Source organism: Shewanella sp. SM87, assembly GCF_025653705.1.
Lineage (GTDB): Bacteria > Pseudomonadota > Gammaproteobacteria > Enterobacterales > Shewanellaceae > Shewanella > Shewanella oncorhynchi.
This window is the reverse complement of sequence record NZ_JAKKSC010000003.1, coordinates 1-57671: the sequence shown is the minus strand read 5'-3', so window position 1 is coordinate 57671 and position 57671 is coordinate 1. Positions and strand designations below refer to the sequence as shown.

Here is a 57671-nt window from a genome sequence, read left to right as displayed (position 1 = left end):
GCTTTAAATGTTCAGGCGAACACTCCTACGCAAAAACGTGCACTCAGTTACGCCAGTACAATTAAGCAATTATTCGATGAAATTCAAAGCAGTAAAATGCCCGCCGACCGTATTCTGGCCAACTACTTTAGAGAACATAAAAAACACGGCTCGAAGGACCGTAAAGTCATTCGTGAATCCTTATTTAGTCTGTTCCGCTGGTGGGGGTGGTTTCAGCGATTAGGCGATCAGCAAGAATCTGCCGTTTATTTTGCCAGCCTAAGCGCCAGTGCCCTATTGGAAGCCCATGCTTGGCAAGATATCGCCAACGCTTGGCATGAGTTATCGCAATCGCCCATCGATTATCAGCAAGCTCAAGCACTTGCCGTTGAAAGTCTCGACGACAAACTCACGCTAATGCAGCATTTATTTCCCGCGACTGAGTTTAAACCACAGGATTTATTACCCGACTGGTTCTGGCAAGTGTGCCCTGTAGATACGGCGCAGCAAACGCAATTAATTAATGCTATGTCTAGTCGCCCACCGATTTGGGGACGCGCGCAAGGGATCACTAGCCAAGATGCGGCGGCGCAGCTGCAAGCGATAGGTATCGATGCTAGTTATGGTCATTACTTTAACGATGCGATTAACCTTGGCAATAAGAGTATGAATCTTAATGAAATCGCCCTGTATATAGACGGTAACATCGAGATCCAAGATTTGGCTTCACAGGTCATAGGGCAAATTTGCGCGCCAGAACCCGATGCCCATTGGTGGGATGCCTGCAGTGGTGCCGGCGGTAAAACCCTGCAACTGCGGTCTTTGATGCTGACCAAGGCTGCTGATACTCAAACACCCTCTACGGGCAGCATTATATCGTCAGATATTCGCTCCAATGCCCTAGAAGAACTCACTAAACGCGCCCAAAGAGCTCACTTTAACGGTATTAGCGTTGCCCGTTGGAAGAGCGATGCCCTGCCGGTATCTGCGGATCATTTCGATGGTGTGTTAGTCGATGCCCCGTGCAGTTGTACTGGCACTTGGCGACGTAATCCTGATATGCGTTGGTTGGATGGTGTTGAAGCCGTGGCCGATAAAGCCGCGTTACAGCTCGATATTTTAAGCCGCAGTAGCCGCGCAGTTAAAGCGGGCGGCGTACTCGTTTACGCCACGTGTTCCTTGTCGCCGCTCGAGAACCAAGACGTGGTGACGGCGTTTTTACAGCAACATCCAGAGTTCATGCTCACGCCAATACGCAATCCTTTTACGGGTGAACAAACAGAAATGTTGACCGTATGGCCCTTTGAAGCGAATAGTGATGGTATGTTTGTCGCGCGTATGCTGCGCAACAAGTAACACTAACTCATTATTTTGTATCAAAACTTGGCGCCTTTCATTCTGGGCGCCAGTTTCAATCATATAATATAATTTCCGATGATAATTACACTTATCCTTTAATTATCATAAGGATAATCCACATATTCCCCATTGAAATCTCAGATACGGCCATTTCAGTGGCAAGATATAGCCTTTGGACAAAACTTTTCACCATCAGTGATGAAATATTTCGCTTTAGCTTCATCTCACCTTTGGGTAAAAAGATCGGGTGCTGCGAATGGCACAGGTATTTTTGGAATTTTGACCATGTCACACTCCTATGAATTTGACGACGATGATGCGCCATGGGGCGATAACGTCAAAGGTAAGCAAAAGAATAAACGCGTGAAACAGCGCCGCAGAGATACTAAGCGACGTTACTCGGACGATAATACAGAGGTGGATTTCTACCAAAATAAATCGAAGTAACTAAATCTAAGTACCCTTGCTCTCACGGGTTTGTTTTACAAATTCGTTCTGTGCTAAACCTGCCAAATCTGAGCAAGTTGGATAATATCCAACTTGCTACTCAACCCCGTTATCCCCTATCAAATACTTAATCACTCCAGTGTAAAATCAATGGGCTTAATTGCTTATTTGCCCTATGCTTTTTGGGCTATAACTCCCAAATCATTGGACTTACACTGAAATTTAAGGATGAACGCCATGGAAAAACAGCGCCCCGACTTTATTTATCCCCAAGGCAGTATGTTGATGCACTCGCCCTTAGTGCTAAATAAAGCCGATATGTACGGTTTTTTTCTTAAGGGGAAACAGGAAAACCTGCAACGCTCTATCGATAAAACCCTGAATCAAGTTGCCGGTAGCGCAATGTATTTTAAGGTGCTGTCTCCCTACGTACTGACAACCTTCACTCAAATTGAAAAAGCATATTCCGCTTATCCAGAGGACAGAGCTAAGGGCTGGATCCAAGAAACGGACATCATCACTTGGGTCATGGTCGGGCGCCAAGATAGCAGCGACAGTAAACAAATCAGCCAAGTGTATTTTCAGCCGCTACACATTTGGGTGAACGATGCCATGGCCTTAATTAATGGCAGAGAACTCTTTGGTTATCCTAAGTATTTATGTGAATACACTATGCCAGCGGTTGGCGAGCCTCTGACGCGATTATCCCTTGAGACCAAAAGTTTTTTACATTTCTCACCCGAAACCGAACTTGCCCTGCATCCATTAATTGAAGTGAATTGCAATGCCAAACCCGAGGCACAGCTCTCAACCCTTGAAGCGATAACCCAAACTTGGCAACTCTTTAAAGAACAAACCGATTTTATTCCAGAACTTGACCAGCTTGGCGAAGAGCAGCTATTTCATCTGTTATTTAAACCCGCTATCGATCAAGTATTTCTAAAACAGTTCCCCGACTCGTCAGGGCAAAAAGCCATTTATCAAGCCATCGTTGCCGCGCCAGCCCAAGTGAATAAAGTGCACAGTGTTGCCCTGCTAAAAAATGATTTTGTCGCGACCATTTTTGATAATGCCAGCTTCCCGTTAAAAGATACGCTCGGGGTCGAGATTGGTGAGCAGCACGTTTTACTCCCTTACCATGTGAACTTCGATTTTGAAGTGCCGCCCGGCGAGGTATTAGTCGATAACTCCGAAATCAAAAAACAGAAAATAGCCATTCTCGGTGGAGGTGTCGCGGCAATGACAGCAGCCTGTTATCTAACCGATAAACCCGGCTGGCAGAATCAATATGAGATTGATGTCTATCAACTCGGCTGGCGTATCGGTGGTAAAGGGGCAAGTGGCCGCAATGCCGCTATGGGGCAACGCATCGAAGAACATGGTTTACACATCTGGTTTGGTTTCTATCAAAACGCGTTTGCCTTAATGCGCAAAGCGTATGAGGAATTGGATAGGCCAGCAAACGCGCCGCTTGCGACTTTTTTTGATGCCTTTAAACCCCATAACTTCATCGTCTTACAGGAAGAAGTTGATGGCCGTTCTGTAAGTTGGCCAATCACTTTCCCAATGTTACCAGGCATCCCAGGTGATGGCACCGAAACCCTCACCTTCTGGAAAGTCGTTAAAGTCGCCTTTGCGTGGATCAAAGAATGGCTCAAAGACATGGATGACCTGCTCGATGCAGATGAAAATGCCATGGGAACACCTAAAAACTGGCTCGATAGCAGCTGGTTTGAACGCTTAAAAGATAAGTTAGAGGATTCGGTCGAAGATGCCAAAGAATCACTCGACGCGCTCGGTGATAAGCTTGAATGCCATTTTAATCAAATGATTGGCCGCGAGTGCGATGAGCATGTACACAGTGAAAGTGACGATGGTTTTGTAGAATCGGCCGTCGATGCCCTGCATCAAAGACTCGTGAAACGTTTTAGCGGACATTTAGATAATAATGACGAACTGCGCCACTTATATATAGCCGCCGATCTGGGGCTCACGATCCTCAAGGGCATGTTTGCCGACGATGTGTTTGAGAAAGGCTTTGACGCCATCAATGGTTATGATTATCGCGAATGGTTAACCAAACACGGCGCCAGCCTTAAGTACACAGTCGACAGTGCGCTAGTGCGCGGTTTTTACGACTTAGTGTTTGCCTATGAGAAAGGCAACTTCGACAAACCTAATGTCGAAGCGGGCACAATTATCCGCGCTATGCTGCGTATTGCCCTGTGCTATCAAGGTGGCGTGATGTGGAAAATGCAGGCCGGAATGGGTGATGTGGTCTTTACGCCTTTCTACGAAGTACTCAAACGCCGCGGAGTCAATTTCCACTACTTCAATCGAGTTGATAATCTCGAATGCCGTAATCAAAGTATTCAAGCGATTGAGATCACTGAGCAAGTAGCTCTGGCGCCGACTGTCACAAACTACGATCCCTTGGTCGATGTTAAAGGTCTCGCCTGCTGGCCGAGTACGCCCAATTATGAGCAACTTGAGCCTGAACAAGCTGCGCTGCTCAAAGCCCATAATATCAATCTTGAACACTTCTGGAGCGATTGGGACAGCGTATATGAAACGCACTTTGGGAAAGCCCTACCGAAAAAGCGCTTAGTCAAAGGTGTGGATTTCGACAAAGTCATCTTCGGTCTTTCCATAGGTTCTGTGCCCCATGTGGCGAGTGAAGTCATGGCACAAAGCCCAGCCCTCAAGCTTTGCGTTGATAAGGTGCAAACTGTCGCCACTCAAGCCTATCAACTGTGGATGAACCAAGATCTGAATGGGATAGGCTGGCCTAATTACTCTGAAGATGGCGAGGAACCCGTATTATCGGGCTTCACCGAACCCTTCGATACTTGGGCATCAATGAACCAACTGCTAGACAAAGAAGATTGGCGCGGCTTAGAACCTAAAAATGCCAGTTACTTTTGCTCGGCATTGCCTGTCGAGGCCTATCCACCAAGCTCGGATGTAGATTTCCAACAACGGAAAACCTTAGAAGCAAAAGCGGGTGCTATCCATCAACTCAATACCGAAATCCATAAACTTTGGCAAAATGTCGGTGATAGCTTCCCTTGGGAATGGTTACACGATGAACATGACCGTCAAGGTGTTGCCCGTTTCGATAGCCAATATTGGCGCGCAAATGTAGACCCATCCGAGCGTTATGTCTTATCGGTTAAAGACAGCTCGCAGTATCGCATCACGACGGATGGCACAGGGATAGATAACCTGTATATGACGGGCGATTGGATAAAGACAGGCCTTAATGCGGGCTGCGTCGAAGCGGCGACGATGGCGGGAATGCACACTTCAAAAGCGATATCGGGTCATCCTGCGGTGATTAAGGGCGAAAAAGACTTCTAAGCTCGTCCTTAAATCTAGCTAAGTCGCAAACTTGGACACTGCTGAGTCCAAGCAAAATGAAGCTAATAAATCTAAGATAAAAACATAAACGGCGCAGATAAATTCTACGCCGTTTATGTTTTCTAATGTTCTACTAAAACGATTATTTTAACTTTTTCAATAGCTAGCTTAAATGTAGCCTCACATCGACACCGCGAGTATCTGCATACTCTTGACGACGCTTATCCATACGCGATTGATATAAGTGAGTGTCAGCAGAACGCAACCACTCATGGGGATCTGCGACCTCAGTGTTTAACGACATCCCAAAACTACACTGGCACTCTTTAAAACCATGGCTTGCTAATTCTTCACCTAAGCCACTCAAAGCACTCTGTAATAACTGGATACCAGCAGAAGGCGTCACAATCACAAACTCGTCACCACTAATACGATAAACCTTCATGTGCGCTAAGTCTGTTGCTTGCAATAACTGCACTATCAACAGCAATAATCTATCGCCTTCTTGATGGCCGAGTGTTTCATTGACACTTTTCAGACTATCGATATTCAATAGTGCTAACGCCATCGGTTGCACGACTTTATCGGCAAATCCTAATTGTGAGTTCATATATTCGTCAAAGGCATAACGATTACCGACTCGCGTTAATCCATCTAAACGTGCCTTTTCCCATGCAATCGCTAACTCTTCAATATGCGCCTTACGTTCCTCAGCAAGTAATTTCAGCTTATTCGCTAACGCTAAGGACAGTAATAACGCATCAGCCGTACCGCCCATCAGAGTCGCAAGCTCTGCATGTTCAATGAAATCAGGAGTGAGCCCCATATTTCCGGGTAAAATAATCACCGCAGGCAACAGCAAGCAAGTAAAGGCAAGAATAAAATAACGCGCAGGAGCAAAGCCTTTCATCAAGCACACATTACCGCAGGTAATCGCTAAAGCAATCCATAGCATAATCAGTACAGAGGCAATAATTGCCGTATAGGATAACAACCAAATACTGGTCGGCAGAGCCACAATACAGGCAAACATTAAATACTGACTAAGACGCCACAGCCGCGGAGAGTAACTAGGCAACTGCAGGAAGTGCTTGTAAAACATGATATTAAAAATAGGCAAACTGATGAAAAACAGATGATGCAACTCAAGGTAATGGAAATTAAATAAGTGTGCGGGCAAATGGAAAGTCAGTGCCCAGCCACCAAAATAAGCAAATACGTAAAGGCCATAGTAGAGAAAGGCTTTATCAAGAATAGAGATATAAATCAAAATATTATATAAGGCGATAAACAATAATCCGCCTAAACACAGCAGCACTGCCATTGCGAGACGGTCAGACATAAGTTGATGATCCGCCACACTTTGCAAAGCTATCTCAGGGGGAGATGAGTAATAACGACTACTCAGCTTCACCACCAGCCAATAATCCGTGCCCATATTCAAGGTGACCTTACGACCATAATCGAATAAAAACTGGTATGGAGCAGTGTAGCCACTGTGGGCATGTTGTACGCTGCCGTCACTGCCGAGTATCCAATAATCTACGGATTCAATAATCGAATTACTTGCATCCACTACCCAGTTTGATTGACGTTGATTGACCATCACAGGTGTAATCATCCAATAATCGCCACCGGTTAAGCTGACCGAACTAGCTTCGTCGAGTTGTCCCATCCAATGGGGCACGGTTTCAAACCGCTCAGGAGGCTGTTGATCCGCTTTAGCATGGAACAAATACGGGGAGTCCAACGCAATTTCAGCGCTTAATACAGAGGGACTTAATGTCCACAAGAAAAGTAAAAAACACCAAAATAGAGTTTGTTTAAGTTTGTTCATCGGCTTATTTAGTTAAAGGGCCATAGATCATTTTTACAGCTATGAAGAAAATGCTAATGCTGTCAATCTTAGTCGATAGTTGGATTTGTAGGTTAACTTTATGGCTACATTTAGTTTTTTACAATCAGTTAGGCTAAATTAGTCGGATATACCATGCCTTATGATGCTATTTTAGTCTCAAAGTCCAAACTGCGGTATGAAATTCAAGATACACCTTAATACTGACTTATTTTTGCTGGGATCCTATGCAGCCTCTATTGATGATTTTAGCCGCACAACTACTGATTGCCAGCGGTAACCTATTGGTTAAGTTGCTTGAAACCAATGCGCCTGTTTTTCAACTGGTACTCTACAGGCAATTATTTGCCACCCTGCTTGTACTGCCTTTTGTGTGGCACTTACAGGGTAATCTTAAACTGAGTCCTTTTTACAAAGTGCATCTCGCCCGCGCGCTATTGATTGGACTGGGCAACGCCATTTTTATGCTCGCTATTCTGCATCTTCCGCTCGCAACAGTAACAGCGGTGATTTATACCTCACCCTTGTTACTGCTAGTACTATCGGCCATTTTTTTAAATGAACGAATTGGTTATCGACGCACAGTCGCAGGTCTTATCGGCTTTAGCGGTATTTTACTTATCAGTCAACCAACAGAATTTAACCTGTATATAGGTTTAGCCTTTTTCGGTGCCATGACATCAGCGTTGAATAGTTTGATTTTAAAGGCCTATTCGACCCATGAACATCCTTTTTCCATGCTCTTTTGGTCTAATGCCTTTGCGATGATATTTCTGATACCTGCGACCTTGTACGAAGGCGCCGAATTTAGTTTACCAGTGGCGCAAGTGGGGCTGACTTTGGGACTATTTTACATTGCCATGACCTATCTCATCATCCATGCCTATCGACGTGCCGATGCGAGCCAAATGGCACCAGTAGAATATACAGGATTGATTTTTGCAGCCTTGTTAGGCTGGTGGATACTCGATGAAGAACTCAGCCTAGTGATTTTAATCGGTATTGGATTGGTCATTTTCTCATCCATATTGCCAAGCTACAGTGAGCTAAAGGCAAAATGGAAAAGCCGGCGAAGTTAACCTCGGCCGACTCTTTAATTCGACATCACGATCGCAATATAGCTAAATCAATATGCCTTGTGCTTAGAAACGGAATTTACCGCCAATATACACACCATCTTCGAAAGTAAAATTGCGGGCATCATCGTATTCGAAGGCAATCTTGCGGTAACCAACATAAAGTGCCATGTTTGGCGTTATACGGTATTGCACTTTTGAATCCAATTCATAATGACCATCAACATTGCCAAATGACAATACAGACGGTGCATAGTAAGCCGCAGCGTGCAGTGAAATATTGGGCCCCATTGATAGTGCATAACGACCACCAACAGAAACGGCACTGCCATTGGGTGAATAGTCAGACCAAAGCTGGCTTAACTGAGCACCGACCTCAAAGTGATGCACACCCGCATCATGGGTCATGTGCATTGCACCTTGAGCGATATGGCCGCCTTCATCCGCATAGATATAACCCAAAACCGCGTTAGTATCTTTGTTCAATTGCAGTTCTAACTCAGTTGAAACCACATCGTTGTTCAACCCAAGATTAAATTCTGACGCATTCACTTGCAGCGCTGCTGCACTCAATAATAAGACACTTGCTACTCTGAACTTAGCCATAAAAAAACACCTCAATAATGACTGTGGGTAATAGCCGCGGATCATACCGAATAAATAAAGAAAATCAGCCTATTTGCGTATAAAGAGGGATTATTTGCGAGGAATATACAAATGTAAAACAAGATAAAAACACATTAAGATCTAAGTCTTTTCACTTACAACACAATTAGACCGATGGGGTACGATCGCCAACTAAAGACTGCATTATCGCTTCAGCATCGACATTAACGCTTAAAGCTAAGTAATACCAACCCACAGTATTTCCCGTGCCACGGATACTCAAATAATTACGCCAAAACTGAAAACCAGCCTTCAATAAATTAGCTTGACTCGACGTGTTCTCGGCGCGAATAGTCGCATACAAAATCGACATTCCTAGGGCCTTTGCCACCTCAATCCGTTTATGAGTTAACCCTTGTGCTATGCCTTGACGTCGATAATGGGGCGATACCACCAGATAACCCAATTCACCGACAGTGCCTTTATCGACAGTGCCTTTACCGGCTTTTATCGCGGCGCAACCGACAATCTCACCCTCGATAGTTTTCGCTAAGATCACCGCACGGGAATCGAAAAAGACCTGATGATCCAACGGATGAGCATTATCATCACGCCCATCAATTAATTGTGCCGCCAGCGCTAATTCTTCCGGCTTTTTACCTATAACAAACTGAATGTTATTCATATCCAGATTAAACCGTTAATGTTCCCAACATACGGTGAATGCACACCAAATTGCCGTGCATTCATCTTCCAAACTCACCCAAGAACCTACGCTACAGATATAACAACGTCGCCATACCTAAGAAAGTAAAGAAACCCACCACATCGGTCACAGTCGTTAAGATCACTGAACCCGATAACGCCGCATCTTGATTAAACTTCTGCAACACCATAGGCACTATCACCCCAGCAATAGCGGCAACGGCCATATTAATCAATATCGCACAGCCAATCACTATACCTATCGTCGCTTCACCGAACCACCAGCCAGAGACTAAACCTATCACTATCGCCCACAAAAATCCGTTAACTATGCCAATGCCGAGTTCGTTTTTCATTAGCGAAAACAAGTTACCCGCCGAAATCTGTCCCATGGCCATGCCACGGATCATTAGCGTTAGAGACTGGCTCCCCGCGATACCGCCCATAGAAGCGACAATCGGCATCAACACAGCTAATGCAACCACTTGCGATAGGACATTTTCAAATAAACCAATGGTCGCTGAGGCAAGGAAAGCCGTCAGTAAATTGATCCCAAGCCATACTGCACGGCGCTGAGCACCTTTCATAATAGGGGCGAACAAGTCGTCGGATTCATCCATACCCGCTGTTGCCATCAACTGCGCCTCATAATGCTCACGCACTAATGCCGTTGCGGTTCGTAGCGTCACTCGGCCGATTAACTCTCCGGACTCATCAATCACAGGCAATTCAATTTCGCGGCTGTGCTCTATCGCTTCGGCCGCTTCCAAAAGACTCGTATCGGCGGATAACGCACGGCAGTCCTCAGACAAAAGTGAAATCAATAATTCATCGGGATTATGTTTAAAAATATCATAACGACGAACAGTACCTTGATACTTATCCAGATCATCAACGATAAACAAATTGTCGTTACAGTCGAGCTCGATACGGCGAAAGAAGCGCTGAGCTTGAGCAACTGTCGCCTTATCACTGAGCACCAACATTTGATGATCGGTATAACGGCCGATTTCATTCTCAGAGTATTGATCATAAAGTTCGAATCGTTGTCGCTGACGCTCTCCCATCTGAGCCAAGGCACGATCGGTAAAACTTTCAGGAAGATAATCACTCCACTCAATTAAATCTTCTGGGCTTAATTGTGCAAATAACAGATCCACTTCATTGTCAGGCATCCGCTTCAGGATCCCCATACGTGGATCGGCACGCATTAGGCTCAGCACAGTCACTCTGTCAGCAAATTCAACTTGCTGCCAACGCTCGTAACGCTCATCCAAGGGCAAGGATTCAAGCGCTAAGGCTATGGTTCCAGGTTCTGAGTCATTCAGAATTTCACTAAACACTTCAGCCTGTTCTTCGCCTTCAACTTCAGTGAGTTGTTGAACTACTTGCCCCACATCCGCTTGCATGTTTGTTTCGTATTCTGCGTCATTTTCTATCACACAGATGCCCTTTTCTTTAGCCACAAAATTTCTGTAACTATATTGATAATTAAGTAAATTAGCAAACCCACAAAATAAATTGCGCGCAATTATATTGCTGAAAATTATTTTAAGGTTTATGCTGTTTGGCTAAGATCCTACGGAGGTGAACATGACTACGAATATATACAGCCAATCAGCAACAGACATTCGAGGCAACGCGGTAAGCTTAGAGCAGTATCGGGGCAAAGTACTCTTAATCGTCAACACCGCCAGTGAATGTGGATTTACACCGCAATACAAAGGATTAGAAGCGCTATATCAAAAATACAAAGATCAAGGATTAGTGATTTTAGGCTTTCCTTGCAATCAATTTGGCGCCCAAGAAAAAGCCGATGAACAAGGCATTCAAGCCTTTTGTGAATTGAATTTTGGCGTGACGTTTCCGCTATTTTCTAAAATAGAAGTGAATGGCGAACATACCCATCCACTTTATCAATACCTTAAGAAAGCCGCTCCCGGCGTATTAGGCACTCAAGGTATTAAATGGAATTTCACTAAATTTTTAGTTAATCGCCAAGGCGAAGCAATCGAAAGATTTGCATCAACGACCAAACCCGAAGCATTAGAAAGTAAAATTGCTGCTTTGCTAAAATAATTTAATCACTATCTATTTGAAATCTTGCAGTTTATAAAAATTTAGATTTATTTTAATTTTTTTATGGAACTTTAACCGTACAAGGCCCCTCAAATGTATTGAACAGTGAATGTCTTTTTCATATTCATCATCTCCCTGGGGCTTCTAGCGCAGCCCCCTTGACCTAGGAATAGGTCATTAGGCAACCATTAGGTTGCCTTTTTTTTATCCCTTTATTTTATATGTAAAATAAATGTAACAACTAAGTGTGAGCACTCAATATCTCTCAAAAACTTTTTTTGTCTTTTTTCTGATATCGGTGAACTTAATTAAAAATGGCGACTCTGAGTATAGGTAAGGATTAACGGATAAGATTAAATGCACCTTGAGAATGAAATATGTGAAGTCGCAGTTTCATGCACTCAAATGACACAGTTTCTGTTTTATCGCATTGAGTCGAATTGGTTGGTCGTTCATCATCATCTCCCTTTTGGGGCACAATAGAAAACACGCTAGCGCACTGAATTCTATTTGTATCCCGCACTGATTTCCTTGTGGCAACCTTAGGTTGCCATTTTTTTTGCTCAAATTTCAACAAGTGCTAACGCTAGCTCATAGATTAATAAATCTGGCACGCGTTTAATTTTTATCCCCATGATTTTAATGTAAAACAAATGTAACACTTAAGTGTAAGCACTCAGTATTCCCCAGAAAATGCCCCAGAAAATCTTTTTGAAACTTTTTAGGATTTTTTTCTGATATCAGTGAACTTAATTAAAAATGGCGACTCTGAATATAGGTAAGGATTAACGGATAAGATTAAATGCACCTTGAGAATGAAATATGTGAAGTCGCAGTTTCATACCCTCAAATGACACAGTTTCTGTTTTATCGCATTGAGTCGAATTGGTTGGTCGTTCATCATCATCTCCCTTTTGGGACACAATAGAAAACACGCTAGCGCATTGAATTCTATTTGTATCCCGCACTGATTTCTTTGTGGCAACCCATAGGTTGCCATTTTTTTTACCTAAATTTCTATAAGCTGAGTGATTTGTCCAATTGAACTTGAATCGAAGGATGATAGCCTGCACGCGCCTTTGTATAGATGTCTTTTAATTCAGAGTGATATCCCGCAATTTGTAACTCAGCATAGAGTGGCCGCACAAATTTACCACGTCCAATACGCACTAAATAGGCACTTAATGCCGGCAACACAGGATCATAATGATTACGAATCGCGACTCGAAACCAATCACAGGCAATTTCTACATTAGTCGATTGGGTTAATTGGAAGGTTTCATCCAGATCCATCAATTGAACTTGACTAACGACTTCAGGTAATTGGGTCAGAAAATATTGCCAATGGTGCACTCGCCAATCTTTAACGCTTAACCGACCCGCTGCCGTTCCCTGTAGAAAACACGCCAGCGCATCATCGACTTTATCTAAACTCATGGATGTTGGTCCGCAATAGCCCTCAGGTAAGCCTTCACCATAAATCCACGTTAATAGTTCAGCTTCAGTGATTTTATCTGCATGTAATTGCTGTAAAGTTTGTTTTGCGTACTCGACAAACACTTCGGTGGTAATGGCTTTAAACGCAAAATGATTCACATAAGTGAGTAAAAATTTATCAAATTCTACTCGCCCTAGCCTGCGCTCTAAATCATGGACAAACATCGAAGCCTTATCATAAGTAAAACGATTAAAGGCAAGATTAGGATCGTCCTGCTGCACATTAGCGGGTAAAGTTTGCTTATCCTTAGGCAAAGACGCTATTTCTTCTTTTAAGCGACCAAACTCTATTACCCATTCTAATTCTGCCTGTTCTTTGCCGTAGACAGCCTCGACAATACGGTTAGTAAAATAGGTCGTGAAACCTTCGTTTAACCAGAGATCACGCCAAGTCGCATTACTGACCAAATTGCCCGTCCAAGAATGCGCTAACTCATGGGCAACGGTTGACACTAAGCTTTTATCACCAGCAATGAGTGTGGGCGTTAAAAAGGCTAAACGCGGATTCTCCATTCCACCGAATGGGAAACTCGGCGGCAAGATAATCATGTCATAGCGGCCCCATACGTAAGGACCTAACAATGACTCGGCAACGTCGAGCATGTATTCAGTATCTTCAAACTCTTTTGCGGCGGCCGCTAGCATGCTCGGCTCGGTATACACGCCGCATCTTGGACCTATCGCTTGAAAGGCAATATCACCCACAGCCAAGGCCATTAAATGGGTCGGAATAGGCTGTTCCATCTCAAAGTGAAACACACCATTAAGTGGCGTATCGGGATGATTCATCGCGCTCATAACGGCGCGCATGCCTTTGGGCACTTGCACCTTAGCATCAAAAGTGATCCGCGCCTTAGGCGTATCTTGTAATGGGATCCAACTACGGGCATTGATCGGTTGCGATTGACTAAAGAGGTAAGGTAACTGTTTACCCGCGGTTTGCTCAGGCACTAGCCACTGTAATCCTTGGGCGGACGGAGAGGTTTGATAGTGAATACAAACCTGCTTGCAAAGAAATGCAGGTAAAGTGATACACAATTTTTGCCCGAGTATGGGGTCAGCTTCATTAAGCACAAAGTCGAGCGGTTCTTCATCCATTTCTGTTAATGCATTCACCCCCTTTGTAGCATTAAAGCAAGTCACAGCAAGTATGGTTAGATCTCGACTATCAAGCCAAAGCTCTGTTACATCACACTCAAGAAAATCCAAGGACAGCGTCGCTTTAGCGAAAAGACGCTGCGCGTCAAAATCCACCATGACATACAAAGAGACATGGGTCACTTGCACTTGTTCGGTATTCGCAAAAGAATGGTAATCTCGGGTTAAATCCCAAGGGGCTACATCAGCTAATGTACTCTTAGTTGGTTGCAACACTGTCGCCTCGATATTCAAGTTTTGAGCGGTATGTTCTAAATAGTGGGTTATGAGTTACCTTGCTGTGGTGACGGGCTTGATAACTTATCACTAATCATTGGGAGGTATTATCGACTGCAAATTTACTCAGAGGCAAATCGTAACTGAGCTTTAAAGATCCTTAGGAACAAGTTTTTTGTAACAGTTCATCTTTAGGTGTAGGTACCGAGTTTGCAATAAGTTGTCCCTAGCTTGCTGGATTTATCGGTAGCCACAGTAGAAGCCGCTAAAATTGAGACGTGCAAACTTAGCAAAAATCGAGTCAGCCTCTTTTTATAAAAACAAAATGCAAAATTATTTAAAATATTTCGCACTTTCCCTGAACTAATTTGATGATGCTGAGTCAGATATTATGAACCGAATCTTTGTAATGAGTTTCTTCGTTCATCATCATTCTCCTTTAGATGGTTTCTAGCGCGACCGTCCCAAGATTCCGAATTGGAATTTACAGCAACCTACTTAGGTTGCTTTTTTTATGTCTTTAATTTGGTCTAAACCTGACATCATTACACATTTAAAACCACAAAAACAAAAAGGACCTCCTAAGAGGTCCTTGATTAACAAGCCGTTTGGCTTACAAGCGAATACCTACTTGCTCTAAATCTTTAGCAACTACGCTATTAGGCACAGGTACGTAACCGTCTTTTTCTACCACTTGCTGACCTTGCTTAGACAACACATAACGCAGGAATTCTTTTTCCATTGGTGCTAAGTCTTTGTTTGGTTGCTTGTTCACGTAAACGTATAAGTAACGTGATAGTGGGTAAGTACCATTAGCCGCGTTTTCAGCTGTAGCTTCGATAAACTCATTGCCTTTCTTAGCGATGGCAACAGCTTTAACACCTGCAGTTTTGTAACCGATACCTGAGTAGCCAATCGCATTCAGAGATTGAGAAACAGATTGCACAACAGAAGCTGAACCAGGTTGCTCGTTTACGTTAGCTTTAAAGTCACCTTTACAAAGCGCGTGCTCTTTAAAGTAACCGTAAGTGCCCGATACTGAGTTGCGACCGTAAAGTTGAACGTCTTTGGCAGACCAGTTACCGTCTAAGCCTAAATCGCCCCAACGTTGGATGTCACTGCTACCGCATTTGTGAGTAGAAGAAAAAATACCATCAACTTGCTCAACGTTTAAGCCTTTGATTGGGTTATCTTTGTGTACGAATACGGCTAAAGCATCGATAGCTACACGAATCGCAGTTGGCTTATAACCAAAATGCTTTTCGAATGCTTCAACTTCATTAGGCTTCATCTTACGGCTCATAGGACCGAACTGTGAAGTGCCTTCAGTCAACGCTGGTGGCGCAGTAGAAGAACCCGCCGCTTGGATCTGAATGTTGACGTTAGGGTACATTTGTTTAAATTCTTCTGCCCAAAGTGTCATCATGTTGGCTAAGGTATCTGACCCTACAGATGATAAGTTGCCAGATACACCGCTCGCTTTTTCATAAGTAGGCAGAGATGGATCAATCGATGCCATCGCAGTGGCAGAGAATACACCAGCGGCTGTTAGAGTAATCGCGCCGACAAGCTTTTTCAGTTTCATTATGTGCTCCAGTAGTAAGCTAACTAATTTGTAACTTAAGTTTCTTCAGACGCAGCCAGTATCAATCGCTACAATGACAATTCTATGTCCGTGATATGACACTTAAATGACAATGCACTATTTATCGCTTTTTTCTGTCATTTATTAAAGACTCAATAAATCTAGAAATAAAAACAGGCCCTAATGGCCTGTTTTTATTATTTATTGTAAATATTTCACTCACACATACTATTTCTTACGTTCGATAAGATGCAAAGGGATAATAAAGCTAAAAGTACTGCCTTTACCGACTTCACTGCTGATTTTAAGCTTACTGTGATGGTGGTTAAGCGCATGTTTTACTATCGCTAAACCTAAACCACTACCACCAGTTTGCCTTGAGCGCGCACTGTCTACCCGATAAAAGCGTTCCGTTAATCGACCAATATGCTGAGCCGCAATACCTTCACCCGTATCCGTTACGCTAAAGATGGCACCCGTAGCCACACTGCACCACTGCACTGTAATTTTCCCGCCAGGTTCTGTGTAACGAATCGCATTAGAAATCAAGTTAGAACAGGCACTTCTCAGCTGTAATTCATTGCCGTGAGAATCAAGTCCAGGCTCACAATAGAAACTCAATTCATACTTATCTTGTGCCAGCGCCTTAGCTTCCTCCTTGAGCACCTCCATCAACTGCGTCATATTCACAGTGTTTTCGAGGTTAATATCCGCCGCATCTTCAATTCGCGATAACATCAATAGCTGTTCGACCATAGATTGCATTCGTCGTGTCTGCTGCTGCATCAATGCTAACGGCTTGACGTTCATCGAATCAGGCTCAGCCATGCTTTGCATCATTTCGAGGTAACCCTGTAGCACAGTGAGCGGCGTTTTTAATTCATGCGACACATTGGCGACAAACTCTTTTCGCATCCCCTCAAGCTGACGTATACGAGTGATATCCCGCGCAATTAACAGTAGCTGCCTGTCACCGTAAGCCATGATACGGATTTCAAGCAAACGCCTATCCGATACCGGCGAAGGTAACTCCAGCGGCTCTTTGTATTGTGCGGATTTAATGTAAGCAGAAAAATCAGGATGACGAATTAAATTATCGATTCGTTGACCATTATCCTGTGGCCACACAAAACCGAGAATGAGTTGCGCTAACTTGTTACACCATAAAATATTATGCTCTGAATCAAGCACGACAGCGGCATCGGGTAACGCCTCAGCACCTTGACGAAATCGTGCCAGCAGTGCGGCCAGTTGACCGACTCGTCGACGATTCTTCCCTTGAAGGCGATAAATACCGTTAAATACACCTTCCCAGCTCCCACTGCCCTGCGGCGGCGTGAGTTTTCTATCCCGCCATAACCAAAAGTTAAGCCGCGATAATTGTCGGTAATGCCAGCAAACTAACCCTAGCGTGCCGATAAAGAGTATCCAGAGAAGTTTCCCTACCAATAAACCTATTAGCGCGCAAAGCAGTAGATATAAACCTAAGCGCGTAAACAACCGATACCCTGAATAAGAGTCAGACATAAATAAACCCAAACATCAGGCTAAATAAGAGGAGCACAAGATAGCGTAAAAGCTAACTTGTGCCTAACAGTTATTCAGCACTAAATGCGTGTAGAGAAACGATAACCAGCGCCACGAACCGTTTGGATCAAGCGATCATGACCAGACTCTTCAACGGCTTTACGAAGGCGTCTGATATGCACGTCAACGGTTCTGTCTTCAACATACACATTGGTGCCCCACACATTATCGAGCAGCTGTTCACGGCTGTAAACACGCTCAGGATGGGTCATGAAAAAGTGTAATAAACGAAATTCGGTTGGGCCCATATCTAATACAGTTTCACCCACACTCACCCTGTGACTCACAGGATCGAGCATTAAGCCCTGTACATCAATGGTTTCTTCTAAACGAGTCGGTGCACTACGACGCAATACAGCTTTAATACGTGCGACCAGCTCTTTAGGGGAAAAAGGTTTAGTGATGTAATCATCGGCGCCAACTTCGAGGCCTTTGACTTTATCTTCCTCTTCACCGCGGGCGGTTAACATAATGATCGGAATTTGGCGCGTAAACTCATCTTGCTTTAAGCGTTTCGCCAATTGAATACCACTTCCGCCAGGAAACATCCAATCCAATAAAATCAGATCGGGGTAAGGCTCCTTTAGCAGCGCAATGGCCGAATCAAAATCTTCCGCCGCAGAGGTGGTAAACCCATGCTGTTCCATTACAAAAGTCAGCATCTCGCGGATGGCCAACTCGTCTTCTACTATCAATATCCTTGCAGTCATAAGTGATTTTCTGTCAGTGAATGTCAACACGGCTATTATTAGTCATTTTTATTACAGATTTATGAATAAGTGCGCCGCTTGAGCCATATAGTAGTAATATTTGTCATAATAAGTTTATATAACTGTTTGTTTATAGCAATAAAAAAGGAGGCTGCATGCCTCCTTAATTAAACCTTGATACCGGATTTAGAATTTGTGTTCTAAACCAACACCAATGTATTTGTCATCATCAGAAGAAGCTTCGAATGAACGATTAGTGTAGAAAGCTAATAATTTCGTTGGCTTACCTAAGCTGTAATCGGCACCCACTGACCATGAATCACCTTTGTCTTCCATATCTTGGAATTGTGCTTTCAAAGTGACTGCCTTGATATCATAAGCCGCACTGAACAGGTAACCGTTAACGCTATCAGTCGTCACCGGCAGTTCGTCTTTATAGGTCTCTTCCTGCTGCTGGTACATACCACCTAAGGTGAAACCAGCGATTTTACCTTGTACCGTAGCACGAATAATTTCATAACCTTTAACATCTGAATCGTAAGCGATAGCCGCATAGAAAGCTGATTCTTTCAGTTTAGCGTCACCGTACATGGCCGCTAAGCTGAAGCCGTCTTGACCTTGTTGATTGGCATCGCCTTCCGCCACATAGGTTGCGCCGAAGACGAAACCACCAAATGAAGGTGTTAAATAAGTTGCCGTTTGGCTTAAACGGTTTTCGCCTTTGAACAGGACTTTAATGTCGCCAGTTTCATATAAATCGTTGAATTGGTCAACGCCACCTTGAGAGGTTTTCAGCAGGGTGTCGTTACGACCCACAGAGAACGAACCAAAGGAGCCTTTCAGGCCGACGAATTGATTACGGGCTGTGAAGTTGTTGCTAGTCTCAGCGCCAGTATCAACTTCATATTCAATAGTATAGAAGGCTTGTAACGAGCTAGACAGTTCGAAATCACCCTTCACACCAAAACGAGAAGCATTACTTTGAATAGTTGTTGTAGCATCACCTTGCTCATCATTCGATTGAGCAGTGACATTCAACTTACCATAAACAGTCAGCGGCTCAGCGGCATAAGCTGAAGCCAGAGTTGTAGAAGCTAGCGCAGAAGCGAGTAGAGTTTTACAAAAAACGTTCATCATTTCATCCTTTCGACGTTATGTTCGTCTTGGTTATTGGTTTGGAACGACCGAAAGTTTGCAATGAATGTGTTTCAATTTTATTTCAATTGTGACCATTAACGTTGGCGTGCAAAAAAGCTGACGCGAAGCCAGGCATAAAACCCAGTAAAAATGCGGGCTGCAGCTAAGCTAATTATTATGTTACAGTTTAATGAATTCTGATCCTCAGTTAAAAATCAGCTATTGAACACAGGTTTACCCCGCCCAAACTATGCCGTAAACTGCCACTTTAATTTTCAATGGGCGCCTCTTATGTGGTTTAAAAATCTTACTCTTTATCGTTTCAATAAACCTTTTGCCGTCGAAACCGAAGCGCTAGAAACTGCGTTGGCCGATTTCACTTTTTCCCCCTGCTCAAGCCAAGATGTCAGTAAATTTGGTTTCTCAAATGCGTTAGGCAAAAAAGGCAGTTCTTTGGTCCATAGCGCTGACAATCGCCATCTGATCTGCGTGACTAAAGAAGAGAAAATTCTGCCAGGCCAAGTCATCAAAGAAGCCTTAGAAGAAAAAGTGGCTCTCATTGAAGATGAAGAAAATCGTAAACTGGCGAAAAAAGAAAAAGATGCGCTAAAAGATGAAATCATCACTAGCCTGCTGCCACGCGCTTTCTCGCGCCGAAGCCAAACCCACGCCTTGATTTTGCCTGAGCTAGAAATGATCCTCGTTGATAGTTCAAGTGCCACTAAGGCCGAAGAATTATTAGCGTTATTACGTAAAGCTCTCGGCAGTTTACCTGTGATCCCACTGAGCTTTAAAGCGCCAGTCGAATCCAATTTAACTGAATGGTTAAAACTTGGCTGCGCGCCATTACCCTTTGAAATGCAAGACGAAGCCGAGCTAAAATCTGAAGCTGATGAAGGCGGAATTGTGCGCTTTAAGCAGCAGGATTTGAAAGAAGACGAAGTGTTAGCTCACTTAGCAACAGGTAAGCAAGTACACAAGTTAGCGCTGCATTTCGGCCAATCAATTGCACTATTATTGCAATCAGATGCTAGCGTGAAGCGCCTTAAATTCTCTGAAGAATTTAGAGCTGGGAACGATGAAGTCGGCACTGACGATCCTATGGCTCGTTTAGATGCAGACTTTGCCCTAATGGGCAGCGAGTTAGTCGCCTTGATGCATGCACTCGTGGCCGCCCTTGGTGGACTCGAAGACGCACAAGTTTAAGCAAAACTCGTTAAGCAGACGAGAGCTACGACTCGCTTGTTAGACTGAGCCGTACAAGATAAGAAAAGGCGCCCCATCAAAATAATGGTTGCGCCATTTTTATGACGATTTTACTTTAGGTGGCTTTAAGACAAAGGCATTTAGATGCTAAAGATGAAGCCCTAACCACATTAAGCTTTAGTTGCTAACTCGCCTTTATTGTCAAACGGCCAATCAATGCCTAACCAAGTCTTGAAGAAAGCTTTTTGCTGTTTAGTCGCTTTTGCATCCCCCTTGAGCACTAGCTTACCGCTTTGCTGCTCGCCAAGGATGAGCTGTACTTGCTTGATTTTATCGTTGCTAAATAATATCACCTCTACACTATCGCCAACCTTAAAGTCTTTGATGCGCTTATAGAAACCCGCAGCAGTCACCTTGAGACCATTAATCGCTAATACTTCATCCCCCGCAACTATGCCCGCTTGCCAAGCAGGACCATTACGCAACACTTGGTCTAACACTAAAGAGCCATGGGTACTCCTCAAGGTCATTCCCGCAAATGCCTCAGCTTTTGAATCTTTACCATAGGACAGATTTAACCCTGCCTGTGATAATAACTCTGGGAAATCTAAACTCATGGGACGATTCACATTGGCTTGCCACCAAGGTGCATAATCTTTGCCGGATAAGTCTTTAAGAATATACTGAACATCACTAACACCATAGCCTTTTGGTACGCGATGTTCTTGATATAAACGACGGTGCACATCGCGATATGAATACTTAAGTTCGGAGTCTTGCAGTAATGAAAAATCTAAGGCTAAAGAGGTTAAGTAACCCTCTGAGTAAATATTTACACTGTGGTTAATGGCATAATCGCCACTGATACTGCTCCACTCCCCAGTACTCGCCTCTGCCACAGATTGAGTTTCACGACCCGGATTGAGTTGGTTTTTCTCGACGCGCTTGGCTAAATCTTCGAGGAACTCTTTAGCTGTTATCACTCCAGCCCGCAACAGCAACTGATCTTGAAAATAACTGGTAGAACCTTCAGCCATCCACAGTAATTCCGTCATATTTTCATGTTGATAATCATAGGGAACTAATCCCTCGGGGCGATAAGCCTTCACGTTCCAGGTATGGATAAACTCATGGGATGCAGTGCTAATAAAGCGCAGGTAGTCCTTGCGTTCACGGAAACTAAAGCGCGGCAGTTGAATGACAGTAGAGTTTAAATGTTCTGTCGCGCCACTGGCACCACTCGTTGCATGCACCATATAAACGTAACGATCAAAAGGATAATCATCCCAAATCACCTTAGCTTGACCGCTTAAGGCTTTAAGATCTTTTACTATTTTGTCCGTGTCATAGTTACCTTCCCCCCAAAACACCAATTCATAGTTTTTACCATTAGCACTAAATTGTTTATGAGTACTCACACCAGTTTCAATCGGGGAGTCGATCAACACATCATAATTAGGGGCAATAAAGGAATGAGCGGCCTTACCCGATGACATCCCAGAGTAACTTTGCCAATTTTTAGGCACTTTTAATTCTACGGATATTGGTTCAGAGCGAAATTGCGGACTGTACATGAACACACCGCTAGCATCCAAATAGGCATGGCTCGCGTCAATATGGCGCACCCTTTGGCCTAATTCATTAGCGTACAATTGATAACTGACGGTAACACGGGTTGGCTGCGTGAGCGCCACTTGCCATTCACCGCTCGCGGTGCGCTTCCATCGCAGTTCATGACCTTGACTATCTTTAGCACTAAATAAGCGCACACCATCGGCCAAAGGCAATACTTGATATTTGCCCGTCCGCCACACAGGGAGATTCACCGTAAAATCGTTCGTCTTCACTTCAGGAAAAGTGACACTCACTTGGGCAATATGGTGTTCGGGTTTAATAAGGTCGATTTGGTATTTCACATCGGCCAATACTTGACCCGAAAATAATGCGCTTAATATCAAGATTGATAGTCTGTTGGGTTTCACTCTTGCTTCCTTCTGTTATTATGCTTCTTATGATTTTTCCAAGTATAACAAGTCGATGTAGCATCCTCATTAGGCGCTAACAAAAGCTAACAAAATAAGTTCCTTGACTAAAGGAATGAGGAATCACAGTTCAAATGCAAAAACTCACGGTTATTTTATTTACTTTGTTGCTGTCACTGCCTTTTACAGTCCAAAGCCGAGATCTCGAAGCGGATGAGGTTGAGTTAAGAGAATCACCGCAGCAAATGTATGATGCGCTCAACAAAACGATTTCCTTTCCCCTCGCATTTCAAAACCGTGACCAATTTGAGCGCGCAGCCCAAGAACAAGGCTACAATCCACTCGAATTTGAACAGATTTTGTATTTACTGGCCCGCCTCAATATGGAGCCGAACGTTAAAACCAAGGTCGATTTTCAAAACGCAAAAAGCTTGATTGAACTCCTATCGACTGCGGCGCAATCGCCCTATGAACTTGCCATGGTCGCCATGTTAAATGGCCGTTACCTTGGCCGTACGGAACAGAAATATCAAGAAGCGATTGGTCTTTATAACGAAGCGCTCACCCGAATCAACGACAGCTATGACATCGAAGCATTGATTCTTAAACACAATATTCATGAACATCTAGGTGGCTTACATTTATTGATCCGCCAGGAAGTGCCTGCACTGATGCACTTCCACACATACCGCGACATTGCCTATAAACTCAGAAACGATTACTTAATCGCGGCGGCTGAAGCGAGGCTTGGCTTTTATTACAATTTTAATCAGCAGCTTACAAAATCACTACAGCATTATAGTGAAGCGATTCGGATCTCCAATCGTTCTAATTACCCTTCAATGAAAACCAATCTGCAATTGCAACTTTCTAAGGTATACCGTGACTTAAAGCAGTGGGATGAAGCGCTTAAAAACGCTCATGAAGCCGCGGCTGGCTTTAAAAAGATGGGCAATGACACTTATCTTTCAAGTTGTATGACAGTGATCGCTATGGTCTATGGCGAACAAGGGGATTGGCATAAAGCGATTGATTACTACCTAAATGCCCAGCAATTAGATGCAAAACGCGGTAACTACATCGCACAGGGGCTTAATTTCCATAATTTAGGACAAGCCTACTCAAATATTAAAGACAATGTTAACGCCCTAAAATATTTACTGATGGCCAATCAAATATTCAAAGAAAAACAAAGCCATCACTATCAAGTTTATAACGAACTCTTAATTGGTGAAATCGCCCAAACCAACCAAGATTGGCCGCTGATGATGGCCCATGCCGATATCGCATTAGCACTCGCGGTCGATTTAAAACTGGTCGATGAACAAAAATCCGCACTCACCCTTATCGCCTCGGCGGCGCAAAAATTAGGTGAATTATCAAAAACCATCGATGCCCAAGCCCGTATCATTGAGCTAGGTAAAAAGCCAGCTGAGACAGATAAAGACTCCCCAGTGTCGGCCTCTGCCCTTGCAGAGCAACAACTTAAACTTGAGCTCAACATGCTACAGGGAAAACTCGTTGAGACAGTGAAAGAAAGCAACAACACTCACACGCTACTGCTCATTTGCAGCCTTATTGCCGGACTCTTGCTGCTCGTGATTATTTTCATGCTACAAAATCGTCGCAAAATAACAGCTAAAAACGCGGCATTAACTCAATTAACGCTACAGGAACCCTTCACTCACAATTTAGGATATGCCGCATTATTAGCACATTTAAGCCATAATCAAAGTCAGGAATCCACAACGGCACTCGCGATTATCGCCTTCCCCACCCAACTTACGGCGGATCTGGACTATGGCCAATATTTTAGTGATGCAGTAACAGCGCAAATTGCCAATCATCTAACGGATGCACTCGCAGCATCTGTTTATGTGGTACGCCAAGGGGTATTTGCGGTTCGTTTCACGCAACCTATTGAGCCGACACAAATACTCAGCCAAGTACGCCTGAAACTCGATCAACAGCAAATCACACATCATTTCCGTCTTGGCTTTGCGCATTTGCCACTTTTAGCGAAATCAGAAATTAAAATGGCCGCGAAATTAAAATTTGAAACAGTGCAGATGGCGCTTGCCTGTGCCCGTAGTTTAGGTGGTAATAACGACTATTATGTCGCTCTCAGAGCCCTCGACTTTGTTCCTTTGAGCTTATTTGCAAACCCGTTATTTTTGCACCTTGAAAAAGGCATTGAGCGTGGATTAATCAGATTAGAGACCAACGGCAATAAAGAGGATATTCGCTGGCCTTGCTGGGAAAATAACCAAGATAGTCAATTACTGGAAAATATTTGATCAATATCGGTAATTAATCACAGAGTCACTGGTAAATCGCATTTGCACTCTACGCCCAGTGTTATAACATTAGTATCATATGAGTTAACAGCTAATCTGGACATAGGATGGTCATGTTTTTTAGCCTTGCAGAGTTAGGACAATACTCAGGATGAAGGATTCAAGCGCTACAGTTTCACAACTTGCCTTGCTGCAACAGAAACTCCATTCGGCCAAACTTGCCCTTGATGAAGTTAATGAAGATAGAAATGCAAAGTTACAGACATTACTCCAATTTATTGGTCACTTAAGCCTCGCCTGTAAAGGGCAAAATCTTGAGCTGGATAATAAACTCGCCAAACTTCGCCATAACTTAAATACGTTTGAGCGAGTCGATGAGGCATTGCCAGAATTAGTTGATGTCGAGCGCCTGCTAAAAGGCCAATATCACCATGTGATGGTACAACTCGAAGAGAGTCGTACTGGTTTGTCACAGGTGATCCGTCAGATCCAACGCGTTAACTCTGCACCTGAAAAGCTCAAAAAAGAAGTCAATTACTTCAAGCAAGATCTGGCTAAACCTTTTCATACTGTGTGGGAATATATACCTAAAGTTAAGCAAATCATTGGCTTCTACGAAACCATATTACAGCTACAATTTAGCGAATCTGAAAAACTTGATGTCTTACCAAAGCACAGGCAACTAGCCCATGAGCTGGCGCAGATGATTTCGGAAATCGAGTTCCGTAAAGATCAACGTGACCAAGTATTAGTGATCAAAGAAGTACTCTCTTCTGAGATTGAAGTTGATAGCTTGCTCGAAGCCTACCAAACCATTTTAGCATTATTGCTTGATAACATCGCCCGCGAGAAATCGGCATCCCAAGAGTTTTTGTTTGCACTCAATGATGCCTTAACCGCGGTGCGTGAGGTGGTGAGCGAGTCTTACAATCACAATCAACGTAGCTTTCAATTAAAAACCCAGCTGAATCGTGAGATTAACACCCGCGTCGACAACGCCGGTGAAATCATTATCGATGTGGAAGACGTCGTTGACCTTAAAGCTCAACTAACAGAGCAACTTAACTCTATCCGCTCGGCATTAGCCCGTAAAGAAGCCCTAGAGCAAAGAGAGCAAGCTCTGCTGCGCAAGTCGATGGAGACAATGCGCAAAGAGCTTAATGAGTTAAGTAGTGAGGCTAACACCTACAAAGAGCGTTTGTTTGAACAACAAAAACTCAACTTACTCGACAGCTTAACTCAATTGCCTAACCGTGCTGCATTAGAAGAGCGCATGGAGCTAGAATACCGTAACTATCAACGGCATAAGTCCCCGTTGTGGGTTGCCGTTGCCGATATCGATCACTTCAAAACCATCAACGACAGTTTTGGCCACAGCACAGGTGATAAAACCTTACAAGTTATAGCAATGGCATTGAAAAACTCCCTGCGAGATACAGAATTTGTAGCCCGCTATGGCGGCGAAGAATTTGTACTGCTATTACCTGATGTGGCCCCTGCTGATATCGCTCAACTTTTAAACAGAGTGCGCGAGAAAGTAAAAAATATTCCATTTAAATTTAAAAATCAGAGAATTACAGTTACAGTATCTATAGGGGCTGCGCAAGTTATGGGAAGTGAACTCATACATGAGACCTTTGAACGCGCCGATGCAGCACTCTACAAAGCGAAACACGAAAGCAGAGACAGGGTTGTGATTGACGTATAATTAAGCCCCACTATACGCCTCCTCTAATCACTCCTGTCATGACGAAGGAGTGGTAAATGATAGTAAAAGTCAGCCCAAAAGGCAGCATGGATCAGCTTTCGCAACTTGAAGTTGATCGACTCAAAAATAGTGCCAAAAGTGCCCTATACCAACTGTACCGCAACTGCTCCTTAGCAGTGCTTGCCGCGGGTTTAAAAACCGACAACTCTAAAGCCCTATTCGAGCAATACCATGATTTCGACATCAACGTTTTACAACGGGAGCGTGGGGTAAAATTAGAACTGATCAATCCCCCCGAACAAGCCTTTGTCGATGGTCAAATTATCACGGGAATTCAAGAGCATCTGTTCTCAGTCTTACGCGATATCCTTTATATCAGTGATAGATATGACTCACTAAAACACATTAATCTGACCAATGCCCACCATATCACCAATGTGGTGTTTGATATTCTGCGTAATGCACGGGCGATAGCACCGATGAAAGACCCTAATGTGGTCGTCTGTTGGGGCGGACACAGTATTAATGCCATCGAATACCAGTACACACGTGAGGTAGGTTATCAACTTGGCCTGAGGGAATTAGATATTTGTACAGGCTGTGGTCCTGGTGCGATGGAAGGTCCGATGAAAGGTGCGGCGATAGGTCATGCCAAACAACGGATTAAAAATGCACGATATATTGGTTTAACTGAACCAAGTATTATTGCCGCCGAGCCACCGAATCAAATAGTCAATGAACTGGTGATCTTACCCGATATTGAAAAGCGCCTCGAAGCTTTCGTGCGCTTAGGCCACGGCATTATTATCTTCCCTGGCGGTGCTGGCACGGCTGAAGAATTGCTCTATATATTGGGTATTTTACTTAACGAAGAAAACCAACAAACGCCTTTCCCCCTGATACTCACAGGCCCAACGGAGAGCGCAGATTACTTCATTAAGATTGATGAGTTTATTGCCTCAACCTTAGGACCCGAAGCTCAGAAAAAGTACCAAATTATCATTGATAATCCCACTGAAGTGGCACGCATCATGAAGCAAGGAATGGAGCAAGTAAAAGCCTATCGCCGCTCAACGGGTGATGCTTACCAATATCAGTGGGCACTGAAGATTGAGTCTGAGTTTCAGTTACCTTTTATCCCAAGCCACGAAGTAATGGCAAACTTAGATCTACACTTCCAAACCAATAAAGCCGAACTTGCCGCCAACCTCCGTAAAGCGTTTTCAGGTATAGTGGCGGGTAACGTCAAGTCGGAAACAATCAAGCACATAGAGCGTGATGGACCCTTCCAATTAAAAGGCGATCCTAAGCTCATGGATATGATGGATAAACTCTTAAGTGCATTTGTACAGCAACAAAGAATGAAGCTTCCAGGAAGCGCCTATATTCCTTGCTATCAAATAGTGAAATAGAGTGCGAAGCAACAACACCCCATGAACAAGTTTTTAATCATCGATGGTCTCAACTTGGTTCGCCGCATCTATGCGGCGATCCCCGATGAATCCGATATGCAAAGCCTCACAGAGCGCGTCAGTTTGGCGTGCACTAAACTGCTGCGTGTGCATCGCCCAACCCATGTAGCTATCGTGTGGGATGGGGATGAAGTCTCATGGCGTAAACAGCTTTACCCCGATTATAAGAAAGGCCGTAAACCTATGCCTGAGCCGCTGGCAAAAGGCCTTGCTGCGCTGCAAGATCACTTAACCATGATGAACATTAGCTCTATTTATGCGGCGGCTGAAGCTGATGATGTGATTGCCACTCTAGCGATAAAAACCGCCAAAGCGCAGGGTGAAGCCATTATAGTGTCCACCGACAAAGGTTTTAGTCAGCTTAATCATCGCCAAATCAGCCAGTGGGATCACTTTAATCAGCAGTACTTAGATATCGCTGCATTGGAACAAAAACTCGGTGTCGAACGCAGTCAATTTCTCGACTTGATGGCATTAGCGGGCGACAGCGGTAATAAAATTCCTGGTATTGCGGGCATAGGCCCTAAGTCGGCTGCCGAATTATTGAAAACCTTTAGAAGCTTACCAACCTTGTTTTCATCGCTATCTAACTTAGGCGCTAAACAAGCCAAAAAACTTGCCGAAGGTAAGGAGATGGCAAGACTCAGCTATAAGCTCGCACAGTTACAAACAGACCTGCCACTCAATATTAATTTAAAAGATTTTCGCGTGATGAACTCCTTGCCTGATAATAACTGCCTGCCTGAAAACCCAATCAATCCAGCCTAAACATCTGTTAATATAAAGTTGCAATTAACGCATTTACCTTAGAACAACAAAAGCGTATTTTATGGACGTAATAACGTGACTCATTTAATGAGGTAAAGGAATAACTGTAAATGAAATCAAAAGTTTCGGTAATCATCGGTAGCATTTTCGCCGCCTACGTCGCCTTTGTCGCTGTAGTGGTACTCGTTTATGAACCTACGCCAGATGACATGAGTTGGGAGGACAGACAATCCTATAACAGCCAAAAAATGAACGAGTTAGCGCTAGGGCAAAATATCGTTTCAGTAAAACAGTTACTAGGTAAAGCTGACTTTTCAGAGGCCAAAGCCGTAAAAGAAACCAAGCTACAGGTGCTCTTTTATCGCACTCACCATGAAAAATCAGACGGTGTGACCACGAAAGAGGAATGTACCCCACTGATTTTTAAAAATGATCAATTGATTGCTTGGGGCCAAGATACCTATAAGCAATATCTCGATGCAGATACTGACACAGCCCTCAGCTCTGCCCAAGAGACATTAACCAGTAAATAAATACGACTGACAGTTAAATAAAAACGCCACCGAATCGGTGGCGTTTTTATTTTAACAATCAACGAATTGACTCAGTTGTAAAACAACTAAGCCAATTGCCTATTCATCATCGGCCTTATACTCGACATAGGCTTCACCTTTGCTGAGCCATTCTGGCGCAGGTTTTCCCTTCAGATAATGGTCGAAATATTGCATCATGCGAATGCTGTAATCGAGCTTGTTCGGGTACTTTTTCAAGTGATGCGGCTCATCCTCGTATTGCAAGAACACCACCTCTTTACCCGCACGGCGCATGGCTAAGTACATTTCAACACCTTGTTCCCAAGGCACTGCATCGTCCTTATCACCAAACATGATCATCAAAGGCGTTTGAATACGGTCAGCATAAAATACTGGCGAGTTTTCAATGTACTTTTGCGGCGCGGCAAACAAACTTGCGCCAATACGACTCTGTCCGGTTTCATATTGGAACTGACGCGCAATACCTGTGCCGTGGCGAATACCGCTATAGGCACTGGTCATGTTCGATACTGGAGCACCTGCAACCGCCGCCTTAAACATCTTAGTTTGAGTAATGGCAAACGCCGTTTGATAGCCACTCCAAGAATGACCTTGCAAACCAATAGCATCGGGATCGGCAATGCCTATCTCAATCAGCTTTTGCACGCCAGACGTGAGCGCTTGTACTGAGCTCGCCCCTGGGTAACCAATTTCAAAGCGAATGTCCGGTAGGAACACCGCATAACCATTATTGATGTACCAAGCAAAGTTAGGTCTGTGGTTAATGTTCATCTGCGGAAAGGCGTGCAGTCTATCCGTCATAAAGCGATAGTAATAAACCAGTACAGGATAGCGCTTACCCGCTTGATAATTCGTCGGCTTGATCAGCACGCCATCTAACGGTTTACCATCGCCATTTGTCCAGTGAACTAACTCGGATTGGCTCCAGTTAAAGGCTTGACGCTGCTTATCTAAATCGGTTTGCTTAACTGCATTTTGCGGTGCGCTATAGCTGGCCGTATACACGTCAGGGAATAAGTCAAAACGCTCCTTAGAAAACACGATAGTATCGCCGTCTTTACTGCGTCCCAATACTGTCAGCTTATACTCACCTTGCATCAACGTCTTCACGCCTGCTTCGCCCAAGGTGGCTTGATAAAAACCATCGGCCTTGGTTTTATCACTATAACCGTGGAGTAAAACCGTGGCGTTATAGGCAAGCTCTGCCGGCTCATCGGGATTATCGACTAAGCCCTCAAGGCGATATTGAATTTTCTGGGTACGCCCTTTACCTGCGGTTAAGGCAAAACCCGCCTTAGATTCGGTATTAAACTGCCAAACATCGTATTTGTCGTAAACCAAGAAACCCGCATCATTTTTAAGCCAAGGACCAAAACCATATCCTGGAGCACTGGATGGATAATCGTGGTCTTCATCGGCAAAACTGACCTTTAGAGATTTTGTGAGATTAGTGCGACGGTCCTGTGCAATATCATAGAGATACACATTACCTTGCTGATAATAAGCCACATACTTGCCATTTCCCGACAGCGTAGGCTCGGCATCACTCGGCTGTTGTGTCAAAAATGGCACTTTACTGCCAGTATTAATATCGACCAGATAATAATCTTGGTAGAACCCTGCCCACGTCGCCATCTTGCGATAGGGCAAATCTGAACTGGCCAACATAAAGCGTTTATGTTGTGAAATCGTCACATCTGGAACAGTTTTATCGCCAAGCTGCACCACGTTATTCGAACCTAAATGCAATACCGCAAGGTAAGTGCGTTTTTGCTCGTCCTCATATTGCTTGATTTCATTAGGCTTAATACGAGGATCATCCCCATGCCATACCTTAAGCCCACGCTGTCCAGTGACAATATTTGTATCGAACAGGTCTTTTTCTTCGGTGATCTTCTGCAAACTGAGCTGCTGACTCACCTCAGGTACGCGGCCAAAAAACAACCGTTCGCTGTCCAATGAGAAGCTTAAACTTGTGTAGCGATTCAGTTTCCACTCGGGTGACTCAGGGGGGGGACTGATTTTGCCCGACTGCAAATCGACCAGCGATAACTGATAGCTGCGGCCATAAGGTAACTCGCTGTCTTTGCCCTGCGTAAATGCAAGCCAACGACCATTTTTAGCCAGCGCTAACGCACCAATCTGTTGGCTAGGCGAATCAAAGGCAACGGTTTTTTTGTGAGTGTTTAAATCGACTAACTGCAATTGATGTTGCTTATTGGTGATATCGTTCACTGCCAGCGCAAGTCTACGGCTTGCCTTATCAAAAACATAGCCAGTAACCTGCTCGACATCAATTCGCTTTGTTTGGTCTTCTAAACTGAGCAACGTAAAACGTCGACCTTGGTCAAACTTATCGACCTTTGGCTTATCGATATTCGCAGGGCTTTGTGTACCTGCTTCAGCGAGTTTTTCGGTAGTTTTAGGCTCAGCATCTTTTTTGGACTCTTCATCAGCCTCAAACCCAATCGCCAGATGCTTACCGTCATCACTGAACACAAATTCCTTCACGCGCCCAAAGCGAGTTTGCGTGCCCGTTTGAGTATCGAGCAACACCATGTCGGACTTGAGCTTTTTCTTCGCCTTGGCATCACTCGTCTCACGCGTAAGCAAACTCGGTTTAACCACCACAGCCACATAACGACCATCATGGTTCACCAAGGGATCTGACGCCCCCGAGATTTGATAGCTTTGCTGCGACAGGACATTTTTCACAATGACGTGACTATCCCCGCGATCGGGCGCAGACTCGACCGCGATGACTTGCCCCTTATCTGAGATAACCGGCTTTTCAAGGGATTCAAAATGCATAATGTCTGTTAGGGTGAGCGGTTTAGTGCTGGTTTCAGCCTGCACTGCTGGCAATATTCCAAGGGATAACAAAACCAGAGATGTGATAGGGATTAACTTCAATGTCTTCCTCTTTTATATATTTGTTAGACTAAAGTAGACTTTTTTAACCATTGGCTCTCCATCATGGTGAGAACCCAGTATTTTTACAAGTTATACCACATAAAAAATCGTGATATTGCTCACTATTTCCTGTGAAGTTTGACCAAAGATGGTTAAAATAATAGGCAGAAAAAATACCAAATTCATAGTCCTGCTATCCAGTTAGCACTGGGGCAGACAATTGCAGTAACGACGAACCGTGGAAGGACTTCTCCATGTCAAAAAGAACGATAACCGTAATTCCAGGTGATGGAATTGGCCCAAGTATTATTGATTCAGCCTTAAAAATTCTTGATAAAGCGGGCTGTGATTTTGAATATGAATTTGCCGATGCCGGCCTGACTGCACTTGAAAAGCAAGGCGAGTTACTGCCAGCACGCACTTTAGAACTCATTGAAAAAAACCGTATCACGCTGAAAGGGCCGCTGACGACTCCCGTTGGTGAAGGCTTTACTTCTATAAACGTAACCTTGCGTAAGAAATTCGGTCTGTATGCTAACGTACGCCCAGTACTGTCTTTCAAAGGTACCCAAGCCCGTTACGAAAATATCGATATCATCACAGTACGTGAAAACACCGAAGGCATGTATTCTGGCCATGGTCAAAAAGTGTCTGAAGATGGTTTAACAGCAGAAGCAACCAGTATCGTCACTCGCCAAGGTGCTGAGCAAATCGCCACTTTCGCCTACGAACTAGCTCGCAAAGAAAACCGTAAGAAAGTCACTATTGTACACAAAGCTAACATCATGAAGTCAACGTCAGGCCTGTTCCTGAAAGTGGCCCGCGAAGTGAGCCTACGTTACCCAGACATCAAGACAGAAGAAATGATCGTCGATGCAACGTGCATGAAGTTAGTGATGAACCCAGAAAACTTCGATGTGATCGTGACAACCAACCTGTTCGGTGACATTTTATCGGACCTGTGTGCCGGTTTAGTGGGTGGTTTAGGTATGGCACCTGGCGCAAACATTGGCCGTGATGCTGCGATTTTCGAAGCCGTTCACGGTAGTGCGCCTGATATCGCTGGCAAAAACCTCGCAAACCCAACCTCAGTGATTTTAGCGTCTATCCAAATGCTGGAATACCTAGGTATGGCTGACAAAGCTGAGCAAATCCGTAAAGCAGTATCTGCAGTGATCGAAGAAGGCGACCGTACGACTCGCGATTTAGGCGGCACTCACGGCACGACTGACTTCACGCAAGCTGTGCTTGAGCGTCTGTGATCTCAATGCTAAGCGCGTTTAAGACGAGTCTATAACGCGCGTGTTCAAGCAAAAGCTTAAAAGAAGCAAGCGCTTGAAACTCAAATGAGTAAACACGAAAAAGCCCCAAAGTTTCCTTTGGGGCTTTTTGTTATCTAGCTTTTAAACCTGCGTGGCTTTAAACCCGCCTGACGATTACCGTTCTAGCGACAACAAGATCATCGCGGGGTTAGCACTGGAATTAATTCCACGCGGTATTAGGACGTAGCCATAAATGCACAGTCACTTCATCACGGTCGTGATAAAGATGCTTACACTGCACTTTAAAATCCGTCACACCATTCTCTTTAAGAATCGTCTGCATTGTCTCAAGAATGGCTGTCACTTCTTTATAGCGGCTCTTCATCGGTAATTTAAGGTTAAAAATCGCTTCCTTAAACCAACCGTTAATCGCCCAAGCTTCAATCAGTTCGGCAACACGCGCAGGTTTCTCAACCATGTCGCACACCAGCCAATAGATATTTTTACGTTGCGGTTCGAAACGGAAACCGTCTTCACGGTAATGTTTCACTTGGCCCGTTTCCATCAGTTTTTCATCCATAGGGCCATTATCAACTGCCGACACAAACATGCCGCGACGCACCAGTTGATAAGTCCAGCCACCAGGGCAAGCGCCCAAATCCACTGAGTTCATGCCACTGCGAATACGCTCTTCTTGCTCTTCCTTAGGCACGAATTGGCCAAAGGCTTCGTCGAGTTTCAGACTAGAACGACTCGGTGCATCCGCCGCCATTTTAAGGCGTGGAATGCCCATAAAATGTGGCGAACTGTTATTGCTATAGGAATAACCCACATAGGCACGGCCGGGGCCAATAAAACACACGTGGATAATCGGACGTTTGGGATTTTCCTGCGCGAGCAAGCTACCCGATTTTTTCAAATGCTGGCGTAAAGGCACAGTGAACTTACGGCAAAAAGCCGAGAGCTCTTTCGCTTCGTTAGTGTCAGGTGTTTCAACCCGCACTTCACCCGCTTTGCTGACGTCACTGAGCGCCGCAACGATTGGGCTTATTCTGTCATTTTCAGGCAAGTCGACTAACAAGTCGCTAGCAGCAAACATCTGGCGGGCGAAAATGAGCGAATCCAAAGGTAATTGTTTGACTAACGTATCGGCAGCATCGTCTTCAAAACATTGGTATACAACATAAGCGTCGTTATTGTTGGCCTTAACAAAGCCACCCACATTGAGCTCACCGGCTCGCTGTTGGATTTCTGCAGCGCATTCTTTTTCAAAGCCTGCGCGGCAAAATAAAAATAGGTTTTTCATGGGGATCCCTGAGAAATCCAAGCCAAAGCATTGGCTGACTATCGATTTGGGCGCCAGTATACCAATTTCAATCCACAAATGCCCTATTTGCCTACTGCTGAACCTTGAATTGCGATTAGAGAAATAAAAAAGGCTTAGGTGCACCCTAAGCCTGTTAACTCACATAAGCATCAGTGATTAAGACTCATGACCGTCGATAACTTTGTGACGCCATACCGCGGCGGCAAATAATAACCAACCGAGTAAGAAACAACCACCACCCATAGGCGTAATAGGACCTAACCACTTAGTCCCAAACAAAGCCAGTCCATATAGTGAGCCCGAAAATAGTACTATGCCTGCGACAAAGAGATATGCCGACCAGTCCAGTAAACGCGAGGTTAACCATTGGCCCGAGAAGGCAACCATGATGAGGGCAAAGGTATGGTAGAAATGATATTGCACACCTAAGTTAAAGACTTCAATTAAGTTTGGTGGCGCGACCGCTTTTAAACCATGGGCACCAAAAGCCCCTAAGGCGACGGCTAAGAATCCGCTCACGGCGGCGAGTAACAATAAACCTTTACGCATTTAACGCTCCTGCTGGAATGGGATTAACTCATTCAACATTTATTCGCTCAACATCAAGCTCACGAATAAAATCACTTGATAAATCAATAGCACGTGCAAGGTTAGCGGCTTCACTGGTGCCTGACGACTTTCTTGGGACAAAACTATGATCGCCGTCGGTTATCCAAGCCAATCCTATCTCAGCTTTCAAGGGCCAGCTTGGGATCTGCGCTTTGCCACCAAACTTATCCCGCTCACCCTGTACGACTAATACTGGGACTTGGCATTCATTCAAAGGTTCCAATCTAGGCTCGCCGCCTTTGAGTGGCACAAAAGGATAACCTAAACAAATCACCCTATCGATGCGCGCCGCTAATGCAGGATCGCAGGCTAATAGGGCCGCCATACGACCGCCCATGGATTTCCCCATTAACACCACACGTTCAACTTGTGGTTGTGAGTGGGCGATATCGAGCATCTGTGTAAAACACGCGAGCAATTTAGGCGCACGGTCCGGTGGACGCCGTTTACCATCGACGGCATTCGCCTGCATATAGGGAAAATTAAAGCGCATCACTTGGTAGCCTTTAGCCACCAGCCCCGCCGACATGGCCTGCATAAACTCAGAATCCATGTTAGCACCCGCGCCGTGGGCGAATAAAACCACAGTGCTCGCATGCTCACCCTCTAACACAAAACTTGGCTTATCCGGGCAACAGCTCACTGCGCGACTCCTCAGCAAACATATCTAACATCCATTCGCGAAACGCGACGACCTTACCAAGCTCAGCGTGATTCTGCTGGCAAACTAAGTAGTAAGCATCTTTACTGACCAAGACTTCTTGGAATGGACACACAAGCCGCCCAGCTTTGATATCGGGGCGTGCCAGCACGCTGTAACCCAGAGCAACCCCTTGACCGTGGGCCGCCGCCTGCAATACCAAAGACGAATGACTGAAAATAGGTCCTTGATTCACATTAATATCGGTAATGCCACATTGCCTAAACCACGCCTGCCAATCGTGACGATTCATATCATGTAATAACGTGTGATACTTTAAATCGCTCGGTTTTGAGAGTGGTTTAGGACCATTGAGCAACATGGGCGAACACACGGGAATAAGCACTTCGTTTCTGAGCTTATCTGCACGTAGCCCAGGCCAATTACCTAAGCCATAATAAATAGCCACATCCACATCATCGGTTAATGAACTCGCTTCGGTATCAACGGCCTTAATTCGCACATCGATATCGGGATTTTTCTCACTGAATTTAGCCAAACGTGGCACTAGCCATTGAATCGCAAAACTGGGTGACATACTGACCGTCAGCGAACCAATCGCACTGCGGGCGAGTAATCTGTCGGTAGCATCGGCAAGCTGAATAAAGATATCTTTGATGTCGAGAAAATAGCTTTGCCCTTCTTCGGTTAATAGCAAAGAACGGTTCTTTCGACGAAATAATTTTAATCCGAGGAAATCTTCTAATGCCTTTATTTGATGGCTCACCGCAGCCTGTGTAACAAACAATTCTTCCGCTGCCCGCGTAAAGCTCAAATGCCGCGCGGCTGCCTCAAAAGCTTTAACCGCATTAAGCGGTGGTAATCGTCTCGACATAGTGATCTCAGTCTCGTTTTTTAATTAGTTTTTCTAATCCGTATTGTTACATTTAATCGTTTGTAAAGGCCAGCGTTTTTGGTTAAATTTTGCGCCAATGAAACAGCTTATCAACGAAACACCAATAGCGATGAAACATCCATAGCTATGAAATACCTAAGTTAGACAATCTCAAAGTTGATGATGGGAATGTCTGACAGCGTTAATTTGTCAGCCCGGAGGCGACTATGTTCAATTTAAAATCGGCGTTTGCGTTAATATTAGTCTCAGCACTCAGCTTTAATGCCAGTGCAAATGTACTCGTTGACGAAATCGTCATCGACACAAGCGACTTGCAAGCCAATATCACTGCAGATTTAACCGCTGCAATGAATAAAATGCACCAAGAAGTGCTACAAGAAGCCACTCTGTTGATTGCCACAGATGATGTCACATCTCATCAGCAGGTCGTTAAAGCCGAATAACCTAAACGACACTGAAATTCAGGTCACGATCAGTAAGAGCAAAGAAAAAGCCGCATTAATATGCGGCTTTTTTGTACTTGAATGGAAAATCAATCCCACTGACGATATACGGCAATGGGCAGGTTTTCGCCCGACTTATGGGCGATACACTTTCACGTTCGTGTAACCTTGCTCGATTAAATACAATGCCTGCAATTTACTCATCACCCCACGCTCACAATAGAGCAAATAAGTCTTTTGCTTATCGAGATCGGCAAACTGAGTCGCTAACTTGAAGAATGGGATGCGCTTTATCTCAATACCTTCAATTTGCAGCGGTTTGCTTTCCTCTTCTTCAGGGGCACGAATATCAATGACCACTTGGTTGGTATCGATACTGGCAACCGTTTCTGTCTCAGTAATCCGAGTATCCATTTGTTCTGCGATCTCCCTGATATCGATAGTGACAGATTGGGCGATGATCTGATCAATCAAATCCTCAGAGAACTTTTTCTCTTCCGCTTCAACCTTAGCTAATACCGCTTTTACCGTTGGCTTTTGCGAAATTACGCCGCAATATTCAGGCATTGATTTAGCAAAATCTTCGGTGCCGATTTTACGGCTCTCGTTGATAATGTCTTGCTTATCCATGGCGATTAAGGGACGTAGAATCAATAGCTCAGTACAACGGTCGATGACGTTTAAGTTGGTCAGGGTCTGGCTAGACACTTGGCCTAAACTTTCACCGGTAACTAAGGCTTGAATGCCCATACGCTCGGCGATACGCGCCGCGGTACGCATCATCATGCGTTTCAATACAACGCCCATTTGACCGTTATCGATACGCTCTAAAATCTCAGCAACCACAGGCTCAAAAGGCACAGAGATAAACTTCACTTTATGGGATTCACCGTAGGTTTTCCACAAATGGTAAGCCACTTGTTTAACACCAATTTCGTGCTGTGCGCCGCCCAGATTGAAGAAGCAGTAGTGGGTACGAGCGCCTTTTTTGATAAATTGATAGCTAGAGACGCCAGAGTCAAAACCACCCGAAATCAAGGACAATACATCTTCCTGTGTTGCCATCGGAAAACCGCCTAGACCTTCAATACGCTTAGTCACCATATAAAGATTATCGCGCTCAATCTCTAAATTAACGGTAATGTCCGGATTCTTTAAACGCACGCCCAGCGCATCAGTAAACTGGTTTAAGCCACCACCGACATAACGCTCAACTTCAATAGAATTAAAATCATGATCGCCAGTACGCTTTACTCGCACGCAGAAGGTTTTACCCGCGAGTTGGTCACGGTAAACAGGCAAGACTTGCTGATAAATATCATCAACAGATTCAAAGCTGTACTCATCCACTTGCACTACGTGTGCAATGCCAGGAATACACGCCAGACGCTCACCGAAAGCTTGTGCCAATTCAGGCTTATCCTTTGGTACCATCACCATAATGCGGTCCCATTGACGCTGCACTTTTGCATCTTCGTCAACTTTTTTAAGCACATTACGGATGTTAGTTTCGAGCATTTTGGTGAAGCGCATGCGTACAGGCTTGCTCTTCATCATGATTTCTGGATACAGCTTTACAATAAACTTCATGGGATTTCCGCGGGCAATTTTAAAACAGCAAAATTGGTTAAAAGAATAATCGGGGGATTATATACCCAAGCAACCTAAAAAGGCGAGTTTCAGCGCACATAGCCAACAGCTACACAGGCCACATTTATGGCGTATTCATTGCGTATTAATGACTCAATCACGGCAGCTAATTAGGCTGAAATAATGTCACTAAAGCCTATTCGAATGGTGTGAATTGCCCTGCTTAAAATAAGTGATTTGAGATGAATTATTAACAATAAGTCGTTGAGGGATGGTCAAGGAAACTTAGGGATTACACACTCAATGTGATTAACGTAAAGCCCAAATGGATTTAAATCAACCACAGAAATTTGATGCATAACACGTTAACTAAAAGGGAAAAGTCCACATTAGCTCAATAAAAAAGCCGCAAGATTATTGCGGCTTTAGATTGGGAGAGTATCTAAACACTTAAGGCGAATTACCGATCTGAATTTCTTCAGACTCCTTAGCTTTACCTTGCTCAATAGCAATTTCAACCCTGCGGTTACGGGCACGATTTTCCGGAGAGTCGTTAGGCACAATCGGATTGTTAGACGCCATACCAACCACTTTCATTCGATTAGAATCAAAGCCGCTGACCTGCACTAACTCATGGGCCACTGCCACGGCACGTTTGCTGGATAAATCCCAATTAGAACTATAGAGCTCATCGCTTATTTGCATATCATCCGTGTAACCTGACACTGTGATGACACCTGGCACATCTTTTAACAATTCGCCGACTGAGCGCACCACAGGTTTAAATCGAGGCTGCAGGAAACCTGAGCCAGAAGCAAATGACCCCTTCTCACGTATACGAATAATAATCTGCTGACCTAATGACTCAATTTCAATCGCTCCATCGGTGATCTCTTTATTGAGCTCCTGCGCCATCTTCTTCACTTGCTGATTGATCTTTTCTTGCGCCGCTGCTGCTTCCGCTTTAACCGCATCGGCCACTTCTTGCGCCGTTGCACTCGCTTCGCCACCCCGCTGAGAACCATTTTGCTGCTGCACGCCGCCCGCACTATCGTCTTCACCCGCTTGGAAATCCAATACAGGTTCAGTCATTTCATTCGTTTGCTGGTTAATGATTTCAATCGGAGTCGGATCGGGGCGACCGGGTCTAAATTCTAAGGCAATGACAGAAGTCCCTTTCGGGATGTCTTTAACTTCCACCTTATTTTGCACACCAAAGGCATACTTCATTGAGCCCGCGATCTGCTTAAACTTCATCACGTCCATTTCAGAAAATGATAATAACAATACGAAGAAACACATCAACAGCGACATCAAGTCGGCAAATGTTGCCAACCAGAGCGGTGCTCCGGGCGGTGGACAATTGCACTTAGCCATGGGCTACTCTCCGTCCGTTGTATCGATTTTACGATTTTTTTCAGCGAGATAATTTTTCAAAAAGCCTTCAATCACCCGCGGGTTTTGTCCGTCTTGAATCGCCAATACCGCATCCATAATAAGGTTACGATTGAGCATTTCCTCCCCCATCCTGAGCGTTAGCTTATCCGCGATAGGAAGACAAACCATGTTAGCGACCATAGCGCCGTATAATGTGGTTAACAACGCAACAGCCATCGAAGGACCAATAGATTTAGGATCCGCCATATTTGATAACATGGCCACGAGACCAACGAGTGTACCTATCATCCCCATAGCTGGCCCAACATCACCAAAGGCTCTAAATATGCCAATCCCCGTCCGATGACGTTCTTCCGTTAGAGCGATATCCTTCTCTAGAGCTGCACGCACTACTTCACCATCATGACCATCGACCAACATATCGACAGCCTTTTGCATAAAAGTATTGCTAATTTGCGCTTCTTCTAATGCCAAAAACCCCCCTTTACGGGCAGCATCCGCCATAGTCACTGACTGTTCAATCAAGTCTTCTGGTTTATCAATCTTAAATACAAAAGCTTTCAAAGCAATTTTAACGGCGCTTAAAAACTGTTTAAGAGTGAACTTCATCATTACCACGAAGAAGGACCCACCGAACACAATCAGGATCGAGGGCACATCAACGAAAATCATCAAGCCGCCACTGGTCACCATAGCGCCGAGAATAAAACCAAAGGCTCCCACAATTCCGATTATTGTTGCTAAATCCACAACGGCTCCTCAATTTTCGTAATAAACGACATAATACTTACTCTGGGTAAGCAAGAACACTCAGTTATTCTACCGAATAAGATAATCCCACCGACACACATACGAGCCTTGTTTATCCAGTTAAAAATTACCATACAAATGATGATACTATTGTCAGTTATCGGACACACACTAAGCAAGTTTAGCGACAATTTATATTTTCTGGAAAAATTTCAGTAACAAAGCGTGCTATTGAGCAAATATCTTTAGTCTGAATTTGACCCTTACGCCGCCCTGATATACCTTGTGTCCGCTAAATCAAAGGAAACCTGAACGTGGCGAAGAAACCCGAAAATCTTAGTTTTGAAGAATCCCTTGGCGAACTTGAACGCATAGTTGCCGATCTAGAACAAGGCGATATATCCCTCGATGACGCGTTAAAACAATTTGAACGTGGCATCAATCTCGTTCGAAATAGCCAAGCAAAACTCGAACAAGCCCAACAAAAAGTGGCCATTTTACTGAAACAAGACGAAAATGCGCCCCTATCCCCCTATGCCGTTGAGGGCGAATAAGCGTGTTAGTCAGTACCATTCAAGAATATCAACAACGAGTTGATGATCAATTAAAACAGCGTTTTAGTACGCTTGAAGATACAGCTCCCCAATTAAAAGCCGCTATGACTTACGGTGCCTTATTGGGAGGGAAACGCATTCGACCGTTCCTCGTATACAGTGTAGGGCGCATGTTTGGGGTCGAACTTGAAAAGTTAGATGCTTGCGCCGCAGCCATTGAATGTATCCATGCTTATTCATTAATCCACGACGATTTACCCGCCATGGACGATGACGAGCTCCGCCGTGGCCAGCCAACAGTGCATATCGCCTTTAATGAAGCGACGGCCATTTTAGCGGGGGATGCTCTGCAAACCTTAGCCTTTGAAATTGTCACCGAAGCGGTACCAGGGATCAGCAGCGAACAACATATTGCTATGGTAAGAGTATTAGCCAAAGCCTCAGGTTATCGTGGTATGTGTGGAGGCCAAGCGATAGACTTAGCCTCGACCGATAAACATATTGATCTTAACGCGTTAACTCAGCTACATAATATGAAAACTGGCGCCCTTATCAGCTGCGCTGTTGAGTTGGCTTTAATCGCCGCAAACGCGCCAAAAGATCAGTATGCTGCTATGATGGATTTTGCCCGTGCGGTAGGGCTCGCCTTCCAAGTACAAGACGATATCCTTGACATCGTAGCCACCACCGAAGAGCTAGGTAAACCGCAAGGCTCTGATACTGAATCGAATAAGAGTACGTTTCCACAACTACTTGGACTACAAGGTGCACAAGACACCGCCAAACAACTGATCCAAGAGGCACTATCAGCGCTGGCTAAATTGCCATACAATAGCCAGTTAATTGCAGACTTCGCCCGCTATATCATTGAGCGAAGAATATAATAAGAGTCGAAGTATCTCGCTATGAGTTTGGACATTTCTCAGTTTCCCGTGTTGGCGCAGGCCAACACCCCCAATGAGCTCCGCCAGCTTCCTCAGGCACTTTTACCACAAGTAGCCGATGAACTGCGCGAGTTCCTTCTTAAGTCTGTTGGCATGTCCAGCGGACATTTTGCCTCTGGGCTCGGCACAGTAGAACTCACTGTGGCACTGCACTATGTCTACAATACCCCCTTTGATCGACTGATCTGGGACGTAGGCCATCAAGCCTATCCCCATAAAATTCTCACGGGTCGACGTGACAAGATGCACACCATTCGGCAAAAAGATGGCTTACATCCTTTCCCATGGCGTGAAGAAAGTGAATACGACACTTTCAGCGTTGGCCATTCAGGCACGTCGATTAGCGCCGCGCTGGCGATGGCGATAGCTGCAGAAAAAGAGCAAGCAGGTCGTAAAGTGGTCGCTGTCATCGGCGATGGCGCTATGACCGGCGGCATGGTGTTTGAAGCAATGAACCACGCGGGCGACTTGCACAATGACATGCTCGTGGTACTGAACGACAACGAAATGTCGATTTCAGAAAATGTCGGCGCCCTCAACAATCATTTAGCACAACTGATGTCAGGCCGTTTCTACACCACACTGCGCGAAGGCGGCAAAAAAGTGTTAAAAGGTATGCCAGTCATCAAAGAAATGGCCAAGCGCACTGAGGAACACCTCAAAGGTATGGTCGTTCCTGGCACTCTATTTGAAGAGTTAGGTTTCAACTACATAGGTCCTATCGATGGCCACGACGTAGACGCTCTGGTCGAGACCATGCGCAATATGCGTAATCTGAAAGGTCCACAGGTGCTGCACATCATGACCAAAAAAGGTCGTGGTTATGAACCTGCTGAAAAAGATCCTATCGGTTGGCATGCTGTGCCTAAGTTTGACCCATCGCTATTTAAAAAGCCGGCCACCAAACCCGGTTTACCGACCTTTTCTCAAGTCTTCGGTAAATGGTTGTGCGACATTGCCGAACAAGATGAGAAAGTGTTAGCGATTACTCCTGCGATGCGTGAGGGGTCTGGCATGGTGGAGTTTTCCCAGCGCTTCCCGAAACAATATTTTGATGCAGCGATTGCCGAGCAGCATGCGGTCACCTTAGCGGCGGGTTTTGCCTGCGAAGGTTTCAAGCCTGTAGTCGCGATTTACTCGACTTTCCTGCAACGCGCCTATGATCAGCTTATTCACGATGTCGCACTACAACAATTGCCCGTGTTATTTGCCATTGACCGTGGCGGTATCGTCGGTGCCGATGGTCCAACCCACCAAGGTGCATTCGATTTAAGTTTTATGCGTTGTATCCCTAATATGGTGATCATGGCGCCGTCCGATGAAAACGAATGTCGTCAAATGCTCTACACTGGCTATTGCTATGATGCGGGCCCAAGTGCGGTGCGTTACCCAAGAGGTAGTGCCACGGGAGCGATGCAAGTCGAGTCCATGACTGCGTTGCCAATTGGTAAAGGTGTCATTAAGCGCATAGGTAAGCGTATTGCCATACTTAACTTTGGTACCTTGCTCGCATCGGCATTAACCGCTGCCGAAAGCTTAGATGCGACGGTTGTCGATATGCGCTTTGTGAAACCACTTGATGTTGATCTGATAAAAGAAATGGCACTAACCCATGAAGTGTTAGTCACTGTGGAGGAAAATGCCATTATAGGCGGTGCGGGTGCCGGAGTGCTTGAACAGCTTCAAAAGCTAAAAATGCCTAAAGCCGTACTCCAAATTGGTTTGCCAGACGAGTTCATTAAACATGGCTCGCCAGAGGAAGTCATCCACGACTTGCAACTGGATGCCGAAGGCATACTGGCGCAAATCAATGCTTATCTAGCGCAATAGGCTGAACTGGCTTATCTCGTTAAGACGCTAAATGTTATCAATAAAAAATTCCGCCCATAAAAAAAGGACTGCAATTGCAGTCCTTTTTTGTTGCTGTCTGTTATAACAGCGGCTGATCCAATAAAGCTTAAGCTTCGATATCTATCGTCGCAGTTTCTTGGTTTGGGCCACCCTGTGACACCATCACCATCGCAGGGCGCAGCAAGCGACTGTTCAGCTCATAACCCTTTTGCATCACCAACATCACAGTGTTCGCAGGGAACTCGGCGCTTGGCTGCATGCCAATCGCTTGATGTTGATCAGGGTTAAATGACTGACCTTGTGGATCAATTTGCTTAACACCAAATTTAGCCACCGCAGTGAGTAAGCTTTTTTGAGTTAACTCAACACCTTGATAAATCGCTTTAGTCGCTTCATCTTCTGGGTTTGTCCCCATTAGCGCGCGCTCCATGTTATCAAGCACAGGCAAAAGTTCATTGGCGAACTTTTCCAAGGCAAACTTGTTCGCCTTTTCCACATCCATTGCCGCACGACGACGAATGTTATCGACCTCGGCTGCGGCGCGGATGACTGAATCCTTCTGCTCTTCAACTTTCGCCAAAGCTTCAGCGAGTAACTGTTCCAGCTCTTCAATACGGAAATTGGCCTGGGTAAGCTCATCGATCAGACTTGCTTCTGCGGTAGATACTTCAGACTCTACACCCTCTTGGATCAGATCCTGTTCTGCTTTAATCGATTCGTTGCTCATTTTCACTCCAGCTAAAAATGCTTTGTTTCTGAAATACTCTGGGCATATTATGGGGATCAATTTTGACGTTTCAAGGCCTAAGGCCAGATCTAGCATAAATATGACCACAAAGTTTCATACTATCGGCCTTATCGGCAAACCTCACCACCAAGGGACCAACCAAACCTTAAAGCGTCTACATTATTGGCTGACAATGCAGGGCTTTGAAGTCTTAGTGGAAGAGCGTGTTGCTACCGAATTAGGACCCAATATCATAGCGGTCGATTTACTAGAAATTGGCGCGCGTTGCGACTTAGCCATAGTCGTCGGTGGTGACGGTAACATGCTCGGCGCGGCAAGGGTATTAGCCCGCTTCGATTTAGGCGTGATTGGGGTTAACCGCGGCAATTTAGGCTTTTTAACCGATCTGCCGCCCGATGCCTTCGAAGAGGCGCTCGCCAAGGTACTCGATGGAGAGTTCGATACCGAGCATAGATTCTTACTCGAAGCCGAAGTCTATCGCCACGGTATGCTCAAGGCGAGCAACACCGCCGTCAACGAAGCCGTACTCCATCCGGGTAAAATTGCCCACATGATTGAGTTTGAGGTCTATATTGACGATCAGTTCATGTACAGCCAACGTGCCGACGGCATGATAGTGTCAACGCCTACCGGTTCAACGGCCTACGCCCTCTCCGCTGGCGGCGCTATTCTGACGCCTAATTTACAGGCCCTAATCTTAGTACCTATGTTCCCGCACACTTTGTCGTGCCGCCCGATTGTTGTCGATGCGTGCAGCACCATAAAAATGGTTGTGTCACCTGAAAATGGCGAAAACCTCGAAGTCAGCTGTGATGGCCACGTGCATTTAGCCGTGTTACCCGGCGATGAAATCATAGTGCGCCGCAGCTCTGAACGTTTACGGCTTATTCATCCTAAAGGACACAACTATTTCCACGTGCTGCGGACCAAATTAGGCTGGGGCAGCAAGTTGTTTTAAGTCTGTATCTTTGGGCTAAATCACCAATAAAAGAGACATATCACGTCTCTTTTTTATTTTGTAAATTTAACCTAGAAGGTTGCGATTAAAGCCTTATCTTTTCCCCTGCACAGTCTTTGGTGAACTTTTTAGCACTTCTCACAAACGACTAATATTCGCATTAATGGCGTTTAAGCATTAATGACACTAACCAGTTTGATAAAAGTTCAAACAGTATTTTTTAGTTTTGTTACTTAAAATTTCGGCTTCAATTTCACCCTGTTCTCTCAATTTCCCCTCTTAACCCATTAGAAGCGGTCACTTTTTATTTCAACTTTTCTGTTGTTCTCTCAATATACTTGAATATTTTGGCTGGCTGTTCGCTCAAATAAACTGAAATTAAATTAAATTAAATTAAACAATGGTTATAAAATTTCATATTAAAGTAAAATTCATTAAGTGATATCCATCACAATAAAATCCCACCATTCTAAAAGGTGCTCTAGATCACTATAAAAAACCATTCCAAAATGGACATATTAGGCAAATATTACAATAGCTTGATAAAAATAGAAGTAAATGAGTTAATCCAGCCACAACAATCTATGCGACCTTAATCACACCTTAAAAATGACTGAAAAAACCAATAACAGACTATTAATGAAATAAATGGATCAGTTAATTGCAATAATGACGATGAATATGAGTGATAGCTCTACTTTTAATAACCAGAAAAACAACAAATTTAATTTAATATAACCAAAGTAGATATACACCCAACAGTCTAAGTGATCATTGTCACATATAAGAAAATCCCCCGAGAGAAGCACCCCGCAGCACTGTAAATTAGCATTTCATATAACAGCCAAGATGATCTAGATCATATTAGTCAAGCTCACAATAGCGTCTAGTACACAACACAGAATGTCGAGACCGTAAGTACTTGCAGTATTAACTGCTGATTTATTGGTCTGGGAAGTCGACATGAAGGCAGATGAAAAATCCTAATATCAATAATAAGACAGACCACTTTATGAAGAGGCAAGCATGACAATACTTCAACTCCTCGCTAGCTTGACGCCAGTGCTCAGTGTAATGCTATTTCTAGTGTTACTCAGAATGCCTGCATCTAAGGCTATGCCTATCTCCATGATAATCACAGCGCTCGCCGCCGTGTTTATTTGGCAAATGGATACCACATTACTGGCGGCATCGGTCCTCGAAGGACTGCTCTCAGCCATCACACCGTTAACTATCATTTTTGGTGCCGTATTCCTACTCAATACCCTGAAATACTCAGGTGCCATGGACACTATCCGTGCTGGGTTTACTAACATCAGTGCCGATGCCCGTGTACAAGTCATCATCATCTGTTGGTTATTCGGTGCCTTTATTGAAGGTAGTGCTGGTTTTGGTACTCCCGCAGCCATTGGCGCACCACTACTGGTATTGCTTGGTGTACCACCCGTTGCCGCAGCTGTCGTGGCTTTAATTGCTGACTCGGCCTGTGTATCCTTCGGTGCGATTGGTCTACCCGTACTTTTTGGGATGGAACAGGGTCTGATCCAAGGTGGCGTGAGCATGGCGGCGGAGCAATTTGCTGCCCATGGCGGTAACTATGCTGGTTATGCTCGATATATCGTCATGCATATGATCACTATCGATTTAATCACAGGTTCATTAATTCCTCTCGTAATGGTGACCATGCTGACAGGATTCTTTGGTCGCAATAAATCCTTTAAGGAAGGCTTAGCAATTTGGAAATTTGCGATTTTCTCAGGTCTTGCCTTTACCGTCCCCGCATGGATCATCAACTACCTTGCAGGCCCAGAATTCCCTTCGGTTATCGGTTCACTGATCGGTATGGCCTTAGTGATCCCCGTTGCGCGTAAAGGCTACTTACTGCCTAAAACGCCATGGAATGATTTCGCAGAGAATGACAGTCAAGAAAGCGGAAAAGTCGAAACAACGGCTAAGTTTTCCCAAATTGCCGCTTGGACACCTTACATCATCATGGCTGCGCTTTTGGTACTGTCGCGTACAGTGGCACCGTTAAAAGCATGGTTATCAAGCTTTAACATCAGCTGGACAGGCCTAATGGGCACTGAGCTTAAAGCCAGCTTCGCAACCTTATATGCACCAGGTGCCTTCTTTGTTGCCGTGTGTATTCTAGGTTTCTTCCTGTTCAAAATGAAAAGCCCTGCGATTCAGCAAACGGTCGGTGTTTCATGTAAGTCCATGTTGCCAACCATTATTTCATTAGGCGCATCAGTGCCTATGGTGAAAATCTTCTTAAACTCAGGCGCGAATGGTGCAGGTCTTGCCTCAATGCCTGTCGCTTTAGCGGATATGTTGGCAGGTTCCATGGGCGCAGTGTGGGCTTGGATGGCGCCTATCGTGGGGATTTTTGGTGCCTTCTTATCGGGTTCAGCCACCTTCTCAAACATGATGTTCTCCAGCCTTCAATACAGCGTGGCCGACAATATTGGCATGAACCACACACTGGTATTGGCACTACAAGGTATCGGTGCAAACGCCGGTAACATGATGTGCGTAATGAACGTGGTTGCCGCTGCAACAGTAGTGGGTATGGCAGGTAGAGAATCAGAAATTATCCGTAAAACAATGCCTGTTGCCATTGGTTATGCCTTACTGGCGGGCACAATAGCTACCCTGTGGGGTGGATTCTAAGCCGTTTTATTTTATTGAATGCCCGAAGTCACTCCCAGTGACTTCGGCTTTAATCTATTAATAAAGAGAATGATGCTATGTCGATTAACTATAAACTGGTCATCGATGATCTAAGAACGCAATTAGGTGATCATCCCGTGACGGATGATCCCGTTCGCCGTTTTGCCTGGTCCACCGATGCAAGCTACTTCAGGATAGTCCCAGAAGTGGTTGTCCATGCAGAAACCCTAGAACAGGTAAAGCTCACATTAGCCGTTGCCCGTAAGCATGATGCACCCGTCACGTTTAGGGCCGCTGGAACCAGTTTATCTGGCCAAGCTATCGGTGAAGGTATTTTGTTGATCCTTGGCCATGATGGTTTTAGAAAGATTGAAGTCAGTAGCGATGCCAAACAAATCACCTTAGGTGCGGCTGTCATTGGTTCCGACGCTAACGCCGTACTCGCGCCGCTTAACCGCAAAATTGGTCCCGATCCCGCCACCATAGGCTCCGCCAAAATTGGTGGTATTGTGGCAAACAATGCTTCGGGAATGTGCTGTGGTACTGCGCAAAACAGTTACCAAACTATCGCTTCCGCGAAACTTCTTTTTGCAGATGGTACTGAACTCGATACAGGCTGTGAAAAATCAAAAGCTGCCTTTGTTAAATCCCATGGAAAAATACTGGATGCGCTGACAGAACTGTCGCACATGACTCGCCATAACACAGTGTTAGCGGACAGAATTCGTAAAAAGTATTCCATTAAAAATACCACCGGCTACGGCATCAATTCGTTACTCGATTTTACCGACCCATTTGACATCATCAACCACTTAATGGTGGGGATGGAAGGCACCTTAGCCTTTATTAATGAAGTCACTTATCACACAGTGAATGAGGCTAAATTTAAAGCCTCAGCTATGGCCGTATTCCATAATATGGAAGATGCCGCACGAGCCATACCACTGATAAACGGTGAAAGCGTTTCTGCTGCTGAACTCCTTGATTGGCCATCAATCAAAGCAGTAACGGGCAAGCCTGGCATGCCAGATTGGTTATCAGAATTACCGGCCCTATCCGCTATTCTACTGATAGAATCCCGTGCTGATGACGACAAAACCTTAGAAAATTATACTCAAGATGTCACCGCGAAACTCGCCGGCTTTGACTTTATCCGCCCAATGGAATTTAGTACTAATCCAGCGGTTTATGACAAATACTGGGCAATGCGCAAAGGCTTGTTCCCGATTGTAGGTGGTGAGCGTCCAAAGGGAACCTCAGTTATCATCGAAGACGTGGCCTTTGAACTAGAGCACCTTGCTGCTGCGGCGCACGATATCACTGAGCTTTTCCATAAACATGGTTACCCTGAAGGCTGTATTTATGGCCATGCTCTTGCGGGGAACTTCCACTTTATCATTACCCCCACCTTCTCGACTCAAGCCGATATCGATCGTTTCCATGCCTTTATGGATGATATTGCCGACATGGTGATTAACAAGTACGACGGTTCAATGAAAGCCGAGCATGGTACTGGCCGTGCTGTCGCGCCGTTCGTCGAAAAAGAATGGGGACAAGATGCTTACACTTTGATGAAGAGCATCAAACAAGTATTTGATCCACAGGGTATTCTAAACCCAGGTGTTATTCTTAACGACGATAGCAATGTCCACGTTAAAAACATCAAACCCTGCCCTGTGGTCGATGATTTTGTTGATAAATGTATCGAATGTGGTTTCTGTGAAAAAACCTGCCCAACATCGGCACTCAACTTCTCACCTCGTCAGCGTATTGCGACTCTGCGTGAAATCGAACGTTTAGAACAATCCGGTGATAAAGCCGCCGCAGCAGAAATGCGCGCCGCCGCTAAATACGATGTAGTTGATACCTGTGCCGCCTGTCAGCTTTGTACTATTGCTTGCCCAGTGGATAACAGCATGGGCCAACTGGTGCGTAAACTGCGCACGCCGTACATCAGCACTACTGAACAAAAAGTCTTAGATTTCCAAGCCAAACACTTTGGCGCAGTTAACCAGGTTATCAGTTCAGGTTTTGACATGCTTGGCGTGATCCACAAGATCACTGGCGATAACATTACCAGTGCCCTAATGAAAACCGGCCGTTTGATTTCAAAAGAAGTGCCTTATTGGAACCCCGATTTCCCGAAAGGCGGCAAATTGCCAAAACCATCCCCCGCTAAAGTTGGCCAAGAAACAGTGGTTTACTTCCCAGCCTGCGGCGGCAGAACCTTTGGTCCGACCCCCAAAGATCCCGATAACCGCACTTTACCTGAGGTGGTTGTCACGCTGCTGGAACGTGCTGGCTATAACGTCATCACGCCAGAAAAAACCCGCGATTTATGTTGCGGCCAGATGTGGGAATCTAAGGGCGACTTTAAAAACGCCGATGCCAAACGCCAAGAACTCATCGATGCAGTGAGCAAGATGACCAATGGTGGCAAGCTGCCAGTGATCGTCGATGCCCTGTCTTGCACCTACCGCACTTTGTCAGGTAATCCAAAAGTACAAATTATCGACTTAGTTGAGTTTATGCACGACAAGCTACTGACTAAGCTCAACATCAGCAAAAAAGTCAATGTGGCACTGCACTTAGGTTGTAGCGCACGCAAGATGAAACTTGAACCTAAGATGCAAGCAATCGCCGATGCCTGCTCTGCGCAAGTGCTCAAACCTGCAGGAATTGATTGCTGCGGTTACGCGGGTGAAAAAGGCTTGTATAAGCCTGAAATCAACGCCAGCGCACTGCGTAATATTAAAAAGCTCATTCCTGTCGAGATTAAGGAAGGCTATTACGCCAACCGTATGTGCGAAGTCGGTTTGACCCAACACAGCGGCATTTCCTACCGCCACTTAGCTTATCTGCTCGAAGAGTGCAGCCGCTAATCTGGTATGACAGTAGTAAACAACGGGGCTATTTTTTGCCCCGTTTGTTTATATAAGCGAACTATTCTCATTTATTTGTCATTAAGTACTTTTTGAGAATTTAAAACCTGAATAAATACATTTTAAAATCAATGTAATCATTGAGTTAAAATATTCTCATTTTTGAAAAAATCTACAAGCTCATTTACTAAATTAGGGCTACTTATTCCGCTAAGATAGGCCTATATTTGATCAACTACCTTAGCATTAGTGTGGATATTGGGTCACACTGCAAGGCAATGTCGTTCACTAACAAGAAAGAGAAAACACAATGAAAATCGCCCTTTTCATCCCGTGTCTAGTCAATCAAATGATGCCAGAGGTCGCGATTGCCACCTTGGAATTATTAGAGAAACTCGGGCACCAAGTGATTCTACCCGCGGGTCAAACATGCTGTGGCCAGCCGATGACAAACTCGGGTTGCTTCGATGCAGCACGCAGTACCACCCTTAAATTGCTCAACGCCTTTAAAGGAGTGGAATGCGACGCTATTGTTTGCCCTGCTGCCTCTTGTTTAGTGGCCGCTAAAGAAAACTTCCACGAGTTTGATAGCAGCCCAGAAGCACAAGCTGTGATCAACAAACTCTATGAACTCACAGAGTTTTTACACGATATCGCGCCGATCCCAGCCTTTACCAAGCCCTTCGCGCACAAGGTAAGCCTGCAACTGAGTTGCCATGGCATTCGCATGTTAAGCCTTGCCACCCCAAGTGAGCAAATGGGGCCAAGATTCAACAAAGTCGAAGCTGTATTGGCCAATATTGCAGGCATAGACATAGTGTATCCAGACCGCCGCGACGAATGCTGCGGCTTTGGTGGCACCTTCGCCGTCGATGAAGGCGCAGTGTCAGCCAAAATGGGCAAAGACAAGGCCCAAGCCCACGCTGCAACGGGTGCTGAGTATGTGGTGGGTTTTGATCCCTCATGCCTGTTGCACCTCGATGGCATGATCCGCAGACAGCAATTGCCGATTGAAATTCGCCACATAGCGCAAGTGCTAAACGCCGCGCTCTAGGAGACTCACCATGGCTTACAATCATAATCACGGGGCTAATGGCTCCCAAGTCCATGCCCATAAAGCCGATATTTTTTGCCGCGACGAAACCCGTGTCGACTGGCATTCAAAAGCGCTATGGATGCTCAGAGAAAAACGCGACCGCGCCGCGGGTAGCATCCCAGAATGGGAACAACTGCGCCAGCTTGGCTCAGAAATTAAGCTCCACACGCTAACCCATCTTGCTCAATATCTTGAAACCTTTGAACAAAACTGTATCGCCAACGGCATACAAGTCCATTGGGCGAAAGATGGCGCAGAGCACAATCGTATCGTGCATGACATTTTATCCCGCCATAAAGTCAAAAAGTTGGTGAAGTCTAAGTCTATGCTGACCGAGGAATGTCACCTCAATCCGTACTTAGAACAACGTGGCATTGAGGTCATAGATACCGACTTAGGTGAGCGGATTATTCAGCTCGCCAAAATGCCACCATCACACATAGTCGTGCCCGCTATCCATATGAAAAAGGAAGAAGTCGGCGAACTCTTCCATGAGAAACTCGGCACTAAAGCAGGGGCAGCCGATCCCTTGTATTTAACCCGTGCCGCCCGTGCCCACCTGCGTGAACAGTTCCTTAGCGCCGATGCCGCGATGACAGGCGTGAACATGGCAATTGCCGATAAAGGCGCCGTGGTGGTCTGCACGAACGAAGGCAACGCCGACATGGGCGCTAACCTGCCTAAGTTGCAGTTGCATTCAATGGGGATCGATAAAGTGGTGCCCGATATCGATAGCGCAGCCGTCTTGCTACGCACACTGGCACGCAACGCCACAGGCCAACCTGTCACGACTTATAGCGCCTTTTACCGTGGCCCACAGCCCGAAGGTGAGATGCACATTATTATCGTCGACAATGGCCGCACTGAGATGCTCAAGGATAAAATCCTCGCAGAATCATTGAAGTGTATTCGTTGTGGTGGTTGCCTCAATACCTGTCCTGTGTATCGTCGCTCCGGCGGTTACAGCTACAACTACACCATCCCTGGCCCAATTGGTATCGCAGTGGGCGCTAAGATTGATGACACTAACTCGATTGCCTGGGCCTGTACCTTGTGTGGCAGCTGTACCTATATCTGCCCAACTAAGGTGCCGCTCGATAAGATTATTTTCCACCACAGACGCCTTAAAGCTGAAGCCGGAAAACTCCCCTATGGCAAAAACAGTTACATGCCATTAGTCGGTAAATTTATGGCAAGCGAAACCATGCTGAACTGCTCTATGAGTGTGGCGAGAACTGCGCTGCGCATTCTACCGGGTAGTCTGTTAAAACCCTTTAGCGGTGCATGGGGTAAATACCGTGAACTGCCCGTTGCACCGAACTCCAGCTTCGAAGCTTGGTTTAAGAAACACAGGAGCCTATAAGATGTCTAGTAAACTTGAAATTCTCAATGCGCTCAAACTGTCGGCCTTAACAAATCATCCTATGCCAAGCATAGATGTGACGCCAAGAGTCGAAAATCTCGTCGGCCAGTTCGAGACTAACCTCAATACTGTCGCGGGTACGCTGCATAAAGAAGGTGGCATCAAAGCCCTGCAAGCCAAAGTCGATGAACTTATCGCCCAAGGGTTACAGGTTATCTCCCTTGTCGAGGGGGTCACGGCAAACCGTGAAATGCCACCCACAGCCCACGAGCTCAAAAACATAGATTATGCAGTGATCCCAGGTGACATTGGCGTTGCCGAAAACGGTGCCATTTGGGTTAACAATAAGAATCTAGGCCACAGAGTGACACCTTTTATCTGTGAAAACCTGATCTTAGCCCTGCCAACGAATAAGATTGTGCCGACCCTACATCAGGCAGCTAAAGAAATCACGTTAGCCTCAGGTGAGTTCGGGGTATTTATCGCGGGTCCATCAAAAACCGCCGATATCGAACAAGCCCTCGTCGTCGGCGCCCACGGCGCCTGCAGCTTGAACGTGTATTTGCTCTAATGCCTCGAGATTTAATGTAACCAAGAAAATTCAAGGGTTATGGAATCATCGAAACACAAAAGCCGCCTTCATTAGCGGCTTTCTTATTGAGATTTCGCTGAATGATATTTGAGTTGTAGGCTGATAAACCACTAACACTGCTTACCAATTAACGTTTATTGACTAACAGTTTACAGGCTTGCCATGGCATTTACTCGCCGACTCTGTGAATAGAAACCTAGGGTTTTAAGCTTATGAACGAGAGCCATGGTCGTTCTCATGCATCCCTGCATTGCACGACATTCAGGCGTCCTGCCTATCAGATGGCGAACTGGCAGTTAAACACGGATGTTGTTCAAGTCAATCCGTGGATGCAGGGCCGCTCCATCCTGCTCTTTGATGAACGGCGCCATCTCTGATATTTATCTGTGTACGTTAGTGACGTTTAAATATAAACCCAACATTAAGATATTGATTTAAAATGTGATATTACTACATTCTAAGGCAATCGTTAGTGATAAGCAGGGGATCTTTATCAAGTCGCTTTAACCACGTGCGATAGCGCACATACTGAGGATACCTTGGTAGTATCCTCGACTCGGTTGATAGTATTCTCGACTATGTCCATGAGGCATTTATAGTAAAGGTGAGTAAATGAACGAGGTATTACTACAAATAAAGGCGCTCACCAATGGTGATCCTTTGTTGACGGCTGTCATTGTTGGAGTATTAACATTTACGTTAATTGGACTCGTAGGCTACATGCTAAAAGATGTCCCCGCAAAGCTGTTAAGTTGGCTCAGTAGTCTGCTGTTTGTGCGGCTCACTATAGACGATAGCCATCAGGCGCGCACAGAGGTATTCAATAAACTGTCCTTTTTGATCAGTAATACTACCATTCCGTTTTTTTCACGCTCTATCTCTGAGGCTGTGTACTATGACTATAGTGTGAGTTACGACGGGCGTGTCAGTGTTAAGTCTATCGGCTACGGTATGCACCTGTTTAAATACGGTGGTTGTTTCATGTTGGCTACCCGATCTAAGGTCGATAGTACGATGGCATACGATACAATTACTGTAAGTGCACCATGGTGGGCAAAAGATAAACTATATAGTTTTTTAGAAGATACTCGTGGAGACATCTCTACAGAGCCAAAAGTGAATATTTTCGAAGAAACCGAATGGTGTCGCTACGGCACATTGAAATCATCTGGTTTTAGTGAATTAGTGCTAGATGAAGGGTTTAAGCAGAAGTTGATGGGAGAAGTTGATAACTTCGCAAGTAGGGGAAAATCAGTTGTAAGTAAGCTAACCATACTGTTACATGGCAAAACGGGTACAGGTAAGACGGGTATAGCGAGAGCCTTAGCTGTTGAGTATCATCGCGATCTTTACATATTGAATCTATCGACTGTCAATGATGCCACTATTCATAAGGCGATTAGAAAGGTACCGCCCGGAGCTATGTTGTTAATAGAGGACTGTGACTGTGTAAAGGCTACGGTATCACGAACTGCTGAAAGCAATGTAGATAACCCACCACTCACTTTAGGTGGCGTTCTAAACGCGTTAGACGGAATCGTTCCTCTTGATGATTGCCTTGTCATAATGACCACAAATCATCTTGATAATCTTGACCCCGCGTTGATACGTAAAGGTCGTGTAGATGTCAATATTGAAGTACCACTTATCAGTGCAAAACAAGTTAATGAAGACTACTTTGAGCGTTTTGGCGCAGTTCTTAATAGAACTGAGCCATTGTTAGGTTGTGAAGTCTATGAACTCCATCGCAGAGCGAGCTTAAGATATGGAGTGTGTTGTAAGCCAGTGTAACCCTCCTCCGAAATAGACTCATTCAACGGTCAACGCTATTTGGCTATTGCTTTAACCGAGTACTTATTAGGGTCTGAGTTAACTCTCCTCAGGCCCTTTAACTTGCCAAACTCAGTAATGAGCTTGAGCCAATTTTCATGGGGGATATTTAATCTTGTCAGTAACTTGGTGCTAGTTTCACTGATGGCGCCACGTTTATCATTGCGAATGATTCGCTCAGTATCCTCCACCAATTGTTCGCTAAGGGCAGGTCATATCTGCACAAAAGTCTCTTTCAAAATACAACCCCGCATTCAGCGGCTTGTCCGCTGCAATGCTTTGTTAGCTGCTTATAAAATCTGCAGAGAACGGAATAAACCTCTGTGCAAAATTATGTTTTCCTTCATATTCAGTCGAGCTTCTTTATTCTTGTAGCGAAAAACTTGATGGCTAGTTTGTTTGGGCTGATTCCCAATCAAGCTAAAATGAAATAACATTTGTAATACGAAGTGAAAATCTTTTGTTTTTATCAATTGTTGTGAAACAGCCTCATCGAAAGCTTGCTTAAACTCCTCTATCCGAATTGTTTGCTTTCTTAGCGTTGTAAATATATCTAGAATTCTATGAATATCTGGTATTACACCATGAAGCTCATCCTCAAGCTCACTTCGTAAGTAGTTTGAAAATGCAGTATCTGAATAAGCTACTGTTAGCGGTTCTATTTTTGAGTGGTTATTTTCTAGTGAGTATTCAGCACAAACTTGCAAATATCGCACATAATCTCTCGGTCGAAGAAGTGAGCTTCTAGGGTCTGTTGATCTTTGCTGTACAAATGTTGTTCAGCAATATATCGGCAGCCACATTAACATAAACGCCAGTGACACCATACTGGCGTAATTTCTTGCTAGCTTGTCATATCTTGTTGATATTGCTCGATAGTGCTTAATTCTTCCAAAAGCATTCTCCACTAAATGTCGATACCGATATAAGCACCAATCGACTCTTTCTTGAGGTGTATTCTTATAGCGGCGCCTTGGAATAACAGATTTCCC

General features: G+C 44.8%; 43 protein-coding genes and 2 pseudogenes (1 of these 45 running past the window's edge). 23 read left to right on the top strand and 22 right to left on the bottom strand.

The features are described from left to right. The 3 genes from L5M11_RS03260 to L5M11_RS03250 form a co-directional block, all read left to right on the top strand. Positions 1-1335: the 3' portion of an RsmB/NOP family class I SAM-dependent RNA methyltransferase gene (locus tag L5M11_RS03260; RefSeq protein WP_263191332.1), read on the top strand. It extends 57 nt beyond the left edge of the window; 1335 of the gene's 1392 nt are visible here — the last part of the coding sequence; its start codon lies off the left edge, out of view; it ends in the stop codon at positions 1333-1335. A gap of 288 nt (positions 1336-1623) precedes the next feature. Beyond that, positions 1624-1785, top strand: coding sequence for a hypothetical protein (locus tag L5M11_RS03255; protein ID WP_006080915.1), 162 nt, complete (start codon positions 1624-1626; stop codon positions 1783-1785). A 237-nt stretch (positions 1786-2022) separates the two neighbouring features. Further along, positions 2023-5145, top strand: coding sequence for an NAD(P)-binding protein (locus L5M11_RS03250; protein ID WP_263191331.1), 3123 nt, complete (start codon positions 2023-2025; stop codon positions 5143-5145). Between the two features lie 163 nt (positions 5146-5308). Here L5M11_RS03250 and L5M11_RS03245 read toward each other — a convergent pair whose 3' ends face one another. Continuing rightward, positions 5309-6982 carry a diguanylate cyclase gene (locus L5M11_RS03245; protein WP_263191330.1) on the bottom strand — a complete coding sequence of 558 codons (1674 nt, stop codon included), beginning with the start codon at positions 6980-6982 and terminating at the stop codon, positions 5309-5311. A gap of 245 nt (positions 6983-7227) precedes the next feature. Here L5M11_RS03245 and L5M11_RS03240 point away from each other — a divergent pair, with 245 nt between their 5' ends. Further along, entirely contained in the window at positions 7228-8079 is an 852-nt protein-coding gene (locus L5M11_RS03240; RefSeq protein WP_105249758.1) for a DMT family transporter, read from the top strand. A 63-nt stretch (positions 8080-8142) separates the two neighbouring features. Here L5M11_RS03240 and L5M11_RS03235 read toward each other — a convergent pair whose 3' ends face one another. The 3 genes from L5M11_RS03235 to L5M11_RS03225 all read right to left on the bottom strand — a co-directional run bounded on the left by L5M11_RS03235 (position 8143) and on the right by L5M11_RS03225 (position 10829). Further along, positions 8143-8682, bottom strand: coding sequence for a YfaZ family outer membrane protein (locus tag L5M11_RS03235; RefSeq protein WP_028760670.1), 540 nt, complete (start codon positions 8680-8682; stop codon positions 8143-8145). Between the two features lie 166 nt (positions 8683-8848). After that, the gene (locus L5M11_RS03230; protein ID WP_263191328.1) at positions 8849-9367 is read right to left on the bottom strand and encodes a GNAT family N-acetyltransferase; all 519 of its coding nucleotides are present in this window, start codon (positions 9365-9367) and stop codon (positions 8849-8851) included. A 91-nt stretch (positions 9368-9458) separates the two neighbouring features. Continuing rightward, positions 9459-10829: a magnesium transporter gene (locus L5M11_RS03225; RefSeq protein WP_028760672.1), complete on the bottom strand. Its 1371-nt coding sequence runs from the start codon at positions 10827-10829 to the stop codon at positions 9459-9461. A 151-nt stretch (positions 10830-10980) separates the two neighbouring features. On the opposite strand from L5M11_RS03225, the gene L5M11_RS03220 reads away from it, so the two are divergent. Then, positions 10981-11466 carry a glutathione peroxidase gene (locus tag L5M11_RS03220; protein WP_263191326.1) on the top strand — a complete coding sequence of 162 codons (486 nt, stop codon included), beginning with the start codon at positions 10981-10983 and terminating at the stop codon, positions 11464-11466. Positions 11467-12483: 1017 nt separating this feature from the next. Here L5M11_RS03220 and L5M11_RS03215 read toward each other — a convergent pair. The 5 genes from L5M11_RS03215 to L5M11_RS03195 form a co-directional block, all read right to left on the bottom strand. After that, positions 12484-14337: a M1 family metallopeptidase gene (locus tag L5M11_RS03215; protein WP_263191324.1), complete on the bottom strand. Its 1854-nt coding sequence runs from the start codon at positions 14335-14337 to the stop codon at positions 12484-12486. A 613-nt stretch (positions 14338-14950) separates the two neighbouring features. Next, positions 14951-15922: a PstS family phosphate ABC transporter substrate-binding protein gene (locus L5M11_RS03210; protein WP_131522972.1), complete on the bottom strand. Its 972-nt coding sequence runs from the start codon at positions 15920-15922 to the stop codon at positions 14951-14953. Positions 15923-16150: 228 nt separating this feature from the next. Further along, a complete protein-coding gene (gene phoR, locus L5M11_RS03205) occupies positions 16151-17449 on the bottom strand; it encodes a phosphate regulon sensor histidine kinase PhoR (RefSeq protein WP_105249762.1) in 1299 nt (432 codons plus the stop codon). 80 nt (positions 17450-17529) lie between these two features. Further along, entirely contained in the window at positions 17530-18219 is a 690-nt protein-coding gene (gene phoB / locus L5M11_RS03200; RefSeq protein WP_006085167.1) for a phosphate regulon transcriptional regulator PhoB, read from the bottom strand. A gap of 186 nt (positions 18220-18405) precedes the next feature. Further along, a complete protein-coding gene (locus L5M11_RS03195; RefSeq protein WP_011918961.1) occupies positions 18406-19356 on the bottom strand; it encodes a porin in 951 nt (316 codons plus the stop codon). A 291-nt stretch (positions 19357-19647) separates the two neighbouring features. Between L5M11_RS03195 and rdgC the strand changes: the two genes are divergently transcribed. Then, positions 19648-20562 (top strand): recombination-associated protein RdgC, encoded by a 915-nt coding sequence (gene rdgC / locus L5M11_RS03190; RefSeq protein ID WP_263191321.1) that lies wholly within the window; start codon positions 19648-19650, stop codon positions 20560-20562. Between the two features lie 170 nt (positions 20563-20732). Here the strand turns inward: rdgC and L5M11_RS03185 are convergent, their stop codons facing one another. Beyond that, a complete protein-coding gene (locus L5M11_RS03185) occupies positions 20733-22544 on the bottom strand; it encodes a M61 family metallopeptidase (RefSeq protein WP_263191318.1) in 1812 nt (603 codons plus the stop codon). A 134-nt stretch (positions 22545-22678) separates the two neighbouring features. On the opposite strand from L5M11_RS03185, the gene L5M11_RS03180 reads away from it, so the two are divergent. The 5 genes from L5M11_RS03180 to L5M11_RS03160 all read left to right on the top strand — a co-directional run bounded on the left by L5M11_RS03180 (position 22679) and on the right by L5M11_RS03160 (position 29322). Next, a complete protein-coding gene (locus L5M11_RS03180) occupies positions 22679-24841 on the top strand; it encodes a tetratricopeptide repeat protein (protein ID WP_263191317.1) in 2163 nt (720 codons plus the stop codon). A 151-nt stretch (positions 24842-24992) separates the two neighbouring features. After that, positions 24993-26549, top strand: coding sequence for a GGDEF domain-containing protein (locus L5M11_RS03175; protein ID WP_113941035.1), 1557 nt, complete (start codon positions 24993-24995; stop codon positions 26547-26549). 56 nt (positions 26550-26605) lie between these two features. After that, positions 26606-27961, top strand: a complete 1356-nt coding sequence (gene ppnN / locus L5M11_RS03170; protein ID WP_028760679.1) for a nucleotide 5'-monophosphate nucleosidase PpnN — start codon at positions 26606-26608, stop codon at positions 27959-27961. Positions 27962-27982: 21 nt separating this feature from the next. Further along, on the top strand, positions 27983-28789 hold the full coding sequence (gene xni / locus L5M11_RS03165; protein WP_263160739.1) for a flap endonuclease Xni: 807 nt from the start codon (positions 27983-27985) through the stop codon (positions 28787-28789). Positions 28790-28899: 110 nt separating this feature from the next. Next, positions 28900-29322 carry a DUF3192 domain-containing protein gene (locus tag L5M11_RS03160; RefSeq protein ID WP_113941033.1) on the top strand — a complete coding sequence of 141 codons (423 nt, stop codon included), beginning with the start codon at positions 28900-28902 and terminating at the stop codon, positions 29320-29322. Positions 29323-29421: 99 nt separating this feature from the next. Here L5M11_RS03160 and L5M11_RS03155 read toward each other — a convergent pair whose 3' ends face one another. Then, positions 29422-32256 carry a S9 family peptidase gene (locus L5M11_RS03155; protein WP_263191314.1) on the bottom strand — a complete coding sequence of 945 codons (2835 nt, stop codon included), beginning with the start codon at positions 32254-32256 and terminating at the stop codon, positions 29422-29424. 254 nt (positions 32257-32510) lie between these two features. Here L5M11_RS03155 and L5M11_RS03150 point away from each other — a divergent pair, with 254 nt between their 5' ends. Beyond that, on the top strand, positions 32511-33518 hold the full coding sequence (locus L5M11_RS03150) for an isocitrate dehydrogenase (protein WP_113941031.1): 1008 nt from the start codon (positions 32511-32513) through the stop codon (positions 33516-33518). Between the two features lie 220 nt (positions 33519-33738). Here the strand turns inward: L5M11_RS03150 and rlmM are convergent, their stop codons facing one another. The 4 genes from rlmM to L5M11_RS03130 form a co-directional block, all read right to left on the bottom strand. Beyond that, a complete protein-coding gene (rlmM, locus tag L5M11_RS03145) occupies positions 33739-34824 on the bottom strand; it encodes a 23S rRNA (cytidine(2498)-2'-O)-methyltransferase RlmM (protein ID WP_011846285.1) in 1086 nt (361 codons plus the stop codon). Positions 34825-35001: 177 nt separating this feature from the next. Then, positions 35002-35394 carry a DUF423 domain-containing protein gene (locus L5M11_RS03140; protein ID WP_011918954.1) on the bottom strand — a complete coding sequence of 131 codons (393 nt, stop codon included), beginning with the start codon at positions 35392-35394 and terminating at the stop codon, positions 35002-35004. Positions 35395-35422: 28 nt separating this feature from the next. Next, on the bottom strand, positions 35423-36097 hold the full coding sequence (locus L5M11_RS03135) for an alpha/beta family hydrolase (protein ID WP_263191312.1): 675 nt from the start codon (positions 36095-36097) through the stop codon (positions 35423-35425). Beyond that, complete coding sequence (locus tag L5M11_RS03130) at positions 36078-36989, bottom strand: transcriptional regulator GcvA (protein ID WP_105249769.1); 912 nt, start codon at positions 36987-36989, stop codon at positions 36078-36080. Before L5M11_RS03130 ends, L5M11_RS03135 begins: the two co-directional genes overlap by 20 nt. A gap of 227 nt (positions 36990-37216) precedes the next feature. On the opposite strand from L5M11_RS03130, the gene L5M11_RS03125 reads away from it, so the two are divergent. Next, positions 37217-37453 (top strand): hypothetical protein, encoded by a 237-nt coding sequence (locus L5M11_RS03125; protein WP_198572079.1) that lies wholly within the window; start codon positions 37217-37219, stop codon positions 37451-37453. Positions 37454-37588: 135 nt separating this feature from the next. Here the strand turns inward: L5M11_RS03125 and thiI are convergent, their stop codons facing one another. The 3 genes from thiI to pomA all read right to left on the bottom strand — a co-directional run bounded on the left by thiI (position 37589) and on the right by pomA (position 41191). Continuing rightward, positions 37589-39043, bottom strand: coding sequence for a tRNA uracil 4-sulfurtransferase ThiI (thiI, locus tag L5M11_RS03120; RefSeq protein WP_028760687.1), 1455 nt, complete (start codon positions 39041-39043; stop codon positions 37589-37591). 450 nt (positions 39044-39493) lie between these two features. Next, the gene (locus L5M11_RS03115) at positions 39494-40420 is read right to left on the bottom strand and encodes a flagellar motor protein MotB (protein ID WP_113941028.1); all 927 of its coding nucleotides are present in this window, start codon (positions 40418-40420) and stop codon (positions 39494-39496) included. A 3-nt stretch (positions 40421-40423) separates the two neighbouring features. After that, positions 40424-41191 (bottom strand): flagellar motor protein PomA, encoded by a 768-nt coding sequence (gene pomA / locus L5M11_RS03110; protein WP_173497062.1) that lies wholly within the window; start codon positions 41189-41191, stop codon positions 40424-40426. A 314-nt stretch (positions 41192-41505) separates the two neighbouring features. Between pomA and xseB the strand changes: the two genes are divergently transcribed. The 3 genes from xseB to dxs are packed head-to-tail and all read left to right on the top strand — an operon-like array spanning position 41506 to position 44519. After that, on the top strand, positions 41506-41745 hold the full coding sequence (gene xseB, locus L5M11_RS03105; protein ID WP_006080884.1) for an exodeoxyribonuclease VII small subunit: 240 nt from the start codon (positions 41506-41508) through the stop codon (positions 41743-41745). 2 nt (positions 41746-41747) lie between these two features. Beyond that, the gene (gene ispA / locus L5M11_RS03100; protein ID WP_263184751.1) at positions 41748-42629 is read left to right on the top strand and encodes a (2E,6E)-farnesyl diphosphate synthase; all 882 of its coding nucleotides are present in this window, start codon (positions 41748-41750) and stop codon (positions 42627-42629) included. 21 nt (positions 42630-42650) lie between these two features. Next, the gene (dxs, locus tag L5M11_RS03095; protein ID WP_168823303.1) at positions 42651-44519 is read left to right on the top strand and encodes a 1-deoxy-D-xylulose-5-phosphate synthase; all 1869 of its coding nucleotides are present in this window, start codon (positions 42651-42653) and stop codon (positions 44517-44519) included. A 127-nt stretch (positions 44520-44646) separates the two neighbouring features. Here dxs and grpE read toward each other — a convergent pair whose 3' ends face one another. After that, the gene (gene grpE / locus L5M11_RS03090) at positions 44647-45267 is read right to left on the bottom strand and encodes a nucleotide exchange factor GrpE (protein WP_113941025.1); all 621 of its coding nucleotides are present in this window, start codon (positions 45265-45267) and stop codon (positions 44647-44649) included. A gap of 100 nt (positions 45268-45367) precedes the next feature. Here grpE and nadK point away from each other — a divergent pair, with 100 nt between their 5' ends. The 7 genes from nadK to L5M11_RS03055 all read left to right on the top strand — a co-directional run bounded on the left by nadK (position 45368) and on the right by L5M11_RS03055 (position 56640). Beyond that, positions 45368-46246 (top strand): NAD(+) kinase, encoded by an 879-nt coding sequence (gene nadK, locus L5M11_RS03085; protein WP_081729057.1) that lies wholly within the window; start codon positions 45368-45370, stop codon positions 46244-46246. Positions 46247-47272: 1026 nt separating this feature from the next. Next, positions 47273-48916, top strand: a complete 1644-nt coding sequence (locus tag L5M11_RS03080) for an L-lactate permease (protein ID WP_049821741.1) — start codon at positions 47273-47275, stop codon at positions 48914-48916. Between the two features lie 77 nt (positions 48917-48993). Beyond that, positions 48994-51798 carry an FAD-binding and (Fe-S)-binding domain-containing protein gene (locus L5M11_RS03075; protein ID WP_113941023.1) on the top strand — a complete coding sequence of 935 codons (2805 nt, stop codon included), beginning with the start codon at positions 48994-48996 and terminating at the stop codon, positions 51796-51798. Positions 51799-52108: 310 nt separating this feature from the next. Continuing rightward, a complete protein-coding gene (locus L5M11_RS03070; RefSeq protein WP_006085148.1) occupies positions 52109-52852 on the top strand; it encodes a (Fe-S)-binding protein in 744 nt (247 codons plus the stop codon). A gap of 10 nt (positions 52853-52862) precedes the next feature. Next, positions 52863-54257 carry a lactate utilization protein B gene (locus tag L5M11_RS03065; RefSeq protein WP_113941021.1) on the top strand — a complete coding sequence of 465 codons (1395 nt, stop codon included), beginning with the start codon at positions 52863-52865 and terminating at the stop codon, positions 54255-54257. Between the two features lies 1 nt (position 54258). Beyond that, on the top strand, positions 54259-54828 hold the full coding sequence (locus L5M11_RS03060) for a lactate utilization protein C (protein WP_028760696.1): 570 nt from the start codon (positions 54259-54261) through the stop codon (positions 54826-54828). Positions 54829-55461: 633 nt separating this feature from the next. Beyond that, positions 55462-56640, top strand: coding sequence for an AAA family ATPase (locus tag L5M11_RS03055; protein WP_263191310.1), 1179 nt, complete (start codon positions 55462-55464; stop codon positions 56638-56640). Between the two features lie 98 nt (positions 56641-56738). On the opposite strand, the pseudogene L5M11_RS03050 reads toward L5M11_RS03055, so the two are convergent. The 3 genes and pseudogenes from L5M11_RS03050 to L5M11_RS03040 form a co-directional block, all read right to left on the bottom strand. Continuing rightward, positions 56739-56876 (bottom strand): annotated as a pseudogene (locus L5M11_RS03050) (transposase); the annotation flags it as partial. Between the two features lie 93 nt (positions 56877-56969). Then, positions 56970-57410, bottom strand: a pseudogene (locus L5M11_RS03045) (P-loop ATPase, Sll1717 family); the annotation flags it as partial. A gap of 48 nt (positions 57411-57458) precedes the next feature. Beyond that, a partial coding sequence (locus L5M11_RS03040; protein ID WP_263191153.1) for a transposase occupies positions 57459-57671 on the bottom strand: 213 nt, incomplete at its 5' end.

Bases quoted from the DNA above. Each gene is read 5' to 3' on its own strand.
- nadK (WP_081729057.1), top strand. From the start codon at position 45,368: ATGACCACAAAGTTTCATACTATCGGCCTTATCGGCAAACCTCACCAC.
- L5M11_RS03070 (WP_006085148.1), top strand. From the start codon at position 52,109: ATGAAAATCGCCCTTTTCATCCCGTGTCTAGTCAATCAAATGATGCCA.
- ppnN (WP_028760679.1), top strand. From the start codon at position 26,606: ATGATAGTAAAAGTCAGCCCAAAAGGCAGCATGGATCAGCTTTCGCAA.
- L5M11_RS03140 (WP_011918954.1), bottom strand. From the start codon at position 35,394: ATGCGTAAAGGTTTATTGTTACTCGCCGCCGTGAGCGGATTCTTAGCC.
- rdgC (WP_263191321.1), top strand. From the start codon at position 19,648: ATGTGGTTTAAAAATCTTACTCTTTATCGTTTCAATAAACCTTTTGCC.
- L5M11_RS03065 (WP_113941021.1), top strand. From the start codon at position 52,863: ATGGCTTACAATCATAATCACGGGGCTAATGGCTCCCAAGTCCATGCC.
- L5M11_RS03130 (WP_105249769.1), bottom strand. From the start codon at position 36,989: ATGTCGAGACGATTACCACCGCTTAATGCGGTTAAAGCTTTTGAGGCA.
- L5M11_RS03240 (WP_105249758.1), top strand. From the start codon at position 7,228: ATGCAGCCTCTATTGATGATTTTAGCCGCACAACTACTGATTGCCAGC.
- L5M11_RS03245 (WP_263191330.1), bottom strand. From the start codon at position 6,982: ATGAACAAACTTAAACAAACTCTATTTTGGTGTTTTTTACTTTTCTTG.
- L5M11_RS03230 (WP_263191328.1), bottom strand. From the start codon at position 9,367: ATGAATAACATTCAGTTTGTTATAGGTAAAAAGCCGGAAGAATTAGCG.
- L5M11_RS03160 (WP_113941033.1), top strand. From the start codon at position 28,900: ATGAAATCAAAAGTTTCGGTAATCATCGGTAGCATTTTCGCCGCCTAC.
- phoR (WP_105249762.1), bottom strand. From the start codon at position 17,449: ATGTCTGACTCTTATTCAGGGTATCGGTTGTTTACGCGCTTAGGTTTA.
- L5M11_RS03055 (WP_263191310.1), top strand. From the start codon at position 55,462: ATGAACGAGGTATTACTACAAATAAAGGCGCTCACCAATGGTGATCCT.
- L5M11_RS03125 (WP_198572079.1), top strand. From the start codon at position 37,217: ATGTTCAATTTAAAATCGGCGTTTGCGTTAATATTAGTCTCAGCACTC.
- rlmM (WP_011846285.1), bottom strand. From the start codon at position 34,824: ATGAAAAACCTATTTTTATTTTGCCGCGCAGGCTTTGAAAAAGAATGC.
- L5M11_RS03075 (WP_113941023.1), top strand. From the start codon at position 48,994: ATGTCGATTAACTATAAACTGGTCATCGATGATCTAAGAACGCAATTA.
- thiI (WP_028760687.1), bottom strand. From the start codon at position 39,043: ATGAAGTTTATTGTAAAGCTGTATCCAGAAATCATGATGAAGAGCAAG.
- L5M11_RS03150 (WP_113941031.1), top strand. From the start codon at position 32,511: ATGTCAAAAAGAACGATAACCGTAATTCCAGGTGATGGAATTGGCCCA.
- xni (WP_263160739.1), top strand. From the start codon at position 27,983: ATGAACAAGTTTTTAATCATCGATGGTCTCAACTTGGTTCGCCGCATC.
- L5M11_RS03250 (WP_263191331.1), top strand. From the start codon at position 2,023: ATGGAAAAACAGCGCCCCGACTTTATTTATCCCCAAGGCAGTATGTTG.
- L5M11_RS03235 (WP_028760670.1), bottom strand. From the start codon at position 8,682: ATGGCTAAGTTCAGAGTAGCAAGTGTCTTATTATTGAGTGCAGCAGCG.
- L5M11_RS03255 (WP_006080915.1), top strand. From the start codon at position 1,624: ATGTCACACTCCTATGAATTTGACGACGATGATGCGCCATGGGGCGAT.
- dxs (WP_168823303.1), top strand. From the start codon at position 42,651: ATGAGTTTGGACATTTCTCAGTTTCCCGTGTTGGCGCAGGCCAACACC.
- L5M11_RS03060 (WP_028760696.1), top strand. From the start codon at position 54,259: ATGTCTAGTAAACTTGAAATTCTCAATGCGCTCAAACTGTCGGCCTTA.
- grpE (WP_113941025.1), bottom strand. From the start codon at position 45,267: ATGAGCAACGAATCGATTAAAGCAGAACAGGATCTGATCCAAGAGGGT.
- L5M11_RS03210 (WP_131522972.1), bottom strand. From the start codon at position 15,922: ATGAAACTGAAAAAGCTTGTCGGCGCGATTACTCTAACAGCCGCTGGT.
- L5M11_RS03180 (WP_263191317.1), top strand. From the start codon at position 22,679: ATGCAAAAACTCACGGTTATTTTATTTACTTTGTTGCTGTCACTGCCT.
- L5M11_RS03195 (WP_011918961.1), bottom strand. From the start codon at position 19,356: ATGATGAACGTTTTTTGTAAAACTCTACTCGCTTCTGCGCTAGCTTCT.
- L5M11_RS03115 (WP_113941028.1), bottom strand. From the start codon at position 40,420: ATGGCTAAGTGCAATTGTCCACCGCCCGGAGCACCGCTCTGGTTGGCA.
- phoB (WP_006085167.1), bottom strand. From the start codon at position 18,219: ATGACTGCAAGGATATTGATAGTAGAAGACGAGTTGGCCATCCGCGAG.
- L5M11_RS03220 (WP_263191326.1), top strand. From the start codon at position 10,981: ATGACTACGAATATATACAGCCAATCAGCAACAGACATTCGAGGCAAC.
- L5M11_RS03080 (WP_049821741.1), top strand. From the start codon at position 47,273: ATGACAATACTTCAACTCCTCGCTAGCTTGACGCCAGTGCTCAGTGTA.
- L5M11_RS03175 (WP_113941035.1), top strand. From the start codon at position 24,993: ATGAAGGATTCAAGCGCTACAGTTTCACAACTTGCCTTGCTGCAACAG.